The sequence below is a fragment of the Streptomyces sp. NPDC005803 genome, assembly GCF_040630435.1.
GTDB lineage: Bacteria > Actinomycetota > Actinomycetes > Streptomycetales > Streptomycetaceae > Streptomyces.
The window spans coordinates 282,480-323,566 of sequence record NZ_JBEXXO010000006.1 but is presented as its reverse complement, the minus strand read 5'-3'; the positions used below and the strand labels follow the sequence as shown (position 1 = coordinate 323,566).

31 protein-coding genes and 2 pseudogenes (1 of these 33 only partly in view) are annotated in these 41,087 nt (G+C 71.6%); 13 read left to right on the top strand and 20 right to left on the bottom strand.

Annotation, left to right across the window (positions count from 1 at the left end; all coding sequences use genetic code 11):
- Positions 1 to 170: 170 nt before the first annotated feature.
- Positions 171 to 1,331: a glycosyltransferase gene (locus tag ABZ454_RS12015; protein WP_359537476.1), complete on the top strand. Its 1,161-nt coding sequence runs from the start codon at positions 171 to 173 to the stop codon at positions 1,329 to 1,331.
- Position 1,332: 1 nt separating this feature from the next.
- On the opposite strand, the gene ABZ454_RS12010 is transcribed toward ABZ454_RS12015, so the two are convergent.
- The 5 genes from ABZ454_RS12010 to gmd are packed head-to-tail and all read right to left on the bottom strand — an operon-like array spanning position 1,333 to position 6,413.
- A complete protein-coding gene (locus ABZ454_RS12010) occupies positions 1,333 to 2,160 on the bottom strand; it encodes a glycosyltransferase family 2 protein (protein WP_359537474.1) in 828 nt (275 codons plus the stop codon).
- The gene (locus tag ABZ454_RS12005; RefSeq protein ID WP_356323941.1) at positions 2,157 to 2,852 is read right to left on the bottom strand and encodes a hypothetical protein; all 696 of its coding nucleotides are present in this window, start codon (positions 2,850 to 2,852) and stop codon (positions 2,157 to 2,159) included. Before ABZ454_RS12005 ends, ABZ454_RS12010 begins: the two co-directional genes overlap by 4 nt.
- Positions 2,849 to 5,107, bottom strand: a complete 2,259-nt coding sequence (locus tag ABZ454_RS12000; RefSeq protein WP_359537473.1) for a LamG domain-containing protein — start codon at positions 5,105 to 5,107, stop codon at positions 2,849 to 2,851. The genes ABZ454_RS12005 and ABZ454_RS12000 overlap by 4 nt, the downstream gene beginning before the upstream one ends.
- Entirely contained in the window at positions 5,104 to 5,403 is a 300-nt protein-coding gene (locus ABZ454_RS11995) for a hypothetical protein (RefSeq protein ID WP_359537472.1), read from the bottom strand. Before ABZ454_RS11995 ends, ABZ454_RS12000 begins: the two co-directional genes overlap by 4 nt.
- Positions 5,400 to 6,413: a GDP-mannose 4,6-dehydratase gene (gene gmd / locus ABZ454_RS11990; protein WP_356323935.1), complete on the bottom strand. Its 1,014-nt coding sequence runs from the start codon at positions 6,411 to 6,413 to the stop codon at positions 5,400 to 5,402. Before gmd ends, ABZ454_RS11995 begins: the two co-directional genes overlap by 4 nt.
- Before the next feature lie 112 nt (positions 6,414 to 6,525).
- On the opposite strand from gmd, the gene ABZ454_RS11985 reads away from it, so the two are divergent.
- Complete coding sequence (locus tag ABZ454_RS11985; protein ID WP_359537471.1) at positions 6,526 to 7,509, top strand: GDP-L-fucose synthase; 984 nt, start codon at positions 6,526 to 6,528, stop codon at positions 7,507 to 7,509.
- Between the two features lie 99 nt (positions 7,510 to 7,608).
- Here ABZ454_RS11985 and ABZ454_RS11980 read toward each other — a convergent pair whose 3' ends face one another.
- Entirely contained in the window at positions 7,609 to 9,153 is a 1,545-nt protein-coding gene (locus ABZ454_RS11980) for a sugar transferase (RefSeq protein ID WP_359537470.1), read from the bottom strand.
- A gap of 375 nt (positions 9,154 to 9,528) precedes the next feature.
- Between ABZ454_RS11980 and ABZ454_RS11975 the strand changes: the two genes are divergently transcribed.
- Complete coding sequence (locus ABZ454_RS11975; protein ID WP_359537469.1) at positions 9,529 to 10,788, top strand: FAD-binding protein; 1,260 nt, start codon at positions 9,529 to 9,531, stop codon at positions 10,786 to 10,788.
- Positions 10,789 to 10,825: 37 nt separating this feature from the next.
- On the opposite strand, the gene ABZ454_RS11970 is transcribed toward ABZ454_RS11975, so the two are convergent.
- Positions 10,826 to 11,821 carry an MASE1 domain-containing protein gene (locus ABZ454_RS11970; RefSeq protein WP_356323928.1) on the bottom strand — a complete coding sequence of 332 codons (996 nt, stop codon included), beginning with the start codon at positions 11,819 to 11,821 and terminating at the stop codon, positions 10,826 to 10,828.
- Between the two features lie 64 nt (positions 11,822 to 11,885).
- Positions 11,886 to 12,719 (bottom strand): PP2C family protein-serine/threonine phosphatase, encoded by an 834-nt coding sequence (locus ABZ454_RS11965; RefSeq protein ID WP_356323927.1) that lies wholly within the window; start codon positions 12,717 to 12,719, stop codon positions 11,886 to 11,888.
- A gap of 273 nt (positions 12,720 to 12,992) precedes the next feature.
- Between ABZ454_RS11965 and ABZ454_RS11960 the strand changes: the two genes are divergently transcribed.
- Positions 12,993 to 13,292: a DUF1876 domain-containing protein gene (locus tag ABZ454_RS11960; RefSeq protein WP_359537468.1), complete on the top strand. Its 300-nt coding sequence runs from the start codon at positions 12,993 to 12,995 to the stop codon at positions 13,290 to 13,292.
- 77 nt (positions 13,293 to 13,369) lie between these two features.
- Here the strand turns inward: ABZ454_RS11960 and ABZ454_RS11955 are convergent.
- Together ABZ454_RS11955 and ABZ454_RS11950 are read right to left on the bottom strand one after the other, a co-directional pair.
- Positions 13,370 to 14,065: pseudogene (locus ABZ454_RS11955) on the bottom strand (pectate lyase); the annotation flags it as partial.
- A gap of 69 nt (positions 14,066 to 14,134) precedes the next feature.
- A pseudogene (locus ABZ454_RS11950) lies at positions 14,135 to 14,674 on the bottom strand (RICIN domain-containing protein); the annotation flags it as partial.
- A gap of 280 nt (positions 14,675 to 14,954) precedes the next feature.
- Between ABZ454_RS11950 and ABZ454_RS11945 the strand changes: the two are divergent.
- Positions 14,955 to 15,590 carry a DUF6629 family protein gene (locus ABZ454_RS11945; RefSeq protein ID WP_356325332.1) on the top strand — a complete coding sequence of 212 codons (636 nt, stop codon included), beginning with the start codon at positions 14,955 to 14,957 and terminating at the stop codon, positions 15,588 to 15,590.
- Between the two features lie 30 nt (positions 15,591 to 15,620).
- On the opposite strand, the gene ABZ454_RS11940 is transcribed toward ABZ454_RS11945, so the two are convergent.
- Both ABZ454_RS11940 and ABZ454_RS11935 read right to left on the bottom strand, forming a co-directional pair.
- Entirely contained in the window at positions 15,621 to 17,321 is a 1,701-nt protein-coding gene (locus ABZ454_RS11940; RefSeq protein ID WP_356325334.1) for an acyl-CoA dehydrogenase family protein, read from the bottom strand.
- Positions 17,318 to 17,974: a TetR/AcrR family transcriptional regulator gene (locus tag ABZ454_RS11935; protein WP_356325336.1), complete on the bottom strand. Its 657-nt coding sequence runs from the start codon at positions 17,972 to 17,974 to the stop codon at positions 17,318 to 17,320. Before ABZ454_RS11935 ends, ABZ454_RS11940 begins: the two co-directional genes overlap by 4 nt.
- A 459-nt stretch (positions 17,975 to 18,433) precedes the next feature.
- Here ABZ454_RS11935 and ABZ454_RS11930 point away from each other — a divergent pair, with 459 nt between their 5' ends.
- Positions 18,434 to 18,931: a lamin tail domain-containing protein gene (locus ABZ454_RS11930; protein ID WP_359537467.1), complete on the top strand. Its 498-nt coding sequence runs from the start codon at positions 18,434 to 18,436 to the stop codon at positions 18,929 to 18,931.
- Positions 18,932 to 19,043: 112 nt separating this feature from the next.
- Here ABZ454_RS11930 and ABZ454_RS11925 read toward each other — a convergent pair whose 3' ends face one another.
- A complete protein-coding gene (locus tag ABZ454_RS11925; protein WP_356325352.1) occupies positions 19,044 to 21,068 on the bottom strand; it encodes a SpoIIE family protein phosphatase in 2,025 nt (674 codons plus the stop codon).
- 262 nt (positions 21,069 to 21,330) lie between these two features.
- Between ABZ454_RS11925 and ABZ454_RS11920 the strand changes: the two genes are divergently transcribed.
- Complete coding sequence (locus ABZ454_RS11920) at positions 21,331 to 23,220, top strand: rhamnogalacturonan lyase (protein ID WP_359537465.1); 1,890 nt, start codon at positions 21,331 to 21,333, stop codon at positions 23,218 to 23,220.
- 46 nt (positions 23,221 to 23,266) lie between these two features.
- On the opposite strand, the gene ABZ454_RS11915 is transcribed toward ABZ454_RS11920, so the two are convergent.
- Positions 23,267 to 24,559, bottom strand: a complete 1,293-nt coding sequence (locus ABZ454_RS11915) for a DUF6777 domain-containing protein (RefSeq protein WP_359537463.1) — start codon at positions 24,557 to 24,559, stop codon at positions 23,267 to 23,269.
- Positions 24,560 to 24,701: 142 nt separating this feature from the next.
- On the opposite strand from ABZ454_RS11915, the gene ABZ454_RS11910 reads away from it, so the two are divergent.
- Positions 24,702 to 25,988, top strand: a complete 1,287-nt coding sequence (locus ABZ454_RS11910) for a streptophobe family protein (RefSeq protein ID WP_359537461.1) — start codon at positions 24,702 to 24,704, stop codon at positions 25,986 to 25,988.
- On the opposite strand, the gene ABZ454_RS11905 is transcribed toward ABZ454_RS11910, so the two are convergent.
- The 5 genes from ABZ454_RS11905 to ABZ454_RS11885 all read right to left on the bottom strand — a co-directional run bounded on the left by ABZ454_RS11905 (position 25,985) and on the right by ABZ454_RS11885 (position 32,540).
- On the bottom strand, positions 25,985 to 27,004 hold the full coding sequence (locus ABZ454_RS11905; RefSeq protein ID WP_359537459.1) for a serine/threonine-protein kinase: 1,020 nt from the start codon (positions 27,002 to 27,004) through the stop codon (positions 25,985 to 25,987). The genes ABZ454_RS11910 and ABZ454_RS11905 overlap by 4 nt on opposite strands.
- Positions 27,004 to 27,597 carry a hypothetical protein gene (locus ABZ454_RS11900; protein ID WP_359537458.1) on the bottom strand — a complete coding sequence of 198 codons (594 nt, stop codon included), beginning with the start codon at positions 27,595 to 27,597 and terminating at the stop codon, positions 27,004 to 27,006. Before ABZ454_RS11900 ends, ABZ454_RS11905 begins: the two co-directional genes overlap by 1 nt.
- Before the next feature lie 9 nt (positions 27,598 to 27,606).
- Positions 27,607 to 29,961, bottom strand: coding sequence for an FHA domain-containing protein (locus tag ABZ454_RS11895; RefSeq protein ID WP_356325350.1), 2,355 nt, complete (start codon positions 29,959 to 29,961; stop codon positions 27,607 to 27,609).
- 150 nt (positions 29,962 to 30,111) lie between these two features.
- Entirely contained in the window at positions 30,112 to 31,752 is a 1,641-nt protein-coding gene (pgm, locus tag ABZ454_RS11890; protein WP_356321943.1) for a phosphoglucomutase (alpha-D-glucose-1,6-bisphosphate-dependent), read from the bottom strand.
- Positions 31,753 to 31,802: 50 nt separating this feature from the next.
- Positions 31,803 to 32,540 carry a 4'-phosphopantetheinyl transferase superfamily protein gene (locus ABZ454_RS11885; protein ID WP_359537457.1) on the bottom strand — a complete coding sequence of 246 codons (738 nt, stop codon included), beginning with the start codon at positions 32,538 to 32,540 and terminating at the stop codon, positions 31,803 to 31,805.
- A gap of 188 nt (positions 32,541 to 32,728) precedes the next feature.
- Here ABZ454_RS11885 and ABZ454_RS11880 point away from each other — a divergent pair, with 188 nt between their 5' ends.
- Complete coding sequence (locus ABZ454_RS11880; protein ID WP_356321941.1) at positions 32,729 to 33,223, top strand: GNAT family N-acetyltransferase; 495 nt, start codon at positions 32,729 to 32,731, stop codon at positions 33,221 to 33,223.
- A 129-nt stretch (positions 33,224 to 33,352) separates the two neighbouring features.
- Here the strand turns inward: ABZ454_RS11880 and ABZ454_RS11875 are convergent, their stop codons facing one another.
- The gene (locus tag ABZ454_RS11875; RefSeq protein WP_359537455.1) at positions 33,353 to 33,790 is read right to left on the bottom strand and encodes a glutaredoxin domain-containing protein; all 438 of its coding nucleotides are present in this window, start codon (positions 33,788 to 33,790) and stop codon (positions 33,353 to 33,355) included.
- Positions 33,791 to 34,252: 462 nt separating this feature from the next.
- On the opposite strand from ABZ454_RS11875, the gene ABZ454_RS11870 reads away from it, so the two are divergent.
- The 4 genes from ABZ454_RS11870 to ABZ454_RS11855 form a co-directional block, all read left to right on the top strand.
- Positions 34,253 to 38,263, top strand: coding sequence for a discoidin domain-containing protein (locus ABZ454_RS11870; protein WP_359537454.1), 4,011 nt, complete (start codon positions 34,253 to 34,255; stop codon positions 38,261 to 38,263).
- A 213-nt stretch (positions 38,264 to 38,476) separates the two neighbouring features.
- Positions 38,477 to 39,901, top strand: a complete 1,425-nt coding sequence (locus ABZ454_RS11865) for an extracellular solute-binding protein (RefSeq protein WP_359537452.1) — start codon at positions 38,477 to 38,479, stop codon at positions 39,899 to 39,901.
- A gap of 88 nt (positions 39,902 to 39,989) precedes the next feature.
- The gene (locus tag ABZ454_RS11860; RefSeq protein ID WP_356321937.1) at positions 39,990 to 40,949 is read left to right on the top strand and encodes a sugar ABC transporter permease; all 960 of its coding nucleotides are present in this window, start codon (positions 39,990 to 39,992) and stop codon (positions 40,947 to 40,949) included.
- A gap of 15 nt (positions 40,950 to 40,964) precedes the next feature.
- Positions 40,965 to 41,087, top strand: the start of a protein-coding gene (locus ABZ454_RS11855) for a carbohydrate ABC transporter permease (RefSeq protein WP_356321936.1). Its footprint extends 834 nt past the window's final position; the window shows 123 of its 957 coding nt (coding positions 1-123); it begins with the start codon at positions 40,965 to 40,967; its stop codon lies beyond the right edge, outside the window.

Sequence of the window (41,087 nt, the reverse complement as noted above, 5' to 3'; positions counted from 1 at the left end):
ACATGCTCAGCCGAAGGCCGCCTGCGTGCACCGCAGTTACCAGTCCGAGTGATCAAGTACGAGAGATCGTTCGGGCCCTGAGGTTAAAGATCAAGTTAGCCAATCAACCCACTTGGCGTGATGCGATGGCTAGTCTGTGGACAGCCGGCCGAGGTCGAGGGGAACCCCTGGTGAGAATCCTGCACATCGTCACGCTGCACACCCCGGACCACGCCTTCGGCGGTCCGACCCGGGTGGCCCTGAACCTCTCCAAGGTCCAGCGCGCCGGGGGTGACGACGCGCGGATCATGGCCCTGGGAGACGGCTTCGACGGTCCCCTGCCCGACGAGGTGGAAGGGGTGCCCGTCCCCCTCTTCCAGGCCCGCCACCTGCTGCCGGTGTTCGGGGTCAGCGGCATCACCTCGGGAGCCCTCCTGCGGACGGCGCGCCGCATGATGCGAGGCGCCGACCTCGTCCACGTGCACCTCATGCGCGACCTGGTGACGCTGCCCGCCGCGCTGCTCGCGCTCGCCACCCGCACCCCGCTCGTCGTCCAGACGCACGGCATGGTGGACCCCACCGAGAAGCGGGTGGCGCGGCTGACCGACCTGCTCGGGGTGCGGAAGGTCCTGCGTGGCGCGGACGCGGTGCTCCACCTGACCGAGGCCGAGCGGATCGACGTGAACGCCGTCGCGGCCCCCGTCGCGCTCACCCGCACCGTGCGCCTGGTCAACGGCGTACGCCCCCAGGAGTTCAAGCCGGCCCGCGACCCGGCCCGCCCGCCGACGGTCCTCTTCCTCGCCCGGATCCAGGAGCGCAAGCGGCCCCGCGACTTCGTGGCCGCGATGCCCGCGGTCCTGGCGAAACACCCGGACACGCGGTTCGTCCTGGCCGGGCCCGACACCGGCGCACTGCCCGGCACCCTGCGACTGGCCCGCGGCCTGGGCGTACGGGACGCGCTCGACCACGTCGGACCGCTGGGCCACGAAGAGGTGCTGGCCGCCGCACGGCAGGCCGACGTGTACGTCCTGCCGTCCATCGAGGAACCCCTGGGCGTCTCGGTCCTGGAGGCGATGTCCGTCGGCACTCCCGTGGTCATCACCCGCACCTGTGGTCTCGGCCCCGACGTGGCGCGGGCCGGAGCGGGCCGGGTGATCGACAGCCGGGCGGGTGAGGACCGGACCAACGCGCGGAAGATCGCGCAGGCCGTGCTGGAGCTGCTGGAGCCCGACACCAACGCGCGAGCGGGCCGGGCCGCCTGGGAGCTGGTCAACGGGCACTTCACCATCGACGTCGTGACCCGGACGCTCCGGCGGACCTACGAGGACGTGGTCCGCCGGAGACGCCCCTGACTCAGACCACCGGCCTCTCCCGTGACTTGAGGGCGATCTGCCACCGGTAGAAGCTCATCGCCAGTGCGAAGTCGAACCCCGCCCGCCCGTCCAGGAAGCCCCGCCGGTACACGTACATGTACGCGAAGGACACCAGCGGTTTGAACGGCGCCTTGTGGAACAGCTGCCCCTGCCGGGACTTGACCCGGCGCACCTGCTCCTTGACGTCCGGGTGGTGCTCCAGCCACGCCTCCCAGTCCGAGTAGCGGTTGTGCCGTTCGAACCAGGCGGTCACCGGGTCGAGGTCCTGGTGCTCGATCGGATGGCGCAGCGATCCCACACTCTCCGCGACCGGCTGGTAGTGCCCCTCCACCTCGCCGATGCCGGGCGCGTCGAGATCTCCCACCTCCGGATAGCGACTGCGGGTCCGGTCGGTCAGCGATCGCTTGCGAATGGTGTACCCGTGCCGCAGCCGCTTCCCCGAGAACCAGTACCCCAGAGGGATGTCGTACGCCGCCGGCCTGGGCGCGTCCGGATCGGCGAACGTCTGCCGCAGTTCGGCCAGCAGGCCGGGGCTCAGCCGTTCGTCGCCGTCGAGCAGCAGGATCCAGTCCAGGTCCGTGCGGACGTGGTCCAGGCACCACTGCTTCTTCCGGGGGTGCCCGCCGTCCCAGGTGTACATGACGACCTCCGCGCCGCACTCCGCGGCGATCTTCGCCGTGTCGTCGGTGCTGTGCGAGTCGACGACGACGACCGCCTCGAAGTGGCCGAGGACCGACTTCACCGCCTCGGCGATGTTGAGCCCCTCGTTCCTGGTGGGGATCGCCACGGCTATCGGCAGCTTGCTCATCCGTCGTCTCCCTCGGGCAGCCAGGCGTAGCAGCCCGTGGAGGTGAAGGAGCGGGCCCCCTCGGGGATGGTGATCGCGGTCCGCTTCCCGTCGGCGGAGGAGCCCGAGGCCAGGACCTTGCCGTTCGACCCGGTGATCTGCCAGCCGCAGTTCCTGGTGGGCGTGACGTCGCGGTAGCGCCCCGGGCGCAGCCGCTCGCCCTCGTGCGTGCCGTCGGCGTACCCGGCGGACGCCCGCTCGACCAGATCCCGGTGCTGGACGCACAGGTGCGCGACGGCCGGCCCGGCGCCGGCGATCTCGCCCGTGACGATGCCACCGGCGGCCGTGTCCCGGTCCACCTTCACGAGGTAGGTCAGCCGGTCGCAGGTCTCCTGTCCGGTCTGGAGCACGGCCGCGGGGTCCGTGCCCTCGGGGACCCGGTCGACGAGGTACTCCTTCTGCTGCTTGGTGAACGAGCCGGTGGCCGGGGTGAGTTCGTCGCTCGGGATCTTCGGCGGCGTAAGGGAAGGCGAGCTTCGCGGACCGGGGAAGGAGGAACCCCCCGGCCCGGGCCCCGGTCCCGCCACCGGCCCTGACGCGGCGGCCGCGTGGGCGCCGGCCGTCTTCTCCCCGCCCGCGTCGGGCGACGATCCGCAGGCGGCCAGCGCCGCCGCCATGACGACGACGGCGCCGGCCAGGAACGGATACCTCATCCACTCGTCCTCAGCGCGTAGTGGGCGGCGACCTGCGCGCTGCTCAGCGCGACCGGGTAGACCGCCGTCTCGTCGACCTGCCCGGCGAAGAAGTTGCTCGTCGGCCGGTTCGGCCAGCCGGCCAGGTTGTCGCCGCCGACCCGCCAGTAGCCCCAGTAGCTCTGGCTGCCGGTGTACAGCGGGTCGGCGGCGCGGAGCTGGCCGTCGACGTACAGGGCCATGCCGCCGGAGCCCTGGGTGGCGACCACATGGTGCCAGGCGCCGTCGTTGTACGCGGCGGGGGTGGCCACCGTCCGGTTGCCACCGCTGTTGACCCCGAACATCAGCCGCCCGTCGTTGCGCATGTACACGTGCTTGTCGTACTGGCGGCTGTCCTGCATGGTCAGACTGCCGAAGCCGATGATCTTCCCTCCCTTGGCCGTCGTCGTCCTGATCCAGGTCTCCACCGAGAACGTGGCGGGCTGGGCGTGCCGCCTGTTGCTGTAGGCGTACTCGTCCGTGCCGTTGAACCCGATGGCGGTCGAAGCGCCCGAGATCGCGGCCGGAGTCTGCCGGTAGGAGGGTGCGTTGCGCAGGAAGCCGTTGTCCAGACCCCCCGAGGCGTCGGCCGCGAACGTCGAGGTGGCCTCGTCGTAGCGCCAGTACAGCGAAGCGCCGTCGGCGATCACCCTGGCGGGGTACGCCTGCGCCGCGGACGCCACGACCGCCGTCACCGCGGGCGACTTGGCGCTGGTGTTGGTGCCGTCACTCGCGCTGATCCGGTAGGTGTGTGTCTCGCCGGGCGCCACGTTCCGGTCCGTCCAGGTCAGTTGGGGGCGGTCCCAGAACAGCGAGGTGCCCGTGACGGTGTGGACGGGCGTGCTGGCACCGTCCTTGTAGACGCGGTACGTCAGCGCACCGTCGTCCGTGTCGAAGCTGGTCTGCCAGTTCACGTCCACCTCGCCCGCGCGGACCGTGGAGACGCCGGCGTTGGGCACCCAGGGCGCCCCCGTGTCGGGGCCGTCGGCGAACCGGGTCAGGCCCTGCTGCGCGGCTCCGTTGACCGTTGTGAACTCGCCCCCCACCCACAGGTAGTGATGACCCCCCTTGTCCGTCTGCGCCATCACCCGGGGCCCGACCGGCTCCCCGATGCCGTCATCGGTGTCCGGGAACCACGCCAGCAGCTTCGGATCGTCGACCGCCTGGGCCAGCAGGTGCTTGCGCGACTGGTTGGGGAACTCGCCCATGGACGCGCAGTCGTGGGCGTGACTGCCGCTGTAGAGCACGCCGTTGTGCACCAGCAGTGCCTGCGTGGCGCCCAGGCACGTGTCGCGCCAGACCTGCGAGAAGGTGGCCAGGTCGAGGGCGATCCGGCCGTCGAAGACACCACTGCCGGTGCCCTCGCCGGCGGCGTAGAACTGTGTGGCGTCCGACGTCAGGTCCTGCACCGTGGAGGCGTCGGGAATGAAGCCCGGATAGCTCTTGGCCAGGGCGCCCGTGGTGGCGTCCACCACGGCCAGGGCGTGCGAGTCCGTCCCGTTGACGGTGAAGAAGTCACCGCCGATCACCACGTGCTGACCGTCGGGCGTGACCTCCACGGCGCGGCCCACCTCGTCCGTGTTCGCGGTGAACGGCTTGAGCTGGGCGCCGGTGGTCACGGCGGCGAACTTGTTCCGGGTCTGCCCCGCCACGCTGTTGAAGTCACCGCCGAGATACACCGTGTCATCGGTGACGGCGAGCGCCCGGACGGTCGCCGAGACGGCCACCTTGAAGTTCTGGCGCGGAGTGCACGTGGCCGTGTCGACGGCCGCGATGTTGCTGACCCCCACCCCGTTGACCGCCCCGAACTGACCGCCCGCGTACAGGGTGTCGCCGTCCGGGGACAGCGCGAGGGACCGTACGGTCGCCGTTCCGGAGGAGAGCGTGAACGACAGGCTGCAGCCGGTCGGCGCCCCGGTCGCGGCGTCGAACGCGGCGAAGTTCACCGCGGGCTGTTCCGACGTACCGGCCGCCGCGTCCGGCGGCCGCACGGTGGAGAAGGTGCCGCCCGCGTAGACCACCCCGTCGGCCGACGCGGCCATCGACCAGACGATGCCGTTGGTCTGCCAGGTGGACAGGTCGTCCGCGGTCAGGGAGACGGGCGGGGTGAGAGCCGCGGCCGGGGAGCCCCCGGCAGCGGCGGCGCTCAGGGTCCCGGCGAGCAGACAGAGCGCCGCGGCCGCCGCGCGTGCGCGGCCGCGTGCCCAGGGCCTTGGCCCCGTACTGTGGTTCATCATTCAGCTCCGAAGGTGAGGACGAGCCGCGGCCCGCAGGCCGCGCATGCGACCTCGCCCGGCCAGGTGCGGAGGCTGTGCGCCCCGCCGCTGGTGAGGGCGAGTGAGGAGGCGGAGCCCAGGGCCCCGGCCGGCGCGCTCGGCACCACCGCGGGGGCGGTGGGTGCGCCGGAGACGGTCCCCAGCACCGGCGTGGTGAGCGACGGCCGGGGGTCGTGCGCGACCACGGGAGCGGTCAGGACCCCGGCCGCACGGGCCGGGACGGCGGCGGACACACCCCTGCGGCCGGGGCCTCTCATCGGTCCACCCGCACGGCAGCGCCCGTGAGCTGGTCGGACAGCTGCCGGACGTCGGCGTCGACCATGATCCGGGCCAGCTCCCGCGTCTTCACGGCGGGCTTCCAGCCCAGCAGCTCCGCGGCCTTGGAAGCATCCCCGATCAGCGCGTCGACCTCACTGGGGCGCTCGTACTTCGCGTCGTGGCGGACGTACTCGCGCCAGTCGAGACCGGCGTGCTCGAAGGCGTACTCCAGGAACTGCCGGACGCTGGCGCCCTCTCCGGTCGCCACCACGTAGTCGTCGGGGGTGTCGCACTGGAGCATCCGCCACATCGCGTCGACGTACTCCGGCGCGTACCCCCAGTCGCGCACCGCGTCCAGATTCCCCAGGTGCAGACGCGTCTGGAGGCCCGCCTTGATCCGGGCCACCCCCCGGGTGATCTTCCGGGTCACGAAGGTCTCCCCGCGGCGCGGCGACTCATGGTTGAACAGGATCCCGTTGACCGCGAACATGCCGTACGCCTCGCGGTAGTTGACCGTCGCCCAGTACGAGTAGAGCTTGGCGACGCTGTACGGGCTGCGCGGGTGGAACGGGGTCCGCTCGTTCTGCGGCGGCGCACTGGCGCCGAACATCTCCGACGAGGACGCCTGGTACACACGCGTGTCGATACCGCTGGCCCGTACGGCCTCCAGGAGCCGGACCGTGCCGAGTCCGGTGACGTCACCGGTGTACAGCGGGGCGTCGAAGGAGACCCGGACGTGCGACTGCGCCCCGAGGTTGTAGACCTCGTCGGGCCGGATGTCGCGCAGCAGGTTCACCAGCGCCACCCCGTCGGCGAGATCGGCGTGGTGCAGCACGAACGAGCGGCCCTCCACCTCGGGGCCCTGGTAGATGTGGTCGATCCGCTCGGTGTTGAAGCTCGACGAGCGGCGTATGAGGCCGTGGACCGTGTATCCCTTCTGGAGCAGCAGCTCGGACAGGTACGAACCGTCCTGTCCGGTCACGCCGGTGATGAGCGCGGTCTTCGCCACGTCTCCCCTTTCTGCGGTCGCCTGGGCGGCCGTCGGACTTCGCAATGTGCGCGTTCGAGAGGTTCGTCATGAAACGGCGCCCCGGCCTGGAGGCGCTGGCACAATCCGAGCCATGACGACTGATCTCCCCGGCCCTCCCCAGGAATCCGTCCCGTCCCTGCTGCGCCCCGGCGCCCGTGTGTTCGTCGCGGGCCACCGCGGTCTGGTGGGCTCCGCGCTGGTGCGCCGCCTGGCCGCCGACGGCCACGAAGTGATCACGCGCGGGCGCGACCGCCTCGATCTGCGCGACGCCGAGCGGACCGGCGCCTTCCTGCGCGACGTGCGTCCCGACGCCGTCGTGCTGGCCGCCGCCAAGGTCGGCGGGATCATGGCCAACCGCACGTATCCCGTGCAGTTCCTGGAGGACAACCTGCGCATCCAGCTGAGCGTGACAGCGGGCGCGCACGCCGCCGGGACCGAGCGGCTGCTCTTCCTCGGCTCGTCCTGCATCTATCCCCGGCTGGCTCCGCAGCCCATACCGGAGACCGCGCTGCTCACCGGCCCGCTGGAGCCGACCAACGAGGCCTACGCCCTCGCGAAGATCGCCGGCATCGTGCAGATCCAGTCCTACCGCCACCAGTACGGCGCCTCGTACATCAGCGCCATGCCCACCAATCTCTACGGCCCGGGCGACAACTTCGACCTGGAGACCTCGCACGTCCTGCCCGCGCTGATCCGCCGCTTCCACGAGGCGCGGCGAAGCGGCGCCCCGGCGCTCACGCTCTGGGGCTCCGGCAGCCCCCGCCGTGAATTCCTGCACGTCGACGACCTGGCCGCGGCCTGCGTGCTGCTGCTGGAGCGGTACGACGGTGACGCGCCCGTCAACGTCGGTTCCGGGAAGGACCTCGAGATCCGCGAACTTGCCGCCCTCGTGGCAGAAGTGACGTCTTATCAGGGGCGCATCGACTGGGACACGGCCAAGCCGGACGGCGCCCCGCGCAAACTGCTGGAGGTGTCCCGGCTCTCCTCCCTGGGGTTCGAGCCGCGGATCTCCCTGCGCGACGGAATCGCGCGGACCTACGCGTGGTGGCTGGAACAGCAGGGCGCACAGGTCTGACCGGTTCCCGGGGCCGGGCCCTTCGGCCGGGCGGACGGCCGCGGCCGCGCGACCGCCCATCCGGACCGCTCTTCCTGACGCCATCCGCCCTGCCCGCACTCAGTACGCCCCGCGGCCGTCGGTGACGGCGCGCAGCGTACGGGCCATGAGTCCCACGTCCGTGGCCACCGACCAGTTGTCGACGTACCACAGGTCCAGCGAGACGGTCTCCTGCCAGGAGAGGTCGGAGCGCCCGCTGACCTGCCAGAGCCCGGTCAGCCCCGGCCGTACCATGAGCCGCCGCAGCTCCCGTGCGTCGTAGCGGGACACCTCGTCCGGTAACGGCGGCCGCGGACCTACCAGGGACATGTCACCTCGCAGCACGTTGAAGAGCTGGGGCAGCTCGTCGAGGGACGAGCGGCGCAGCAGCCTGCCGACGCGGGTCACCCGGGGGTCGCGGCGCATCTTGAACATCGGGCCGTCATGTTCGTTCGACGCCGTCAGTCGCTCCTTCTGCCGCTCGGCGTCCGCCACCATCGTGCGGAACTTCCACATGGTGAACGGCTGGTTGTGCTGCCCCTGGCGGATCTGCCGGTGGAGGACCGGACCGGCCGAGGTGAGCCGGACCGCGGCCGCGATCACCAGCAGCAGCGGGGCCAGCACGATCAGGCCCAGCGCGGCGCCGGTGCGGTCGACCGCGGCCTTGAGGGCCTGCTGCGGGCCGCGCCGCAGGGGCGGCACGATGTGCAGAAGGGTCAGCCCAGCGGCCGACGAGTGCCGGATGCGGCTTTCGGCGATCTCCGAGAGGTGGGACAGCACGGACAGGTCGAGCCCGCCGTCGTGCAGCCCCCAGGACAGCCGCCGTAATCGCTCCTCGGCGAGCTGCGGCCCCGGCACCACCAGTGCCAGGTCCGCGTCGTGCGCGAAGGCGGCGCCCAGCACCGTCGAGGCGTCGTCGTCGGCGGGCTCGGGCGCCAGCCGTCCGGGCACCGGGGCCTCGCAGGTCAGGCCCCCCGTCCCGACGGGCACGGCGGCCACCACGAGGTAGCCGTGATCCCGCCGGGAGCTGAGCAGCCGTACCGCCCGGTCCACCGCCGCGGCCTCGCCGACCACCAGCACGCGGCGGACGGCCCGGCGCCGTGCGGACCAGGGGAGCCGCCGCGCCCCGGAAGCCGTCGCCGTCGCCAGCAGGCCCGGAACCAGTGCCACGACGGCTGTCGCCGGGTCGATGGTGCTGTCGGCCACGGTCCAGAGCACCGCCAGCACCCCGATGAGCAGCAGCCAGTCCCCGGTGGCGTCCAGGGCCCCGGGCGGCCGGCCCGTGCCCCGCACCGCGTACCGGCCGCGCGCGGCCCGTACGCCGGACCACACCATCGCGGCGGCGGCCGCACCGGCCAGGGCCCTGGGCTGTACGTCGGCGCGCAGGACGAGCCAGGCGGGAATCACCAGGCCGACGAGGTCCACGCCGATGACGAGTGGCAGATGCCGGCCGGGTCCGGTCTTCGGCCCGGGCCGGGCGGAACGGTCGCGCTGTACGGTCGGGCCCTGCGGCAGGCGGTCGAACTCCTGGCCGCGAGGCCGCTTCGAAGCAGTTCGTGGACGAGGTGCCCCCGCGGGTCCCGCGGGCCCTGATATCTCGGATTCGGGTAGCTCGACATGCCCCATGAACCCCCCAGTCACAGTCGCATCTCCACAAACGGGGCGCATCCGCCGATCCTGTGGACTGACGGATGCGCCATCGCTCGGTGCACGATATCCACACACGTGCCATTTCGCTGGTGTTCCAGTGAAGTTCAGACAGGCGAAGGTGCCCGGAACTCGTCCCGATACGTGCCGGATCTCAGGTTTTGGGGGTGGCTGTCGGTAAGCGGGGCGTAGCGGAACGCCGATGATGTGCGGGTGGGTGTATGCGTCCGCCGACCGCCCTCCACCGCGGGCGGACTGCTCGTCCGCCCTGCTCGCCGGTCCTGTGCCCGCCCCGGTCTGGGAGAATGTGGTGCCGGGGGACAGCGCCCGGCACGAGCGAAAGAGGAACGCACGGTGACTCCCGCGGAGACGAACTGGGCCGGCAACATCACGTTCGGGGCGAGGCGGTTGTGCATACCGCGCACCGAGGCCGAACTGCGGGAGACGGTCGCCGCCTCCACCACGGTGCGGGCCCTGGGCACGCGCCACTCCTTCAACACGGTGGCCGACACCGACGGAGACCTCGTCTCGGTGGCCGGACTCCCGCGGGTGGTCGACATCGACCGGGAGGCTCGCACGGTCACGGTCAGTGCGGGCCTGCGCTTCGGGGAGTTCGCCGGTGAGCTGAACGAGAGCGGCTTCGCGCTGCACAATCTGGGGTCGCTGCCGCACATCTCGGTGGCCGGCGCCTGTGCGACCGGAACCCATGGCTCCGGCGTCGGGAACCGCTCCCTCGCGGGGGCCGTCCGGGCCCTGGACATGGTGACGGCGGACGGCGGGACGGTCACCCTGCGGCGCGGCGACGCGGACTTCCCGGGCGCGGTGGTCTCCATGGGAGCCCTGGGCGTGGTGACGCGGCTGACGCTGGACCTGGTGCCCGCCTTCGACGTTCAGCAGTGGGTCTACGAGGACCTGCCCGAGGCCGCGCTGACCGAGGGGTTCGACGAGGTGATGTCGGCCGCGTACAGCGTCAGCGTCTTCACCGACTGGCGGCCGGGGCCGGTGGGCCAGGTGTGGCTCAAGGAGCGGGTGGGGGACGAGGGGCCACGGCAGGCGCCGGCCGAGTGGCGGGGCGCCGGACTCGCCGACGGCCCGCGCCACCCCATCCCCGGAGTGCCGGCCGGGAACTGCACACGGCAGGAGGGGGTCCCCGGAGCCTGGCACCGGCGGCTGCCTCACTTCCGGCTGGAGTTCACCCCCAGCAACGGCGACGAACTCCAGTCCGAGTACTTCGTGGCACGGAAGGACGCGGCGGCCGCGTACGAGGCCGTGGGCCGGCTCCGGGACCGGATCGCCCCGCTGCTGCAGATCTCCGAGATCCGCACCGTGGCCGCCGACGACCTGTGGCTGAGCCCCGCGTCGGGCCGCGACTCGGTCGCCTTCCACTTCACCTGGGTCCCCGACGGCGCGGCCGTCGCGCCGGTGCTCGCGGAGATCGAGGAGGCGCTGGCGCCCTTCGGCGCGCGCCCGCACTGGGGCAAGGTCTTCGGTACGGACCCGGGCGTCCTGCGCACGCTGTACGGGCGGTACCAGGACTTCGAGAAGCTGATGGAGCGCTACGACCCGGCGGGCACCTTCCGTAACGACTTCCTGGACCGGCACTTCCCGCGGTGACCCGGCAGGACGCGGGCCCGGTCCTGGCCGGGGAGGCTCAGCGGCTCTCGTGATCCTCCCCGGGCCGGGACGGCCAGGCGGCCGTCGATCTGCCCGGGGCGAGCTGGTCCACCAGGTCGGACAGTTCCTCACAGGCACGCTCGATGCTGCGGCGGACGTTCTGCTGTTCGGCGACGAGGGCGGCCAGCAGGAGCGAGGTCAGCGCGACGGCCCCGTTCAGGACCGTCAGGTTGACCATCACCTCGACCATGGTGTGGGCGGTGAAGGGACCCACCCGGTCCGTTCCCGCGACGATCGCCAGGACGGAGATGAGCAGCGCGCAGGGCGCGCTTCCCGCGAGCTGGAAGCGCAGCGCCGCCCAGATGAGGATCGGGAACACCAGATAGAGCATCGACAGCGAGCTGCGGGTGGCGAGCAGCGTGCCGAGCACCGCGACGACCAGCAGCGCGCTCCCCTCCGCCCACCGGTCGGTGAGCCGCGGCCTGCGCAGCTTGCGCAGCACGAGCAGCAGCGGGGTGACCACGAGCACGCCCATCACGTCCCCGGCCCACCACGCCGCCCAGACCGACCAGAACCCGCTCGCGGGCAGTTTGCCGTCGGCCATCAGCACGGCGGTCCCCGTGGTCGCGCTGACGACCATGCCGGCCATCGCGCCCAGGAAGACCAGGGCGACGCCGTCACGCAGCCGGTCCAGCTCCGTACGGAATCCGACGCGGCGCAGCAGCAGGAACGCGGAGACGGGCGCGAGCGTGCTGCCCGCCACGACGAGGGCGGTGGACGCCGTCACCGAGCCGGTGAGGTTGGTGATGACGAGGAGGGAACCGAGCGCGATCCCGGGCCAGACGCGAAGCCCCCGGTACAGCAGGGCGCTCAGCGCGATTCCGGTCGGCGGCCACAGGGGGCTGACCACCGCCCCGTGCACGGTGACCTCCCGGAGCAGTCCCAGGTCCGCGGCCGCGTAGTACGCACCTGCGACGACCAGGACGCGCAGTGACGCCACGGCCGCGCGTCGGTTCTTCTCGCTGCGGATCACGGTTCACATCAGACACCGGCCGCGACACGAGGCGGCCGCGTGACACGCGCCGGTCCCCGCCGCCTCATCGGGGAACGACGGGAAAGGCCTCGTGGCGCAGGACGAGTACGGCGGCGTCGTCCTCGTGCCCGGTCCGTTCCGCGGTCCCCAGGATCGCGTCCGCCAGTTCCTCCGCGTCGTCGCCGACGCGTGAGCGCACCATCCGCACCACGGCGTCGAGCCCCTCGTCGATGGGGTACGACGGCCCCTCGACGACGCCGTCGGTGAGCAGGACGAAGGCTCCGTCGGCCGTGAGCCGCCGGGTGGTGACCGGGTACTCCTCACCGCTCTGGATCCCGAGCGGCAGACCGCCCTCGTCCTCGGCGATGCCCGACCGCCCGTCGGCCGTGGCCCACACCGACCCCACATGACCGGCACGGGCACTGCGGAGCTCGCCGGTCCGCGGATCGAGCCGGACGAAGGTGCAGGTGGCCAGGAGACCGGAGTCCACGGCCAGCAGCAGGTCGTTGGTGCGGCGCACCACCTCGCCCGGGTCGGTCGCCGTGGTCGCGAGCGCGCGCATCGCGATCCGTATCTGGCCCATGAAGGCCGCCGCCTCGACGTCGTGCCCCTGCACGTCCCCGATGGCGAAGGCCAGCGAACCGTCCGGCAGCCGGAACCCGTCGTACCAGTCGCCGCCGATGTCCAGGCCGCTGCGCGCCGGGGCGTACCGGGCGGCGGTCCGCAGACCGGGCAGGTCCGGCAGGGCGGGAGGCAGCATCTCACGCTGCAGTGCCTCGGCCAGCTCCACCCGCGCCTGGTGCAGCTCGACCTCCCGGCGCGCCCGTGAGGTGAGGTCCTGGAGGGTGGTGAGCAACTCCTCGGCGCTGGCCGGGCGGGGAGGACGACGCCGGTTCATGGGCCGCTCCGCAGGGCAGGTAGGGCCATCCGCGCCACAGGGTCCGTCGTGGCGGGTCGGTCCGGGAGGCCGACGCTGGTGACCCGGAGGGCGAGGGTCGCGGCCCGGCCGCTGCGGGCGTGGTCTTCGCATCGTAGGGCGGTCCGGGGATCCGCGCAGGCCGAGAGGGACCCGGCGGGCAGGAACGGGCGTGCCGGGCCGGTTGGGGGCATGCTGGGAGTGGACCCGTACGGCGGCGGCGCCTGCCTGCCGGTGCGGGCCGGGAGGTGCACGATGAATCGCACGGAGGAGTGGACGGTCCGGGTCGATCTGTCGGAGGACCACGGGACGACGAAGGCGGAGGCGGTGCTGGACACCGGTACGGCGAAACTCACCGGTCACGGGGTCGCCCGGTGCAGTCCCCAGGATCCGGACGTGCCCACCATCGGTGACGAACTGGCGGCGAGCCGCGCGATGCGCGATGTCGCGGGTCAGCTGATGAGTGTGGCCGACCGTGAGCTGGGTCAGGCCGGCGCGGGGCCCGGGGACGGGCCCGTACCGCCGCCGTACGCCTGGTCGGACGCGACGGCCTGAGTCCTGCCCGGCCCCGACGAGCCGCGGGCCCGCCCGCCCCGATGCCGGGGCGGGCGGGCCGGGCACGTCACCGGTGATCAGTCGACATAGGTGATGTCGGAGGTGGCGTACAGGCAGTTCGTGCTGTCCGGGCCGGTCCCCGTCTTGCTGGGCTCGCCGCTGGTCACACCCTTGTACTTGGTGCAGACGTCGATGTCACGGTCGCCGTCGCCGTAGATCGTCACGCCGGAGAGGCGGGCGGTGTCACCGTAGTTGGGATTGATCCCCACGAGACCGTCGCCGGGCGCGGTGACCCACACGTTCTGCACCTGCACGTGGCGGCCGTACTGGGTCGAGCAGTTGCCGCACGAGCGGTAGAGCTTGCCGAAGTCCTGGACCTGGAAGTTCTTGATGATCAGGGTGCCTCCGCCGTTGTGCTGGAACACCTTGTCGTCCGCCAGTTTCGCGCCGCCGCCGTCGACCGTGCGCACCAGCGAGGAGGATCCGCCGAGGAAGGTGGCGGCGTCCTCGCCCACGTCCTGCCACCACACGTTCTTCAGCGTGCAGGCGCCCAGGCAGTGCACACCGTCCGCGGCGGGGGATCCGAGGATGACGTTTTGCAGCGTGGCGCCGTCCGCCAGCTCGATCAGGGCCGGCTGGTCCTCGTCCTGGCCGTCGCTGCCCAGGTCGCCGCTCCCGTAGAAGCGCTTCAGGCCGCCGTCGTAGGTGCCGGAGACCTTCATCGTCGCGGTCACGGCCTGGCTGCTGGTGGGCGTCGGCCAGGCGGGCGGGGAACCGGGGTTCGTCGGCGGGTCGGTCGGCGGATCCGTGGGCGGGTCGGTCGGAGTCGACCCGGCCGCGGTGAACGTCCAGCGCTTGCTGGTCACCGAGTCGCAGGAGTTCTGCTGGACGAGGGCGCCGGCCGCGGTCGAACTGTCCTTCACGTTCAGGCACTTGCCGCCGTTGGCGTTGACGACCTGGTACGTGCTGCCGCTGACCTGGGCGAGCGTCCACACCTGACCGGATCCGCCGGTGCAGCTCTGCTGCTCCACGGCCTTGCCCGCGCTCGTCGACGCGCCTCGGACCCCGGCGCACTTGGCGCTGTGCGCGGCGGCCAGGGTGTAGCCGCTGCCGGAGGCCTTGAGCTGCCACGTCTGGTTCGCGGCGCCGCTGCAGGCACGCTGGGCGAGCTGGACGCCGTCGGAGGTCCCCGCGCCGGGGACCTCCAGACACAGTCCGCTGGCGGCGTTCGACAGGCTGTACGAGCCGGCTGCGGGGGCCGCCGTCGCGGAACCGGTGGCGAAGAGCGCGGTCAGCCCCGCGAGAACGAGCGCGGCGATCGCGACGAACGAGGCGGCTGCCCGGCCGCCCCTGCGTCTGGCATGCTGGTTTCTGGTACGCACTGGGTGTTCCTTTCACCGCCTGCGGAGTCCTCCGCAGGCACCAATGAGTGGTTTGGTGCGGTGGCAGGCAATCCCTCGGCCATCGGAACGATGTCCCGTGATGTTCCGCATGGTGAACCGAGTTCTTGTATGCGAACAGCGGTGACGGTACGTCAACGGCATGCACCGGTCAAGAAGTCGGAGTGTCCTCATCCGAACCCGCCGGGGCGGCCCGTAGCGTGAGCGGGGGAGCGACCGCGATGAGGACCGGCCGCCCCATGCGAGAACCCCGGGTGGCGCCATGTGCTGGAGTGCGAGCGCCGACCTCGTCGCGGGCACGGCGATCGCGGCCGTCGGCGCGCTCTGCGTCACCCGCACCCGCCGCCTCCGGGACCTCCCGCTCGCGGCGCTGCCGCTGCTGCTGGGCGCCCACCAGATCATCGAGTCCGTGGTCCGGCAGGCGGACGGCGGCGCCGGACCGGCCACCACGGCCTGGGCGGTCATCGCGCTGCCGGCCCTGGCGCTGTGGGTGCCGCTGGGCGTGCTCTGCGCCGCCCCGCCACAGGCCCGGCGCCGGCTCGCGGTGCCCCTCGCGGCGGGGGCCGTGACCTCGGCCGCCCTCGCGCACAGTCTGGCGACCCGGCCGGTGACGGCACAGATCCGTGGACACACCGTCGGGTACGTCCTCGGCCTTCCGCACCCCGGCCTGCTCGTGGCGGGCTATCTCCTGGCCACCGTCGGAGCCCTGCTCCTGTCCGGCGACCGGGTGCTGGTGCGGCTCGGCGTGCTGGTCGCGGGCGGGGCCGCGGTCTGTGCCGCACTGTGGCGCCTGGAGTTCGTCTCCACCTGGTGCGCGTTCGCCGCCGTCTGCTCGGTGGTCCTGCTCGCCCGGTCCACCGGGAGCCCGGGCCGGGCCGCCCGGCCCGGCGGACCGTGACGGCCGGGCGGGCCGGGCCCGGACAGCTGCCTAAGCCTCGCCGAAGTGCCGGGCCACGACCGCCGCCGCGTCGGTGCCCCGCGGCAGGATCCCGTACTGGTGGCCGCGGCCCTCACCGAGCCGGGCCTCGACGAAGGCTCCGGCCATCGCCGCCGGCGCGTGACGCAGCATCAGCGAGGACTGCAGCGCCAGCGCCATGCCCTCGACCGTGGCCCGCGCCCGGGTCTGCGCCGCGACGGGATCGCGCAGGTCCTCGGCCAGATCCCGCCGCACCCGGCCGATGTGCGCGTCCAGTACGGCGCTGGCCCCGGACGTGCCGTCCAGCTCGGCCCAGAACGCCTCAAGGGACTGCGGCGTCCGGGCGATCCCGCGCAGCACGTCGAGGGCGATGACATTGCCCGAGCCCTCCCACACGGCCATCACCGGCTGTTCCCGGTAGCGGCGTGCCAGCGGCCAGTCCTCCGTGTAGCCGTTGCCGCCCAGGCACTCCAGCGCCTCGTAGGCGTGGTGCGGGCCCCGCTTGCAGATCCAGTACTTCGACACCGCGGTGGCCAGCCGCCGGAACATCGCCTCCTGCTCGCCGCCGTCCGCCTCGTACGCGTGGGCCAGCCGCATCGACGTCCAGGTCGCGGCCTCCGTCTCCAGCGCGAGGTCCGCGAGGACCGCGGTCATCGCCGGCTGGTCGGCCAGCCGCGCGCCGAAGGCGCTGCGGTGGCGTGCGTGCCAGATCGCCTCGGACACGGACTGGCGCATGCCCGCCGTGGTGCCGAGCACGCAGTCCAGACGGGTGTGGTTGACCATCTCGATGATCGTGGGGACGCCCCGGCCGGGCTCGCCGACCCGCAGGGCCCAGGTGTCCTCGAACTCGACCTCACCGGAAGCGTTCGACTTGTTGCCGAGCTTGTTCTTCAGCCGCTGGATCCGGACGGTGTTGCGTGTCCCGTCGGGAAGCACCCGGGGGACCAGGAAGCAGGTGAGGCCCGCCTCCGCCTGCGCCAGGACCAGGAAGGCGTCCGACTGCGGGGCGGAGAAGAACCACTTGTGGCCGGTCAGCAGATGCGCCCGGCCCTGCGCGTCGGACGCCACCGCGACGGCCCGGGTGGTGTTGGCGCGGACGTCGGACCCGCCCTGCTTCTCCGTCATCCCCATGCCGAAGGTCAGACCGGACTTGCCGGCCGGGGCGACCGGCCGGGGGTCGTACGAGCGGCTCAGCAGGCCGGGCAGCCAGTCCCGGCCCACCTCGGGATCGCGCTGCAGCACCGGGACCACGGCGTGCGACATCGACATCGGACACGCGTGGCCGGGTTCGATCTGGGCGAAGAGCATGAAGGTCGCCGCCCGTGCGACGGCGGCGCCCGGCTTGGGATCGGCCCAGCCCGCCGTGTGCGCCCCGTGGCCCACGGCCGCGCCGATGACCTCGTGGTAGGCGGGGTGGAAGTCGATCTCGTCGATCCGGTTGCCGTACCGGTCATGGGTGCGCAGGACGGGCGCAGAGGTGTGGGCGAGTTCGGCGTCGCGCTGGAACTCCGGCGAGCCGACCAGCCGGCCGATCCCGTGCAGCTCCTGTCCGTGCCACCCGGCGCCGAACGCGGTGACGGCCTGGACGAGGGACGTGTTGGTGCCGTACTCGTCGAGGCCGGCACGGGGCGGCGCCTGGTTGGTGACCTCGTGCGTGCGGCGCGGGACCGCCGCACCGGTGTGCGGGCCGGCCTGGGGTGCGGTGGTGGTCATGACGGAGCTCCTGTCCGGGGTGCGGTGGGTTCGGCGCGCGGAGACGGCGGACCGGCCCCGACGGCCCGGAGGCACAGGGCCGTGATGCCGTCCACGACCGGGCCGGGGTCGGTGCGTTCGCCGACGGGGGAGAGCGGTCCGAGCAGCGCCTCACTGACCGCTCCGATGACGGCGGCGGCCGAGAGCCGCGGGTCCTGGCCGGGCAGTTCCCCCGTGGCCACACCCGCCGCGACGATCGACTCGGCCAGCCCGTGGTAGCCGCGCCGATACGTCAGCCGCTCCTGCTCGACGAGTGGATCGACCGGCTCGGCCAGCAGCGCCCATGCCGTGCGCGGAGTGCGCAGCGCGCGGTACGAGAACACCTCGACCAGTGCCCGCACCTGCTGCGCGGCCCCGCCCTCCGCCCGTACCGCCTCCCGCACCGCCTGAAGTTCGTGACCGGCGACATGACGGAAGACGGCGGCCAGCAGTACCTGCTTGGAGGCGAAGTGGTTGTAGACGCTGCCGGTGGCGACGCCCGCACGGTCGGCGAGCGCGGCGATGCTCGCCGCGGCGTAGCCACCCTCGGCCAGCAGCTCGCGTGCGGCGTCGAGCAGCCGCTCCCGGTGTGCGAGCCGGGTCGCCTCGGTGCGGGCGGTGGACCGGTAGGCCATGATGTTCTGAACCTCGATTCATAGCTTCAAGGGTCACTCAACCACTCCTGCCGGGCCGGCGCAATCGCAGCGTTCGGCCGCTGTTCGAGGGAACCTCCGTGCTGCTTTCCCGGGGTAACGGAACGGGTGTTCAGGTGCGGTGCGACGGCGGTTGTTACAGGTCCCGGACTGGAGGGCGGTCCGGCCCGTACGGGCGCGCCGGGAAGACCTGGTCCGCAGCGGTCGGCGTCAACCTGACGCCGCGCGGGTGGATGCAGCGGGCAGGAATTGACAGGTACCCGGAGCTCTCGGTGCATGCCGCCTACAGTCGCCTGTGACGGAAATGTCTGTACTTCGTAACACATACCGAGGCGGTGCCCAGGTGCCCGGCCGCGGGGCCAGAGTTTGCCTTCCCGGTACGACGCCGGGACCGAACAACGCCCGGACCGCAGGGCCCGGGCCTGTCCTTGAGGGGTCTTCATGTCCCGTTCCGCACGACGGATCACCGCCACCGTTCTCGCCGCCGGCGCGCTGATGGCAGCCGCCGCTCTCCCGGCGGTCGCAGACGACCACGGCCACGGCCACGGCCACGGCCACGGCCACGGACGCGGTCACGACCAGCGCTCGGCCGTCGTCCTGGGCAAGATCCAGTACAACAGCCCCGGCCACGACGACGGTTCGAACCGCAGCCTGAACGCCGAATGGGTCACGGTCACCAACACGAGCCGTCACGCGGTCAACCTGCGCGGCTGGACCCTGCGCGACGAGAGCCACCGCACCTACCGGTTCGACCTGCGTCTGCCCGGCCGCTCCTCGGTGCGTGTGCACACCGGCGTCGGCCGCGACACCCGCACCGACGTCTACCAGGACCTCCGCCGCTACGTCTGGGACAACAGCGACACGGCGACCCTCCGCGACGAGCACGGCCAGAAGGTCGACTCCAAGTCCTGGGGTCACCGCTACGGCGGCCGCCGCTGACCTCGGCGACCGCCCGCTGAACCCGGGGCGGCTGCCGACGCCCTGACCGCGGCGCACCACGGCCCGACCGCCGTGGTGCGCCGCACCCGTGTCCGCGTCGGGGCGCTCCGCGTCAGGAGGTGTCGTCGGCCGGGACCTCCTGCTCGGTCCACAGGGCCTTGCCGCCGAGGCTGTACCGGGTGCCCCAGTGCGTGGCGAGCTGGGAGACGATGAACAGCCCGCGGCCGCCCTCGTCGACGGTGCGGGCGTGACGCAGATGCGGTGACACCGGGCTGGTGTCGTGGACCTCGCAGGTGAGGGTGCTGTCCAGCAGGAGCCGCAGCCGCAGCGGCGGAGTTCCGTAGCGCACCGCGTTGGTGATCAGCTCGCTCACGATCAGCTCGGTCGCCTCGACCGTGCCCTCGTCGAGGTCCCATCCTTCGAGCCGGTCCCGCACCAGGGTGCGGGCGACGGCGGGCGTGGTCCGGTCGTGGGCCAGGTCCCACGTCGCGACCCGGTCGGGCGGGACGACACCCGTCCTGGCGAGCAGGAGGGCGGCGCCGTCCGGACGGGCTTCGGCGGGCAGGTTGTAGACGATGGCGTCGCACAGCTCCTGCAGGCCGCGGTCCGGACGGGCGAGGGCGTCCTGCACCCTGGTCACGGACCCGTCGGCGGGCAGGAGCGAACCCGTGAGGAAGGCCAGCACGCTGCCCTCGTCGAGTTCGACGGCCGCGGTGGCGAACGGGGCGCAGTCGCTGGAGAACAGCGGCGGCCCCTCGGGCACGTCGAGGGGGACCGGACGCCCGTCCGGACCGACCACGACCGGCGGCGGGTGTCCCGCCCGCGCCATCGTGCAGGTCCGGGTGAACGGGTCGTAGACCGCGTACAGGCAGGTCGCCGTCAGCGGCTGTCGGTGCAGGGAGTCGCCGGGCGGCAGGGAACGGCGCTCGATGGCGAGCCGGTCGGCCGTGTCGTTGAGCCGGGCCAGCACCTCGTCCGGGTCCAGGTCGAGGCCGGCCAGGGCGTGGATGGCCGTGCGGAGCTGCCCCATGGTGATGGCGGTCTGGAGTCCGTGCCCCTCGACGTTGCCGATGGTCAGCGCGGTCCGCGCACCGGACAGCCCGATGGTGTCGAACCAGCAGCCGCTGTTGCGCCCCGGAAGCAGCGCATGCGCGGTCTCCACGGCGGTGCGGACGCCGTCGAGCTGGGGCAGGAGCCTGCGCTGGACCGTCGAGGCGATCACGTGGTCGCGCTCGTAGCGCCGGGCGTGCTCGATGCTCAGTGCCGTGTGCGCGGACGCCGTGAGGGCGAGGGGGAGGTCGTTCTCGTCATACGGTTCGCTGCCCCGGCACCGGTAGAGACTCACCAGGCCGAGGACGGCGCCGTGGACCTTCATCGGGGCCACGATCAGGGAGTGGGCCCCGGTCACCTCGATCATCCGGGCCGTGACGGGATCGGCGTCCAGCCAGGGGGTGTCCGGCCCGAGAGCCACGAGCCGGGGGCGCAGGTCGTTGGCTGCCAGTGCGAAAGGGGTGTGGTCGGACAGCCGTCGCAGCTCTCCGACCAGCTCGTCCCCGCCGGCCCCGCGCACGGCCGCGCGACGCAGCGGGACATCGCGTCCCATCGGCCCCAGCGGCGGGTCCGCCCCGCGCAGGACCTCGTCGACCACCTCGACCACGGCGAAGTCGGCGAACCCCGGGACCAGCGCGGCGACGAGCCCCTCGCACGTCGCCGCCATGTCGAGGGAATGGCCCACTTCCCGGCGTACGGCCTCCAGGCGGCCGGCCCGGGCGCGCGCCTTCTCCCGTTCGTTGACGTCGACGACCGCCGCCAGCAGTCCGAGCGGCCGGCCGGAGGGGGCGTCCAGGCGGTGGACAGTGACCATCAGACTGCGGCAGGGACCGGGGGCCTCCCTGAGCCTTCCTCGGATGACCCGCTTCAGTGCCGGCGCCCCGCTCTCCAGCACCCCGCGCAGCAGATGCTCCGCCTCCTCGGGCTCGTCGAGCAGGTAGGCGTCGGTGAAGTACAGCCCTACGATCCGGTCGGGCTCGACCGTGTCGGACAGGAAGTTGACGCGTACGACCCGCAGTTCCGTGTCCAGCACGTGCAGCCCCACGACGGACTGGCTGAACAGTGTGTCCAGGAGCGCGCCGGCCATGTCGTCGGCCCGGGGCGCCCCTGGGTCCGGTGCACCGGCGTCCGGCACGTCGCACCCCCATCTGGCTCTGCCCGCTGCGCATCGGCAGCTCTGCGGACAGCCTGCGCACCCCCGGCCGGGCCCGCCACCGTGCGGTGGCAGACGGGTGAAGCGGGCCCACCCACGGCCCGCCGCACATCCGTTCCGCCCGGGCGGCAACCTTTCCGGCTCCGGCAGCCACAGAGGTGTACCCCACCCGTCCCCACTCCGGAAGGCACGCACCGTGGCTCCTGAGCATCCCCGAACCCCCCGCGGACGCCGTACCCCCCGCATCCGCACCCTGCTCGGCGCGTTCACCGCGGGTCTGCTGGCCGCCGCGGGACTGGTCGTCACCGGCCAGACCTCGCACGCCGCGACCGCACGCCAGGCGGAGGCGCTGGACCGCGGCGTCGTCAGCGTCCACACCGACGCCGGCAACCTGATCAGCTGGCGCTGGCTCGCCACCGACGCCGACAGCGTGTCCTTCAACGTCTACCGGGCCGGTACGAAGGTCAACGCCTCGCCCGTGACCGGCTCGACGAACTACTTCCACGCCGGGGCCCCGAACTCGGCCGACTACACGGTGCGCGCGGTCGTCTCGGGCGTCGAGCAGGGCGACTCCGTGCACGCGATCCAGTTCCGCAGCGGCTACAAGGACGTGCCCATCAGCCCGCCCGCCGGCGGTACGACACCCGACGGCGTCGCCTACACCTACGAGGCCAACGACGCGTCCGTCGGCGACCTCGACGGGGACGGCGCACTCGACTTCGTACTGAAGTGGCAGCCCACCAACGCCAAGGACAACTCCCAGTCCGGGTACACGGGCAACACGATCGTCGACGGGATCAAGCTCGACGGCACCCGGCTGTGGCGCGTCGACCTGGGCCGCAACATCCGTTCGGGTGCGCACTACACCCAGTTCCAGGTGTACGACTACGACGGCGACGGCAAGGCCGAGGTCGCGATGAAGACCGCCGACGGCAGTGCCGACGGCAGGGGCACCGTGATCGGCAGCGCGTCGGCCGATTACCGCAACTCCTCCGGCTACGTCCTGTCCGGCCCGGAGTACCTGACCATGTTCAACGGGCAGACGGGTGCCGCCATGGGCACCGTCGACTACGTCCCCGCGCGGGGCACCGTCTCCTCGTGGGGCGACAGCTACGGCAACCGCGTCGACCGCTTCCTCGCGGGCACCGCCTATCTCGACGGCTCCAGGCCCTCGCTGATCATGGCGCGCGGCTACTACACGCGTACGGTGATCGCCGCCTGGGACTGGCGCAACGGGGCGTTCACCCGGCGCTGGACCTTCGACACCAACAGTTCGACCAACTCCGGCAAGGGGTACGACGGACAGGGCAACCACCAGCTGTCGGTCGCCGACGTCGATGCCGACGGCAAGGACGAGATCGTCTACGGCGCGATGGCCGTCGACGACAACGGCAACGCCCTGTGGACCACGAAGAACGGCCACGGCGACGCCATGCACGTCGGTGACCTGGACCCGTCCCGCCCGGGACCGGAGGAGTTCAAGGTCGACGAGGACAGCTCGAAGCCCTCGTCGTGGATGGCGGACGCGAGGACCGGACAGGTCATCTGGTCGACGCCCGCCGACGGCGACAACGGACGCGGCGTCAGTGACGACATCTGGTCCGGCAGCGCGGGCGCCGAGTCCTGGTCGTCCGCGGCCGACGGGGTACGCAACCCCAAGGGCGCCGTCGTCGCGAGCCGCAAGCCCTCCAGCGCCAACTTCCTGTCCTGGTGGGACGGCGACACCACCCGGGAGCTCCTCGACGGCACCCACATCGACAAGTACGGCACCTCCGGCGACACCCGGCAGCTGACCGGGGCGTCGGTCCACTCGAACAACGGGACCAAGGCCACCCCCGCGCTCTCGGGCGACCTGTTCGGCGACTGGCGCGAGGAAGTGGTCTGGGCGACCACGAACAACACCGCCCTGCGGATCTACTCCACCCCGTACGAGACCGGCACGAAGATCACCACACTGCTGCACGACACCACCTACCGCACGGCCCTGGCCTGGCAGAACACGGCTTATAACCAGCCGCCGCACCCGAGCTTCTTCATCGGGAGCGGGATGGCGACGGCGCCGCGGCCCACCGTGTCCACACCCTGACGGCGTACGGCCCGCCGGGCCACCGGCGGGCCGTGACCGAGCACTCCTAGACGGTTCTCCTGATCGAGGCGCCGTCGCCCGACGCCGGTGGCGCGGGCGGCGGAACCTGCGACTCTCCGGTCTGCGGTGTCACGGGTTCGGGGGCCGACTCGGACGTCGGCGGCGCCTCGGAGGAGGGCGGCGGTGGCGGGGGCGGCTCCTCGGACGAGGGAGGTGGCGAGGGCGGCCTCGACGGCTCACCGGGCTCCGTCGTGGGCGCCGACGGCTCATCGGACGCCGGGGAACGCGAAGAGGAGTCCGAGGGGCAGGGTTCGGCCGCACCGCCGCCGGACCGCGGCGGACACGGCGAGGCGCTCGAGTCGGCCGGCGGACGCGTCTTCTTGTCACCGCCCCCCGTGTCACCCGCGTCCCGCTTGAACCAGGTCTCGGTCCGGGGGTCGAACATGATGAAGACGTCCACCGGCTCGGCGGCGGGCTCCACCACCACCACGTCCCCGGGCCGGTACCCGGGCCAGGCCTTGCCCTTCTGCTGCGGCGTCCCCTTCAGCGCGACCGGCGGCAGCAGCGGGTTGCCGCACGCACACCGCACCCTGGGCACCCCGCGGTCGTCGATCAGCACCGCCGTTCCGGCCTGGAGGACCGCCTGGTAACCGGTGGCCGCGCCGTTCACGTAGCCGTGGTTGGTCACGCGGGTGTCGAGCCGCAACTGGACCGGTGTGAGCGCGCGCAGATACGCCGGGACCTGGGACGGGGTGATGCCCTCCACCGAGGCGAAGGCCTGGTTCTTGGCGGGCTGGCCGGTGAGGGCGGTGATCTGCTTCTCCACGTCACAGGCGGAGACCTTCCGGGTGCCGCCGTACAGGCCGGGGGCCGAACCGTCCACGGCCTGGGTGACGTGGGACCGCGTGCGGGAGGCGCTCGCCACCGGACTCGGCACGGTGGTCGGCGACGCGTCCGAGGCGCTGCTGCGCGCGGTCGAGCCGGTGAAGGGATCAGGACCGGTCGAGCCCGCCGCCTCGAGGAACACCTCCCCGCCCTCCTTGTCGGAGCCGCCGGGCCGGGTGAGGACGACGGTCACCACCACCGCCGCGACCAGGGCGACGACGATCGTCGCCACCTTGGGGACCGACCGCCACCAAGGGCTGCGGGGGCCGCCTCCCGGTCCCTGCGGGGTCCCTCCCGGACCGCCGGGTCCACCGGGCCCGCCCTGACCGCCGCCTGAGGGCGGACCGGACGGGCGCTCGGGAGGGGGCGGTACGGGCCCCTCCCGTGAAGGACCCGAAAGCGGACCCGAGGGCGGCCCCGTCGGGCGGCCGGACGACGGCGGCTGGTCACTCACGGCTCTTCTTCCCCACGCCAGGATCGGTTCCGAATTCTTACGGTATGAGTCATTGTGTGCCCGGTGGCCGCGCAGCACGCAAGCCGACGCGGTCGGCCCACCCGAGGGGCGGCCCGCGGCGCGGCTCCCTAGCGTGGGGCCCGTGACGTCACAGGGACCGGGCCTCGCCCGCACGGGAAACCGCGTCGCGCACGGCTGGGGCGACGCGCTGTCGGCCGTTGCCGCGGGGTTCGTGGTCATGGGCGCCACCGCCGCCCTCGGCCTGTGGGCGGCGGGCGCCGCGGGACTCCCCGGCGGTTCCTTCCCCCGCGTGGTCGCGGCCGTCGTCGTCATGGCGGCGGGCGGGTCGGTCGCCCTGTCGGGTAACGCGGGGGAACTGGCCCGCACCCACGCGGACATCTCCGTGCTTCCCCTCTCGGTCACCCTCGTCGGCGCGCTGGCCGTCGCCGCCGGATTCCTTCGCCCCCTGAGACACCGCGCCGTGGCCACCACCCGTGAACTGGCCGGCTGGGCCGCCCGGATCGCGGTGCTGTGGGCCCTGGTGCTCATCGTCCTGTCGCTCCTCGCCCGGCAGACCTTCGACTTCCCCGGGGCCGACCCGACGGGCGGGGTCATCGACGACGTGCTGGACTCCTCACCCCGGGCCGGATTCCGTGCCGAGATCCCCCTCACCCTCGTCCTCGGCCTGCTCTGGCTGGCAGGCGTCCTCCTCCTGGCCCTGCTCGTCTCGCGCGGCGCGCCGCTTCCCGCGTACCTGGTGCGCCACCAGGAGTCCGTGCGCCCGGCCGCGTACGCGATGGTGGCGCTGCTGCTCGCCTACGTGGTGGTGGGCCTGGTCATCGCACTCGTCGTCGCGGCGACCCGCGGGCATCCCGCCGAGACGTTCGCGGTGATCCTGCTCGGCCTGCCCAACGTCGTCTGGCTGGTGCTCACCCTCGGGCTCGGGGCGTCCTGGGAAGGGAAGGTGGACGGCCCGTTCGGACTGCCGATGCCGCAGGTACTGGACTCCGTTCTGCGGACGCCGGACCTCTCCACCCTGAACGTCGGGACGCTCGCCGAGCAGGACGGCCGTGCCTGGTGGTGTGTCGTCGCCGCCGCGCTGTTCACCCTGGGGGCCTCGTTCGTGGCGGCCGCGCGCTCCCCGGCCCGGACGCGCCCCTGGCGGCACGCCCTGCACATGGCCGCGGCACTCACCCTCACCGTGCTCGCCGTTTGCCTGCTCGTGCGGATCTCCGCGCACTACGGCCTGTCCCTGCTGGGCCTCGGTGACCTCGGAGGAGGGCTGGGCGGCGAGGTACTGCTGCGACCGAAGCTGTGGACCGCGCTCGGACTCGCCGTTCTGTGGGGGCTCGGTACGGGCTTCCTCGGCGGGATGCTCGCCACCCGAGTCCACCGGCGCGGCGAGGTGGATGCCGAGGACAGGACCTAACCCGCGTACCCGGGGAAGACCGGCAAGGCCCACCGGGGCGGGGCGGGCGGCGGTTCGGGCCCCGACTGCCAGGCGCCGACCCGCCGGTCCACCCGCGTCGGCGGATGCCCGCCCCGCGCCTCGCCCCGCGCTGCGGCGCGCAGCGCGGCCACGAACTGGAGGCACGAGTCGTAGCGGTCGTCCGGACTCTTCGACAGGGCTCGGGCCAGCACCGCGTCGACACCGGCCGGGAGACCGGGGCACAGCCCCGTCAGCGGCGGCGGCGGATCGAACTGGTGCGCCCACAGCAGCGCCATGTCGTCGTCGCGCTGGAAGGGCGGGGCCCCGGCCAGCGTCTCGTGCACGACGCACGCGAGGCTGTAGACGTCGCACCGCCCGTCCACCGGGCGGCCCGAGATCTGTTCGGGCGCCACGTAGTCGAGCGTTCCGACGAACTGGCCGACGGAGGTGAAGCCGGTCAGCGACAGCGACTTCTTCGTCAGGCCGAAGTCCGTGAGGTACACGTGCTCCGGATGGTCGCTGTCCGTGCCCGCCGCGACCAGGATGTTGCCCGGCTTCACGTCCCGGTGCACCAGGTCGTGATCGTGGGCGGCATCGAGGGCGGACGCCACCTGGGCCGCGATCCGGACCGCGGTTCCCAGGGGGAGCGGCCCCTGCCGGTCGATGAGGGCACGCAGGTCCTGCCCGGCCACGTAGCGCATGGCGATGTAGAGGATGCCCTCGGTCTCGCCCGCCTCGAAGATCGGCACGATGTGCGGGTGGTCGATCGCGGCGGCCACCCGCGACTCATGGGTGAACCGCTTGCGGAAGGTGTCGTTGCGCGCGAGTTCCGGAGCGAGCAGCTTGAGCGCGACCGTCCGGTCCAGCCGCAGATCCTTGGCGCGGTAGACGACCGCCATCCCGCCGCGCCCGATCTCCCCCTCCACCAGGTAGTCGGCGATCTGCCGGCCGATCAGCTCCGAGGGCCGCCCTGCGGGCAGTGAGGCATCGTCCATCGGGCCCGTGGCCGGGGCCATCACACATCACCCGGCCGGGTCCGCGGATGCGCCGGGGGATTGACGAGCCGGGTCGCCTCCGGCTCCGCCCCGGACACCGGAGCCCCGTCGCTCGCCGGGGCGCCGCCCGGCCGGCCGGGGCCGGACCGGGCCGCGTAGGTCGTCAGCCTGGTTCCGTCCGTGTACACCCAGCGCTCGTGCTCCGCGTCGAACAGCCACACCGACTCGCCGTCGACGACCACTCCGGCACGCAGACCCTGGGTGCGGCGGCGGAAGGTCTCGCCGTCGATGCGGCCCTCGACGAGTTCCTCGGACGCACGGCGGAATCGGTCCAGGGACTCCTGGATCCTGGCCAGCAGAGGCCGCGGGTCCGCCGTGCGGGCCATGGGCTGCCCGGCCTGCGGCGGGTCACGCGGTACGGCCACGAGCAGCCGGCCGTCGACCCACGCCGACCAGCCGTTGGCGCACAGGACCTCGCCCCAGTCACCACGCCGGTCGAGGAGTTGGACGGGGAGCAGTGGGTCGAGCGGTTCGGTCGGCCGGGACACGTCGGGCGCCTCCCAGGCGGGGAGTCCGTCCTGGGGGACGACATGGGTGGGCCGGAAGTCCTCCATGGGCCGCTCCTACTTCCGCATGATGGCGGGTTCGTGCCGGCGCAGGAGCCTGGCCACCGCGAAACCGAAGACGGCGGACAGCACGACCAGCATCCCCATGTCGAGGAGCCAGATCCCGGCGGAGTGCTCGAAGAGGGGGTCCGCCGTCAGCTTCCCGGGCACGATCCTCGCCAGGCCGATCGTCCCCGCCATGGCGCCCAGCGCCCAGCGGGAGGGGATCAGCCAGGACACCTGCTCGAGGCCGGGCACGCCGTGCAGCTTCAGCAGCGCGCCGCAGAAGACGACCTGGACGATCGCGAGCAGTACCAGGAGGGGCATGGTGACCTCCTCCTTGCGTACCAGTGCGGACACCAGGAGGCCGAGCATCATCGCGGTGAAGGACAACAGCGCCACCGTCAGGGTGATTTCGACCAGCGGTGGCAGGAGTACGCCCTTGCCGCCGGGGGCGTTGAGATCGACGCCCACGAGACCGACCAGGGTCAGTACGACGGCCTGGAGCACGGTGATGGTGCCCAGCACCACGACCTTGGACATCAGATACGCGGATCTGGACAGGCCGACGGCCCGTTCGCGCTGGTAGATCACCCGTTCCTTGACCAGTTCCCGGACCGCGTTGGCGGCCCCCGTCAGGACACCGCCGACACACAGGATGAGCAGCGCGTTCATGGCCGTCTCCTGGGTGAGCCGGCTCCCGGCGAGGGCCCGGGTCATGGCGCCCATCACGAACGGCAGCGCGATCATGATGACGAGGAACGTCCGGTCCGCGCTGAGTGCGGCCGCGTACCGTCGCACGAGGGTCCGCAGTTGCGCCCCCCAGCTGCGGGTCTTCGGCGGCGGGGCGACCGTCGCGGCGGGGGCGTGCGGCAGCCGGGGCTGTGCACTGGCGTTGGCGATGTACCGCCGGTGCAAGGGGGAAGCGGCGAACTCCTCCGCCCAGGGCCGCTCGCGGTCGTTCTCGAAGGCCTCGAACGCCTGCGGCCACTCGGCGAAACCGAAGAAGGCCAGTGCGTCCCCCGGCGGGCCGTAGTAGGCGATCCTCCCGCCGGGTGCGAGCACCAGCAGCCGGTCGCACACGTCCAGACTCAGCACACTGTGGGTGACGACGATGACGGTGCGCCCGTCGTCGGCGAGACCGCGCAGCATGTGCATGACCGAACGGTCCATGCCCGGGTCGAGACCCGACGTCGGCTCGTCGAGGAAGAGCAGCGACGGCTTCGTGAGCAGCTCCAGTGCCACGCTCACCCGCTTGCGCTGGCCGCCGGAGAGACTGTGGATCGCCTGGTCGGCCCGCTGCTCCAGCCCGAGTTCGCGTACCACCTCGGCCACCCGCTCCCGGCGCTCCGACCTGGCCGTGTCCTGCGGGAACCGGAGCTCCGCGGCGTACCCGAGCGCTCTGCGCACGGTCAACTGGGCGTGCAGGATGTCGTCCTGGGGCACCAGGCCGATGCGCTGGCGCAGTTCGGCGTAGTCGTGGTAGAGATCGCGGCCGTCGTAGAGGACGGTCCCCTCGTCGGCGGGGCGCAGTCCGGTCAGGGCGTTCAGAAGGGTGGACTTTCCCGCGCCGCTGGGCCCCACCACCCCCAGCAGGCACTTCTCGCCCACCGGGAAGGCGACATGATCGAGCAGCGTCTTGCGTCCCCTGTCGACGGTGACCGCCAGGTCCTGGACGTCGAGCGAGACTTCGCCGGTGTCGACGAACTCCTGCAGCGAGTCCCCGACCAGGCAGAACGCGGAGTGGCCGATACCGACGATGTCCCCGGGGGAGACCTGCGCGCGATCGGCCGGCTGACCGTTGAGGAAGGTTCCGTTGTGCGAGCCGAGGTCGACGATCTCGTACGTGCCGTCCGCATGGGCCAGCAGTTCGGCGTGGCGGCGGGAGACGCTCAGATCGTCTACCACCAGGTCGTTCCCGGATCCGCGGCCGATCCGTACGGTGCGGGCGGGCAGCGGCCGTACGGTGGTCGGCTGACGGAACGTGTGGGTCGCGGCAGGCGTCATCACGGCCGACGGACGGTCCGGCGGGGGCGCCGGCGCCGGCGCGCGCCAGGTGCTCAGCACGGCCTGCGGCCCGTCCTCCGGATGGCCGAAGCGCAGGAGTGTGCCGGGTCCGACGTCCGACTCCCGGATCCGCCGGCCACCGGTGTACGTGCCGTTCGTGCTGCCTTCGTCCTCGATCGACCAATGGCCGTCCAGCGCCCTGAGCACCGCGTGATGCCACGAGACCCGGGGGTCGTCGATGACGATGTCGCTCAAGGGGTCGCGTCCGACGTGATACTCCCGGCCCGGACTCATCACCGTGGGTGGCCCCGCATCGGTTTCGAGGACGAGCTCGGGCGCCGTCGGCGCGACAGACCGCTCTCCCATGCCCGAATTCTATCGACCGGTGTGGATATGTGCCCACCCAGTCACCCGTGCGCGAGGCGCACGGGCGGGCCGGTGCGGGGAGACGGGAAACCGTGTCCCCGCACCGGCCCCTGGGTCTCCCCGCACCGGCCCCTGGGAGGGGAGAGGGTGTCAGGCCTCCAGAGCGGCGGAGACCACGGCCTTCGCCTCCTCCTGGACGCGGGCGAGGTGTTCGGCGCCCTGGAACGACTCCGCGTAGATCTTGTAGACGTCCTCGGTGCCCGAGGGCCGCGCCGCGAACCAGGCGTTCTCCGTCGTCACCTTGATCCCGCCGATCGCGGCCCCGTTGCCCGGCGCCGAGGTGAGGACCGCCGTGACCGGTTCGCCCGCCAGGGTGTCGGCGCTGACCTGCTCGGGGGACAGGCGTGCCAGCACGGCCTTCTGGTCGCGGTCCGCGGGGGCGTCGATCCGGGCGTAGGCGGGCTCGCCGAACCGGGCGGTCAGCGCGGCGTAGTGCTCCGAGGGGGAATCGCCCGTCACCGCGAGGATCTCGGAGGCGAGCAGGGCCAGCAGGATGCCGTCCTTGTCCGTCGTCCAGACCGACCCGTCGCGGCGCAGGAAGGAGGCCCCGGCCGATTCCTCGCCGCCGAAGCCCAGCGTCCCGTCCGCCAGGCCGTCCACGAACCACTTGAAACCGACGGGCACCTCCACCAGTTCCCGGCCGAGATCGGCGGCGACCCGGTCGATCATGCCGGACGACACCAGGGTCTTGCCGACGCCCGCACCCGCCGGCCACCGGTCCCGGTGCGCGTACAGGTAGTTGATCGCCACGGCGAGGTAGTGATTGGGATTCATCAGCCCCGCGTCCGGGGTGACGATGCCGTGCCGGTCCGCATCGGCGTCGTTGCCGGTGGCGATCGAGAAGCGGTCGCGCTGCCCGATCAGCGAGGCCATCGCGTACGGCGAGGAGCAGTCCATCCGGATCTTCCCGTCCCAGTCCAGCGTCATGAACCGCCAGGTGGGATCGGTGAGCGGATTGACCACCGTCAGGTCGAGCCGGTGCTGCTCGGCGATGCGGCCCCAGTACGCGACCGAGGCGCCGCCCAGCGGGTCGGCGCCGATCCGCACACCGGCCGCGCGCACCGCGTCCAGGTCGAGCACGGACGGCAGGTCCGCCACGTAGCTGCCCAGGAAGTCGTACGTCCCGGTCGACTGCGCGGCCAGCGCCCGGACGTACGGCATGCGGCGCACGTCCTTGAGACCGCCGGTGATGATCTCGTTGGCCCGGTCCTGGATCCAGCCGGTCGCCTCCGACCCGGCGGGGCCGCCGTTCGGCGGGTTGTACTTGAACCCGCCGTCGCCCGGCGGATTGTGCGAGGGAGTGACCACCACCCCGTCGGCGAGGTGCGAGGCGCGGCCCCGGTTGTACGTGAGGATGGCGTGCGAGACCGCGGGGGTCGGCGTGTAGCCGTCCGCGGAGTCGACGAGCACGGTCACATCGTTCGCGGCGAACACCTCGACTGCGGTCACCCGCGCGGGCTCCGACAGCGCGTGGGTGTCGGCCCCGAGGAAGAGCGGCCCGTCCGTGCCCTGCTGGGCCCGGTACTCGCTGATCGCCTGGCTCGTCGCCGCGATGTGGTCCTCGTTGAACGCGGTGGCCGTCGAGGACCCGCGATGCCCCGAGGTGCCGAAGGCGACCCGCTGGCCCGGTTCGGCGGGATCCGGGTGCAGCGTGTAGTACGCCGTCACCAGCCGCGCCACATCGGTCAGGTCCTCCGGGCGCGCCTGCTGTCCGGCTCGTGTATGCGGCATCTGCCACTCCTCCGTATCGGTCGGTCGGTCGGTACGATCTGCCCGCCCCGCTATTTTCGCCGGTCGCCGTCCCGGGCGGGCGGCTGCCCCGCCGCGCGGACCGCCACTGCCGCCGCGTATCCGGCGGGGACCTCGACGTCGGTGACCGTCCAGCCCGCCGGGCCCGGCCGGGGCAGGAGGCCGGTGCCCATGTACTCGGCCGCGAGGCCGCCGGCCAGGCCGGTGCCCTCGCCCTTGAGGTGGGCCTCCTTGCGGGTCCAGACCCGGCCGAAGGCGGCCGGCCGCTGTTCCGCGGGGAGTTCCGCCAGCTCGCGCGACTCCGCGGGATGCAGCTGACCCGCGATCTCGGACACGACCTCGGGCGTCGGGACCACTTCGACATCCACTCCCACGGGGGCGTCCGCGAACGCCAGCAGTGCCACTCCGCGGGTGTGTGACAGGGAGAAGTGCACGCCGCCGCCCGTAGCGGGACGGCCGTGCGGACCACCGCAGGACGGGCAGGGCTCCCGGGTGAGGGGCACGGCGTCGGGCGCCACCCCCAGCCGGGCCCCGAGCAGCAGCCGCAGGGCCACGTGTGCGGCGACGTAGCAACTCCGGTCGGCCGCGAGGGCCAGGCGTGCCGCTCTGTCGAGTTCGCCGGCATCGAGAACGCCCGGCGCGAGCCGCTGCGCACGCCCGCCGTGCCGTACGGCGTCCACCAGCCACAGGGAGGGGGCGCCGGGCGGGAACGGGAGGGCAGGGATCCGGTCGCCGTCCTCGGGGAATGCGAACACCTCGGGCTGATACACCGTTACGTCGTTTCCTTCGGCGGGCGGGCGCCGTGCGGGCGTGTCACGGCGGAGCGGTCACTCATATCCTATGGAGATCCGACCTGGTCTCGACGTACGGTCGATCACCGGGTGGCCAGGTCACCGCGCTCACCAGGATGCCGCGGACCTTTTCCGGTCCCCCGGTCCTTCCGACAGGAGACCCACGGATGTCACCGGACAACCGACCGCACCCAGGCGCGGTACAGCTGCGGGAGGCCCGCGTCGAGGACGCGGACCGCCTCACCCGGCTCTTCCTCGATTCCCGCGCCGCCGCCATGCCGTACCTGGCGAGGGTGCACAGCGACGAGGCCACGCTCGCCTGGATGACCCATGTCGTGCTGCCCGGCACGGACGTCTGGGTGGCCGAACTCCGGGACGAGGCAGGAGTCGTGGAGCCCGTCGGCTTCGTCTCGGTCGACGGCGAGGAGCTCGAACACCTCTATCTGCGTCCCGATGCGCGGCGCCGGGGCATCGGCACCCTGCTGCTGGCGAAGGCCCGGGAGCGCAGCCCCGAAGGGCTCGCCCTCCACGCCTTCCAACGCAACGCGGAGGCGCGGGCCTTCTACGAGCGGCACGGGTTCACCGCCGTCGAGTTCGACGACGGCAGCCGCAACGAGGAGAACGAGCCGGATGTCAGATACCGCTGGAGCCCGTCGGACTGAACCCACGGCGTACGGCCGGACGAGCGGGGTGCGCGCCGGCGGGCCCCGCCCGTCGTGGCGCTTCCAGGGCCCGTGCGGCAAGCGGGAGTTGTGGAGCAGGCGTCCTTGAGGACGGTCTCTCCCGCCCGCTCACGGGGAGGAAGTGAGCTGTCCGCGCACCCAGGCGGCATCGGGGTTCACATGGGGCCGGCCCGCCACGAGGACGGTCGGCACGGTCTCGTCGCCCTGGTTGGCCGCCCTCACCACCGCCGCTCCGTCCGGGTCACGCCAGATGTCGACCCAGTGCAGTCGCCGCGCGGCCCGGCCCAGCCGGAGACGGAGTCGCAGACAGTACGTGCAGCCCGCCCGCCAGAAGACGACCGGCCGGCCGTCGACCGCGCTGCGGCGTTGCGCCTCCTGCGCACTGATCGACCTCGGGAAGATCAGGGGCGAGTTCACACCTGCGAGCAGCACGAACATCAGCAGGACGACTCCGGCCTCCCCGGCGCTTCCCCTCAGGAGCATCCCGGCCGAGACGACTGAGCCGCAGAGCACGAACAGTATCGGCAGCATCCACGCGCGCATCATGATGCCGCAGGCTACCGACCCGTCGAAGCGCACGACCGGTCAGGTCACTCAGCCCGACGCGCGCGTCGGCGCCCGACCGCCGTCGCCGACGGCGAAACCGCCGTTCACGGGAGCAGAGCAGAAGCCCCGCACCCCCGCACCCGTCTGCCGGCCCGCGCACGAGCCGGCACCCCTCACCACCCACCATTCACGCAACTCCTTGCGTGCTGCTCGTGCGCGCGACGTCGGGTCAGGGCGTAGGCAAATGCCGTCAGTGACACGTCAGTTGTGCCACATGCGCGCAGTGCGGTTTGCGCTCAGGTCTTCTGTCGCAACTGTGGACTGGTTCTCAATTCTCTGCAACTCTCTGACCGCAAAACGCAAAAGTCCATCCCGTGGGCGCAGAAATTCATGCCGACGGGTACGCAGTCAGAGCCGCGCCTCGGTCGCGCCCCCTGCGCCGAGGCCGAAGATCGGGGACACATGAGAACGCAACGCCGACGATGGCGGGTTCTTTCCGCCACCCTCACCACCAGTCTGCTGATGGTCGGCGGGCCGGCGCTCAACGCGTCGGCGGCCGGCGGCCCGGACGTCGCCGCCGGTCACCGGACGGCGGCGAGCAGCTCCGCCGCCGGGAGAGCCGCCGCGAACATCGCGGACGGAGACCGGTCGACGTACTGGGAGGGGTCGGGCAGCGCCCTGCCCCAATGGGTGCAGAGCGACCTGGGCAAGGTCACCCGCGTCGACCAGGTCACCCTGAGGCTTCCCGCCGACTGGAGGAGCCGCCGACAGACCCTCTCGATCCAGGGCAGCGCCGACGGCACCAGTTTCACCACGCTCAAGACCTCGGCCACCTACACCTTCGCGCCGGGCAGCTCCAACAAGGTGACCGTCACCTTCCCGGCCACCCGGGCCCGGTTCGTACGGGCGCACATCACCGCGAACACCGCGTGTAGGAACGGCCAGCTCGCCGAGCTGGAGGTGCGCGCCGCGGCCGAGTCGTCGGTGAACCTGGCAGCCGGACGCACGCTCACGGCCAGCAGCTACACCCAGACGTACGTCGCCGCCCACGCCAACGACGGCAACGTGGCCAGCTACTGGGAGAGCCGCAACGGCGATCTGCCGCAGTGGATCCAGGCCGATCTCGGGTCCTCGGTGCGGGTGGACCGCGTGGTGCTGCGTCTGCCGGACGGCTGGGAGACCCGCAGCCAGACCCTGAAAATCCAGGGCAGTTCCAACGGCTCGGACTTCACCGACCTGACGCAGTCCCAGGCGTACAGCTTCAGCCCGACGGCGGGCGAGTCGGCGACGATCGCGTTCGACGCCACGACCACCCGCTATGTGCGGGTACTGGTCAGTGCCAACACCGTCCAGCCGGGCGCGCAGGTCTCCGAGCTGGAGATCTACGGACCCGTCACCGGTGACAACCAGGCGCCCACCGCCCCGTCGCAGCTGGCGTACACCGAGCCGGCCGCCGGGCAGATCAAGCTGACCTGGAAGGCGTCGACGGACGACACCGCCGTCACCGGCTACGACATCTACGCGAACAACACGCTGTTGACGAGCGTGGCCGGGGACGTCACCACGTTCACCGACACCCGCCCGGCCGGCACCACCGTGTCGTACTACGTGCGGGCCAGGGACGCCGCGGGCAACGCTTCGGCGAACAGCGGCACCGTCACCCGTACCGGGAGCACGGGTGCGGGCTCCAACCTGGCGGTCGGCAAACCCATCACGGCCTCGTCGGTGGTCCACACCTTCGTCGCGGAGAACGCCAACGACGACCAGCTGACCACCTACTGGGAGGGTGCCGGGGGCGCATACCCCCATACCCTCACGGTGAAGCTGGGTGCCAACGCCGACACCGAGAGCGTCGTCGTCAAGCTCAACCCGGACAGCAGCTGGGGGGCCAGGACGCAGAACATCCAGGTCCTCGGCAGGGAGCAGAGCGCCTCGTCCTTCACCGGTCTGGTCCCCGCGAAGGACTACGCGTTCAGCCCGGGCAGCGGCAACGCGGTGACGATTCCGGTCACCGCCCGGGTCGCGGACGTCCAGCTGAAGTTCACCTCCAACACCGGGGCGCCCGCCGGTCAGGTCGCGGAGTTCCAGGTGCGGGGCGTGCCGGCATCCAATCCGAACCTCCAGGTCAGCTCGGTGACCGCGGCGCCGGCCGCGCCCGTCGAGTCGGATCCGGTCACCTTGACGGCCACGGTCCGCAACAGCGGCGCCCTCGCGGCGCCGGCCGGCAGGCTCGACTTCCTGCTCGGCGGATCCAAGGTCGCGACGGTGTCCGTCGGCGCCCTGGCCGCCGGGGCGTCCACGCAGGTCAGCGCCGCGATCGGGCCGCGTGACGCGGGCACGTACACGCTCGGTGCCGTCGCCGACCCGGCCGGCGAGATCATCGAGGAGAACGAGACCGACAACGCCTACACGAGTGCGACCGGCCTGGTCGTGAAGCCGGTCGCCAGTTCCGACCTGGTGTCCACCGGAGTCAGCACCTCTCCGTCGGCCCCGTCCGACGGCCAGAACGTCACCTTCTCCGTCGCCCTGAAGAACCAGGGCTCGGTGGCGTCCGCCGGCGGCGGTCACGCCGTCACGCTGACCCTGCTCGACTCCAAGGGCGCCACGGTGAAGACCCTCACCGGTGCGTACACCGGCGCGATCGCCGCCGGTGCGACGAGCGCCCCGGTGAACCTGGGCAACTGGACGGCGTCCAACGGCTCGTACACCGTCAGGACCGTGATCGCGGACGATGCCAACGAACTCCCGGTGAAGCGGGGCAACAACACCTCCACCAGCTCGCTCTTCGTCGGCCGCGGCGCCGACATGCCCTACGACATGTACGAGGCGGAGGACGCCGTCACCGGTGGCGGCGCGCAGGTCGTGGGTCCGAACCGGACCGTCGGGGACCTCGCGGGCGAGGCTTCCGGCCGCAAGGCCGTCACGCTCAACAGCACCGGAAACTACGTGGAGTTCACCACCAGGGCGAGCACCAACTCCCTGGTGACCCGCTTCTCCATCCCCGACGCCGCAGGCGGCGGAGGCATCGACTCCAAGCTGAACGTCTACGTCGACGGCACCTTCCTCAAAGCCATCGACCTCACCTCGAAGTACGCCTGGCTGTACGGGGCCGAGACCGGTCCCGGGAACTCCCCGGGCGCGGGATCACCCCGGCACATCTACGACGAGGCGAACGTCTTGCTGGGCAGGACCGTCCCGGCGGGCAGCAAGATCCGGCTGCAGAAGGACGCCGCGAACACCAGCACCTACGCGATCGACTTCGTCAGCCTGGAGCAGGCGGCACAGATCGCCAACCCGGACCCGGCCGCCTACGCCGTCCCGGTCGGCTTCACCCACCAGGACGTCCAGAACGCCCTGGACAAGGTCCGGATGGACACCACGGGCAAGCTCATCGGGGTCTACCTGCCGGCGGGTGACTACGCGACCGCGAGCAAGTTCCAGGTCTACGGTAAGGCCGTCAAGGTCATCGGAGCGGGGCCCTGGTACACCAGGTTCCACGCGCCCTCCACCCAGGAGAACACCGACATCGGCTTCCGGGCCGACGCCGGCGCCAACGGATCGATGTTCGCCAACTTCGCGTACTTCGGGAACTACACCTCGCGCATCGACGGGCCGGGCAAGGTGTTCGACTTCTCCAACGTCTCGGGCATGGTCATCGACAACGTCTGGAACGAGCACACGGTATGCCTCTACTGGGGCGCGAACACCGACAACATCACCATCAAGAACTCCCGCATCCGCGACACGTTCGCCGACGGCGTCAACATGACCAACGGCTCGACGGACAACCACGTCGTCAACAACGAGTCACGGGCCACCGGCGACGACAGCTTCGCGCTGTTCTCGGCGATCGACTCCGGGGGCGCGGACATGAAGAACAACCTCTACGAGAACCTCACGTCGCTCCTGACCTGGCGTGCGGCGGGAGTGGCCGTCTACGGCGGCTACCAGAACACCTTCCGCAACATCCGCATCGCTGACACCCTCGTCTACTCCGGCATCACCGTCAGCTCGCTGGACTTCGGCTACCCGATGAACGGCTTCGGCACCGATCCGACGACGATCGAGAACGTGTCGGTGGTCCGCTCCGGCGGACACTTCTGGGGCACGCAGACCTTCCCCGGCATCTGGCTGTTCTCGGCGTCCAAGGTCTTCCAGGGCATCCGGATCAACCACGTGGACATCGTCGACCCGACGTACAGCGGCATCATGTTCCAGACCAACTACGTGGGAGGCCAGCCCCAGTTCCCCATCAAGGACACGATCCTGACCGACATCTCGATCACCGGGGCCCGCAAGAGCGGGGACGCCTTCGACGCCAAGTCCGGTTTCGGCCTCTGGGCCAACGAGATGCCGGAGGCCGGCCAGGGACCGGCCGTCGGTGAGGTCACCTTCAACGGGCTGAAGCTCAGCGGCAACGCGCAGGACGTGAAGAACACGACCTCGACCATGAAGATCACCATCAACCCGTAGCACGCACCGGATCCAGGGCGCCGTCCGGTCCGCCGGACGGCGCTCCGTGCCGCGCGCGCGTCGACAACCGCACGCCGCGTGCGAAGCACTGTCAAACTTTTACGAAAACTGCGCGAGATATTGCGCTCACATGTCGGCGCTGGTTGAGTGTGCCTCGCCCCGGCAGTCAGCCGGCCGAGGGCCATCCACGCTCATGCCCAAAGGGGACCATCGATGAGAAGTGCTGGGTTGCGCCGCACACGCCGTACCAGCCGCGCCTGTGCGGCTGCCCTTGTCACCGCACTTGCCCTGACCTCGCTCGCCTCCTGCGGCACGAGCAGCAGCAAGGACGACGACTCGGGCCATGCGTCCAAGGGGTCGTCCGACCCCTCGGCTCCGCTCGACCCGAAGGCGAAGGTGACGATCTCGATCGACTGCATGCCGCCGGCGGCCAAGGCCGCGGAGCTGCGTGAGTGGAACGAGGACATCAAGACGTTCAACAAGACCTACCCGAACGTCAAGATCAACGGAAAGTCCACCCCCGGACAGTGCAACGAGCCGCCCCGCTTCACCGCCATGCTGAAGGGCAAGTCGCAACCCGACGTCTTCTACGCGTACTTCACCGACCTCCAGCAGGTGCTGGACAACGACGGAGCCGAGGACATCTCCGGCTACGTCAACGACAAGACCGTGCCGGCGCTGAAGGACATCCAGCCCCAGGTCATCGACGTGGCCCGCAAGGACGGCAAGCTCTACGCCCTGCCGACCAGCAACTACACCATGGGCCTGATGATCAACCGGAAGCTGTTCACGCAGGCCGGCCTCGACCCGAACACCCCGCCCGCCACCTGGGACGAGGTCCGCACCGCGGCCAAGAAGATCGCGGGCCTGGGCAAGGGCATCGCCGGGTTCGGCGAGTACAGCGCCGGCAACAACGGCGGCTGGCACTTCGCCGCCACCCAGTACGGCCTGGGAGGAGACGTCGTCGACGCCTCGGGCAAGAAGGCCGCCTTCAACGACGCCACCGGCAAGCAGGTCCTCCAGCAACTGCACGACATGCGCTGGGAGGACGACAGCATGGGCAAGACCCAGCTGCTGAAGTGGGGCGACCTGCAGAAGCAGATATCCAGCGACAAGCTGGGCATGTTCCTCGCCGCCCCCGACGACATCGCCTACATGGTGCAGCAACTGGGCGCCTCGTACGAGACCTTCGGCCTCGGACCGATCCCCGGCGCCAAGGGAACCCTGTTCGGCGGCAACAACTACATGATCAAGAAGGGCAGTTCGCCCGACCAGATCAAGGCCGCCGTCGCCTGGCTGAACTTCAAGAACCTCACCCCGGGCAAGGGCCAGTTCGACTGGGCCCGCACCAAGGCCGACAAACTGCCCGTCGGACTTCCGCAGCCCAACTTCTTCGTGGGCGACAGCAAGGCCAAGGACGACGCGTCGCGCACCGCCAACGCGTCGATGCCCATCGAGAACTTCAAGGCCTTCATGGACAACCCCGTCCAGGGAAAGGCCGAGCCGCCGAAGGCGCAGGAGATCTACAAGATCCTCGACAACGCCATGTCCGGTGTGCTGACCAACGAGGACGCCGACATCGACAAGCTGCTCTCCACCGCCGAACAGCAGGTCAACCAGGTGCTGGCGAACCAGTGACGGACGCGCGGGACCGGGTCACGCGGACCCGGTCCCGCATCCGGACCCGTCCGACTGCGCTCACGTTCACCGGCACCGAGGAGACACCATGTCGGCCCCCACCCTGTCCTCGCACAAGGCGACCACGCCTCGTCCAGGACATCCAGGCCCCGCCCGCCGGGACTCCGCCCGCGAGGAGTTCCTGCGCGCCGTGCGCCGCAACATCTCAGCTCACGGCTTCCTGATCGGAGCGGTGCTCTGCTTCTCGCTCTTCTCCTGGTACCCGATGGTCAGGGAGTTCGTCCTGGCCTTCCAGAAGACCGAGGACGGGAAGACCACCTGGGCCGGCTGGTCCAACCTGACCTACGTCTTCAACGACCCGGCGTTCTGGCAGGCCTGGCGCAACACCCTGCTCTTCACGGTGCTGGCGCTGCTGCTCGGCTTCCTCGTCCCGTTCGTCGTCGCCGTCGTGCTCAACGAGTTCCGGCACGGTCAGGGCTATCTGCGGCTGCTGGTCTACCTCCCGGTGATGCTGCCGCCGGTCGCCTCCGTCCTGCTGTTCAAGTACTTCTACGACCCCGGATACGGACTCTTCAACCGCGTCCTGGACGTGTTCCACCTGCCGGCCCAGCAGTGGCTCCAGGACACCGACACGGCCATGCTCTCGGTCGTCATCGCGGCCACCTGGATGAACATGGGCGGCGCCACCCTGATCTACCTGGCCGCCCTCCAGGGCATCCCGGGGGAGCTGTACGAGGCGGCGGAGCTCGACGGTGCGGGGCTGCTCCGCAAGGTCTGGCACGTCACCATCCCGCAGACCCGGCTCATCCTCTCGCTGCTCCTGCTCATGCAGGTCATCGCCACGATGCAGGTCTTCACCGAACCCTTCCTGCTCACCAACGGCGCCGGCCCGGAGGGCTCCACCACCACCGTCGTCTACCTCATCTACCAGTACGCCTTCAACTTCAACAACTACGGCAGCGCGGCGGCACTCGGCCTCGTCCTGCTCGTCGTCCTCGCGGGATTCTCCGCGGTGTACGTACGACTGAGCCGCAGCAGCGAAGACTAGGACGGGAGCACGACCATGGCATCGAACACGCTAGTCTCCCGGCGCGGAAGCGGGCGCGGAGCGGACCGGCGCAGGGCCGGGCGCGCGGCGGACCTCGGGCGCCAGCGGACGCTCATCTCACCGGCCCAGCTCGGCCGG

Bases quoted from the DNA above. Each gene is read 5' to 3' on its own strand.
- ABZ454_RS12010 (WP_359537474.1), bottom strand. From the start codon at position 2,160: ATGAGCAAGCTGCCGATAGCCGTGGCGATCCCCACCAGGAACGAGGGG.
- ABZ454_RS12005 (WP_356323941.1), bottom strand. From the start codon at position 2,852: ATGAGGTATCCGTTCCTGGCCGGCGCCGTCGTCGTCATGGCGGCGGCG.
- ABZ454_RS12000 (WP_359537473.1), bottom strand. From the start codon at position 5,107: ATGATGAACCACAGTACGGGGCCAAGGCCCTGGGCACGCGGCCGCGCA.
- ABZ454_RS11995 (WP_359537472.1), bottom strand. From the start codon at position 5,403: ATGAGAGGCCCCGGCCGCAGGGGTGTGTCCGCCGCCGTCCCGGCCCGT.
- ABZ454_RS11985 (WP_359537471.1), top strand. From the start codon at position 6,526: ATGACGACTGATCTCCCCGGCCCTCCCCAGGAATCCGTCCCGTCCCTG.
- ABZ454_RS11980 (WP_359537470.1), bottom strand. From the start codon at position 9,153: ATGGGGCATGTCGAGCTACCCGAATCCGAGATATCAGGGCCCGCGGGA.
- ABZ454_RS11965 (WP_356323927.1), bottom strand. From the start codon at position 12,719: ATGAACCGGCGTCGTCCTCCCCGCCCGGCCAGCGCCGAGGAGTTGCTC.
- ABZ454_RS11960 (WP_359537468.1), top strand. From the start codon at position 12,993: ATGAATCGCACGGAGGAGTGGACGGTCCGGGTCGATCTGTCGGAGGAC.
- ABZ454_RS11945 (WP_356325332.1), top strand. From the start codon at position 14,955: ATGTGCTGGAGTGCGAGCGCCGACCTCGTCGCGGGCACGGCGATCGCG.
- ABZ454_RS11940 (WP_356325334.1), bottom strand. From the start codon at position 17,321: ATGACCACCACCGCACCCCAGGCCGGCCCGCACACCGGTGCGGCGGTC.
- ABZ454_RS11935 (WP_356325336.1), bottom strand. From the start codon at position 17,974: ATGGCCTACCGGTCCACCGCCCGCACCGAGGCGACCCGGCTCGCACAC.
- ABZ454_RS11930 (WP_359537467.1), top strand. From the start codon at position 18,434: ATGTCCCGTTCCGCACGACGGATCACCGCCACCGTTCTCGCCGCCGGC.
- ABZ454_RS11925 (WP_356325352.1), bottom strand. From the start codon at position 21,068: ATGGCCGGCGCGCTCCTGGACACACTGTTCAGCCAGTCCGTCGTGGGG.
- ABZ454_RS11905 (WP_359537459.1), bottom strand. From the start codon at position 27,004: ATGGCCCCGGCCACGGGCCCGATGGACGATGCCTCACTGCCCGCAGGG.
- ABZ454_RS11900 (WP_359537458.1), bottom strand. From the start codon at position 27,597: ATGGAGGACTTCCGGCCCACCCATGTCGTCCCCCAGGACGGACTCCCC.
- ABZ454_RS11895 (WP_356325350.1), bottom strand. From the start codon at position 29,961: ATGGGAGAGCGGTCTGTCGCGCCGACGGCGCCCGAGCTCGTCCTCGAA.
- pgm (WP_356321943.1), bottom strand. From the start codon at position 31,752: ATGCCGCATACACGAGCCGGACAGCAGGCGCGCCCGGAGGACCTGACC.
- ABZ454_RS11880 (WP_356321941.1), top strand. From the start codon at position 32,729: ATGTCACCGGACAACCGACCGCACCCAGGCGCGGTACAGCTGCGGGAG.
- ABZ454_RS11875 (WP_359537455.1), bottom strand. From the start codon at position 33,790: ATGATGCGCGCGTGGATGCTGCCGATACTGTTCGTGCTCTGCGGCTCA.
- ABZ454_RS11870 (WP_359537454.1), top strand. From the start codon at position 34,253: ATGAGAACGCAACGCCGACGATGGCGGGTTCTTTCCGCCACCCTCACC.
- ABZ454_RS11865 (WP_359537452.1), top strand. From the start codon at position 38,477: ATGAGAAGTGCTGGGTTGCGCCGCACACGCCGTACCAGCCGCGCCTGT.
- ABZ454_RS11860 (WP_356321937.1), top strand. From the start codon at position 39,990: ATGTCGGCCCCCACCCTGTCCTCGCACAAGGCGACCACGCCTCGTCCA.